We start from the raw sequence: 56,296 nt of genomic DNA, 5'->3' as shown, positions 1-56,296 counted from the left end.
CGGTACCCGGTCGGGGGCGGCTGCTCGGGCGAGCCGGAAGGCTCGGATGAGGCGGGGGATGTTCTTCGACGGCATGTACACGCCGACACCGAACAGGAACGGCTCGGACGGGGCCAGGGCAGGGTCGGCGGTGCGCAGCTGGTGTGCGAAGTCGGTGGCCACGTAGTTCGGCACGATCTCGAGGGGTTTGCCGAGATCGCCGAGGGCGCCGACGATATCGGCGCGGGCGGCGTGGGAGACGGTGATGACCGCGCGCAGGTCCTCGCCGGCCAGCAGGGTGTGCAGGCGCGGGTTCTGTACGTCGCGGACTGCGCGGACCATCTGGTCGGGGAACAGGTAGCGGCCGGCGTCGTGCAGGGTGAACACCGCGGGCCGCGGCAGGGCGGCGGGCAGCGCGAACGGGTAGTGCACGAGGTCGGCGTCGAAGTGCTCGATCTGGCGGTGCAGGTGGTGTTCGCGCCGGTCCGGCACGGTGAGAACGCGGATACCCGCGCGCTGGGCACGCGGGTATCGGTCGGCATGCTCGGCGGTGAGCACGACGGCGATCTCGACCTTCTCACCGGTCGTGGCGAGGGCGTCGGTGAGCAGGTGGATGTAGCGTTCGACGCCGGTCTGGATGGTGGCGCGCCAGTAGCGGGCGTCGATCGCCACGCGCAGTGCTCGGTCAGACACGGGCACCGGATTTCACGCCGACCTGCGTGCCCAGCTGCGCTACCCAGGTCTCGGTGTCGGTGGTGAGGAAGTCGAGCACGGTTTCGCCGAGGTCGCCCCAGCGGTCGGCGATGAACGCGGTGACCGTCTCGGGGGTCGGGTTCGGGTCGTCGAGGTAGAGGCGGCCGATCACGTCGACGACGTAGGTGTCGACGTGGGCGTGCCCGCCGGTGCCGTAGGACAGGTTCACCGCGAGGTTCGCGGTGTAGGGCCCGACGCCTTTGATCTGGAGCAGGTCGGTGATGACCTCGGCGGTGGGGCGGTGGCGCCATTCGTGCCAGCTGTAGCCCGCCTCGGCCAGCGTCGCGGCGGCGGCCGCGAGTCCTTTGGCACGGAACCCGACCTTGCAGGCCCGCAGCTGCTCGTCGCTGGCCTGTGCCAGCTGCGCGGGGGTGGGGAAGGCGTAGACGCCTGCGTCGTCGACGGTGGTGGCGGTAGGCACGCCGAAGGCGTGGGCGAGGTTGCGCATCATCGCGTAGATGCGGGCGAAGTTCGTGCGCTGCGCGCAGATTACCCCGCACAGGGCTTCGAAGATGTCGGGGTAGAGCTTGCCGCGTCCCAGCCCGCGGTGCGCGACGGCGGCCGCGAGCACCGGGTCGTCGGCGGTGAGGGCTTGCACCTGGTCGTAGGGGTAGTCCAGTTGCAGGCAGCGGGTCAACGTTTCGTTGACCGCCGCGACGGTGGCGGTGTCGAGGTCGGGGCCGGTCAGGGTGGCGGTCAGCGTGGTCGGCGCGGTCTGACGAATCCGTGCGGTGGTGATCGTGGCATCGCCCGCGCCGGTGCGCATGGGTCGCACCAGGTCCTTGCCGTCGCGCACCCACGGGTAGATCAGGTAGGTCTCCAGTGCGTGGGTGAAGTCGACGTGGCCGTTGACCGGCAGCTCGATCACGGTGGTCTGGTCGGTCATGCGATCACCAGGTCTTCGAGGTAGCGCAGGGTCGGGGTGCCGGTCAGGTCGACTTCGACGTCGAGGCCGAGCGGCAGCGGGAATTTGGTGGCGGTGTGCCCGAATTCGGCGCCGGTGACGATCGGGAAGTTCCCGCCGGCGCAGCGCAGGATCAGCTCGTCGTAGGTCTCGTCGGGGGCGTCGTCGCGGGGGCTGTCGACCGGTGCGGCCACGACCAGACCGGCGATGTGGTCGAGGACTCCGGCCAGCCGCAGGTGGGTCAGCGCGGCATCGACTTGCACCCACGGCACGAACACCTCCTCGAGGATCAGTACCGCCCCGCGGGTGTCGGGCATCCACGGGGTGCCGACGAGGGCGCGGATGGTGCCCAGGTGGCCGCCGACGACCGGGCCGGAGAACACCCGCCCGGCCCCGCGCGGCACCCGCCAGTCGCTGCCGGAGACCGTCTGTCCCTTCACCCGGCCGGACACGATGGACCAGAACCGGTCAGCGGTCGCCGAGTTCACCGGTTCCCGGGTGAAGTCGTAGCCGGTGGGCCCGTGCACGGTGGCCAGCCCGGTCCGCGCGGTGATCGCGTTGGCCACGATCACCGGGTCCGACAGGGCGGTGAACACCGTCGGGTTCTCGGCGATCACGGCGTAGTCGAGCAGGTTCAGTAGTTGCGCGGCGCTTTTGCCGCCGGTCGCCGGGACGATCAGGCTGATGCCGGGGTCGGCGAAGGCGGCCATGAGGTCGGAGGCCCGGTCGGCGGGCGGCCCGGCGAGGTAGCCCGTCGCGGCCCGCGCGTGGGCGCCGACTGTGACCGGGTGGCCGCGTTCGGCGAAATACGCGGTGAGGCGGTCGAGTTCGTCGCCGGGGACCGGTGAGGAGGTGGAGACGATCGCGACGCCGGTGCCGGGGGTGACGGCGGGTGGCCGGATTACGGGGCGGGTCATGGTTGTGGTGCTCCTGCTCGTGTCGTCGGGTCGATGTCGCGCACCACGCGCACGCCGACCAGATGCCCGCACTTCTCGGCGGCTTCCAGCGGGCGCACGGTCGTGCGCAGGAAGTACGTGTTGGAGGCCACGTCCCCACCCCGGTAGACCGGGTGGCCGCGGTAGGAATCCGAACACCACTGCCAGACATGGCCGGTCAGGTCGGCGAGTCCGAACGGTGATGGCCCGTCGTCTCCGTCGTCGATGGTAGACACGGCCGCACCGCGCTCCAAGCACCGTGGCGGGCCGGGCAGCGCTGCGCCCCAAGGGAACCAGCGGCCATCGCTACCGCGCGCGGCGTACTCCCATTCGGCCTCGGTCGGCAGCCGGCCACCGACCCAGCCCGCGTACCGGTCGGCCCAGTCGAATGGCACGATCACCGGCTCGGCGGGCCGCTCGGCCCGCACCGGGGTCTCGGCGAGGGCGAACCCGCCACCGGCCGCTCGGGCCGCGTCGGCCGCGTCGTCGGGGGCCAGTGCGGTCAGGAACCGGGCGAACTGGGCGCGGGTGGCCGGGGTGACGCTGAACCACACGCCGGCGATGTCCACCGGCGCCTGCCCGCGTTCCCCGATGGGCTCGATGCCGAACACCGCCCGCACCACGTCGGCTTCGTCGTCGGTGAGGCCGGGCGCGAACCGGGCGGCGGGCAACCGGATCTCGCGCGCACCGTCGACCTCGCGCCGCCGTTTCGGCAGACCGATTGCCGGTTCGGCGGCCGGGCGGGTGGTGAGGTAGTTGGTGAGCACGGTGAGCATGTCGGCGGGGGCGATGCCGTCGCGGGTCGCGGTCGGGCCGGTGAACCAGGCCCCGCCGTCGACGATCCCGTCGGGCCCGTGCTCGGCGGCCCACCCGATATCGGCGAACCAGGCGGCGTAGGCGTCGTTGCGGCCGTTGGGCCGGAACACCGCGGTCAACGTGGGGATGTCCCGGCGGTAGGCGTCGCGGCGGATGAGATCGAGCATCCGCTGGTGCGTGCCCGCCCACAGCAGGCGGCAGCTGGCCAGCAGCGAGTCCAGCCGCGCCTTCCCGTCGCGGTAGTCGACCTCGGCGACGCCGACGATTTCCGGTGCCAGGGCCGTGCCGTGGTAGCGGACCTCGAACGCCAGCACCGCCCAGTCCGGGTCGGCGGCCAGCTTGGCCAGCTCGTCGGCGCTGCGCCGGGGGGAGGTCATGTTGAACTGGTTGCTGCGCTGGTGCAGCTGCGCGCACCGGTCGAGCACCGCCGGGTCGGTGGGATCGGTCAGGCACACCACTTCCGGGATCAGCTCGCCGGTGGCCTTGGCCCGATAGAACGCGGTGCGGGCGGTGTCGGAGGCGGTGACCGGCGCCGCACCGGGAGGCGGAAGCTGGGCCAGCAGGTCCGCGACGAGCAGCGGCGGCCCGGCCACCGACGGCACCCGCAGGTCCGGCCACATCGTGCGGGCCCGTTCCTGCTGCGCCGGGTCGTCGTCGACGAACACCACACTGTCGGGGGCGATGCCGTCGAAGAAGCCGAGGATGTCGGTGATGCGGTCGGCCTTGTCGATATCCGGCTGCGCCCACAGCCCGGCCAGCCCGATTCCGGCGGCGTGGGCCTCGACGGCGGCCGCGGCGGCGTCGCGGTCGTTGCGCGACAGGCCCGCCACCAGCGTGCCGTGGGAGCGGCGATCGGCCAGCACCGACCGCCACACCCGGTGCGGTGCCGCAGCCAGCATGTCGGTGCCGTCGAGACCGGTCGTGCCGTCCTCGGCGACGGTTCCGGGCCACAGGACTCCGTCGAGGTCGCTGATCACCGCTTTCGGCCCCGGCTGGGTCTGGGCGGCAATCAGCTGCCAATGCAACCACGCCGTATCCACCAGCCCCGCCCACAGTGCGGCCGCGCGGGTGTGTCGCCCCATGGCCCGGAGCGCCGCCGATGTCGCGGGGTAGTCCGCGCCGGCGGACAGTACATCCAGGGACGCGACCCGGTGCAGCGCGGCCACCGTCACCCCGTGGCGGGCAGCCCACTGTGCCAGGGCGCGGTTGGCGTCCTCGATCACCGTGTCGATCCGGATGTCGCCGGTGAAGGGCACGGTCTGCACGATCAGGGCGGGTTCGGCGGCCGCGACCTGTTCGACGGCGTCGACCAGGCCGGTGACCGCGCCCGCGTCGCCGGTGAAGATCGCGGCGGCTTGCGGCAGGGCGGCGGTGACCAGCACGGTGGCGGTGATCTCGTCGCGGTCGGGGGCCAGGCGGGCGGTGAGCCGTTCCAGCAGCTCGCCCAGTGCGGGCAGCGCCACCGGCGCAGGCAGCAGTCGCAGGCACAGCCCGGCGCCGGGGTCGCCGCCCCCGGACTCGAGGCTGGTGAGCCAGTGCAGGTAGTCGGTCATTGAGATTCCCCCGGAATATCGGCGTCCAATCGGATGATCTGGCCGCTCACGTACTGCCACGGCGGGTCGCACACCACCGCGACCGTCGTCTGCGCGACCTCGTCGATGCTCAGCGCGCGGCCCCACGGCAACCGCGCGTAGTAGTCGGCCGGGTCGGTGATGCCTTTGCGGGCCAGGATCTGCTCGGCCATGGGCGAGCAGATCAGCGAGGGCGCAACCACATTCACGCGTACCCCGTGGACCGCCTCTTCCTTGGCCAGCGTCAACGCCAACGCCTCCAACGCCGCCTTCGACGCGCTGTAGGCGCCGTTGCCGGGCGTGCAGGTCGCCGCCGCCTGCGAGCTGAGCACCAGAACCCGCGCCCGCCCCGCCCGCGCGGACGGGTGCACCGCCCGCCAAATCTGTTGCAGTGCACCGGCATTGATCGTGAACAGGTCGGTCAATTCGGCGGGGGAGGTCGCGTCCAGGCGGGCCTTGCTCGAGGCCGCGCCGGCGGCGAACACCATCACGTCCAGGTGCTGCCCGACGGCGGCCGCGAGCCCGCCGAGATCATCGCCGGATCGGGCATCGAACCGGGTCCAGGTCAGGTCCGGCGCGGCTGGGCCGGTGCCGGTGGTTGAGGTCGCCACGACGCGGTGCCCGCGGTCGAGCAGAAGCTGCACCACTGCGGCGCCCACCGCGCCGCTGCCACCGATCACCAGCGCCGCGCCCGCCGCATCGTCGCGCGGTGCGTACCCGCCCTCGCTGCCCGTCTCAAACTCCAGCGCGCCGGCCACGGTCGCCTCCTTCCACCGGGTCGGAATCGGGGTGGTCGGTGACGAACATGTCCTGGAAGCGCATCTGCCGGTCCGGGATGCCGAAGAACGCGCCGATGGCGCGGGCCCGCTCGGCGGCCGCCTCGTCTCCGCGCCGGACCTGGACCACGACGCCGGGGAAGATCACGATCATCAGCTCGTCGTCGAGCAGGTGCGCATACCACCCGTCTGGTGCGAGCACCGCGGCCAGCCGAACCGCGACCTCGGCGGCGCGTCCCGGAGCAACCTGCACCTCGAGCACCTCGACCGGGATGCGCCGGTCCAGCAGGTGCGGATATGAGCCGGTGAGGACCACCGGCATCGGCAGCGGCAGGCTCCGATCCGGCAAGCTCTCCCGCAACACGATCCCGCGCATGCTCAGCTCACCCCCGCGCCGGGTGCCTTGACCAGGCGAGTGTGCGCGCGAGCGCGGGCCACCATCTCGCTGCTGGTCCACGGCGTCTGCGAGTCGTAGTAGTCGAAGTCCGCCCACTGCGCCAGCGTCGTCGGCGCCTGGAAGCCCCGTTCGAGTGCCAGGTCGAACAGCGGAACGCCCGGGAAGGGCCCGAACAGGTGCACGCGGGTCTCCGGACGCGGCTCCAATGTGCTGATCTCCTCGATCAGGCTGTAGGTCGCCTCGATCTCGGCCTCGGTCTCGTCCGGGAATCCGACGATGAACGTGTACGCGCCGAGAATCCCGTGGTCGGCGATATCGCGGGCGACATCGAGAACCTGGGCGCGGGTGACCTCCTTGCGCACCACCTCGGCCAGCACCCGGTCGTCGCCGGACTCGATCCCCATCAGCAGCCGGCGGCAGCCGGAATCGGCGATCGAACCGAGCAGGTCGAGCCGCTGCTTGCGGGCGCGCAGCACGTCGTTGGGGTTGATCGAGGCCGCCCACGCCAGGTCGATGCCGCGCTCGGCCTTGAGCTGGCAGAACTCCACCGCCCGGCGCACGTTGACGAACCAGTCCGCGTCGTAGAATTTCACCCCGTTGATGCCGTAGCGATCGGCGAGGTCGGCCAGGTCGTCTAGCAGCGAATCCGCCTGCATCGCACTGTATTTGCGCTGATAGGTCAACTCGTAGCAGAACGCGCACTTGTATACGCAGCCCTGGGAGGACACGTAGTTCAAGGTGCGCGGCGCCACGGTCGGGTCGTCGCGGATGTAGTCGTCGACGGCCAGCAGGTCCCACGGGTAAGCACCCAGGTTCCCCGCCCGCGGCGGGTTGATCGGTCCCTCGATCCGGTTGCGGCCGTGCACGGCGAGCAGGCCGGGCACCGAGTCCCAGCCGGCTCGGTTGCGCAGGGCCTCGACGAACGCGGGCATCGATGCCTGCCCCGGGCCCGCCAGCGTGACGTCGACCAGCTCGTGCTCGGCGGTCTGTTCGGCGAGCACATTGACGTGCGGGCCGCCGAACACCAGCGGCGGGCAGCCCGGACGGTTCTGCGCCACCTCGGCCATCTCCAGGGCGTGCCGGATCTGCGCGCCGCCGGTCATGATGCTGATCCCGATACACATCGCCCGGTCGGCGTGCTCGTCGAGGAAGCCCGGCCATTCGGTCTGCGGACGCTGGTTGCCGTCGAAGATCACCACCTCGACGCCGTTGTCCATCAGCGGTTTGGCGATGGTGAGCAGCGAGAACGGCATCCAGTGGTACAGGTAGTCCTTCTCGTGCTCCACCTGCGGATACACCAGGATCACCAGCGGGCGATCCACCAGCAACGCGGTCACGATGACACCCCCACCACGGGCAGCATCCGAACCCCGCTGGACTGGCCGCCACCGGGGTGGAAGCTCGCCCCGGCGTAGGTCGCCAGCGCATCGTCCAGCGCCCGCTCCAGTCGCGCCGCATCATGCAGGATCGGCGCGAGCGGCACCGAAATCTCATCCCGCAGCAGGCAGAACTGCAACCGGCGATCGGCGGTCAGCCGCAGCGCCATCAACGCATCGTGGCACGGGAAGAACCGGCACCCCGAGCACACATCGCCGTACCAGGCCCCGGCGCGGCTGTCCTTCAGTACGACCTCGAATCCCGACGCCAGGGTCATCACCGTCATCGGGTGGCCGAGCCCGCCCTGAGACCGGCTCTCCACCACCACCGCGCGGGCCCGCAGCCCTCCCGCGACCTCCTCCAGCGGCACATACAGCGACTCGACCGTGGCGCCACCGCGGGTGATGGCCAGCCGCCGGGCGAAGGACTCGCCGCCGGCATCCAAGTCGCGGATGACATCGAGCAGCTTCAGCGTCGCCACGCCCTCGTTCTCGCACCACGCGGCCAGATCGGGCACTTCGCCCGCGTTCACCCCGGCCATCACCACCGTGTTGATCTTCACCGGCACACCGGTGGCCACGCAGGCGCGCATCGCCGACTGCACCTCGGCCAGGTCGTCGATGCCGCAGATCTGGCGGTGCAGGCCCGCATCCAAGGTGTCGATGCTCATGTTGAACTGGGTGACCCCGGCCGCGGCGAGCGCACCGGCCCGCTCACCGATTCGGGGGTGCCGGGAGATCACCTCGATCTCCGACATCCCCGCATCCCGCAGCGCCGCCACCGCTTCCTCGAGCGGTGCCCACAGTGCCGGATCACCACCGGTCAGCTTGATCGAGGTCAGGCCACGCTCGACCAAGGGCGCGACGACGGCCAGCACGTCGGCCACGGTCAGTTCCTCCCCCGCGGTGGTGGCCACCGCCTCCCCCGAGGGGCGGCAGAAGAAGCACGCCCGCCCGCACCGCGAATTCACCGTCACCCGGAACTGCGGCAGCCGCTCGGGGAAACCTTGACGTTCCGACATTGCTTTCATACCTGTCATCATGAGCCCATCTCAAGCGAAATTGCCGACAGTACAACAGAATTCGATGTCAGGGTTTCCGTGCGCGGCGCGCGAAACCCTGACATCGAGAGTGCTTCCGAACCACACCGAACCGGCTTAGGCTCGGCGGCATGATCAAAGGTGTGCTCATCGCCGAAAGCCTCGTCGCGGGCGCGAAGATCGAAGCAATCCCGCTCACCCTCACCGGCATCTACCGAGTCGCGGTCACCGATGCGACCGACTACCAGCCGCCGGTGTGGACGATCATGTATTTCGACGCCGAGGACGCGAACGCTGACACGCTCGCCGAGCGATTCGCCGACCAACTCGACGCCCCGGGCTGGTACGTCGACATGCACAACGACACCACCGTCTACGTCGTCTTCCCCGGCAAGGTGTTCCGGTACGCGATCGGCGACCCCGCCGGCCGCGCCGAAGCAGTCGCCTACGCCACCGGAGTGGCCGGAGTCCCCGACACCCAGCTGTGGGGCGAAGGCAACACCCCCGACCCCGCACTCACCTGACCAGCACGCCCCCGCCATACCGTTGAGCGGCGCGCCGAGCGGCGGCGAAGTAATCGGGTCATCGCCCATAGCATTCCCTCCCAGTAGTAGTGCTGCTAAACGGATTTGAGGCTCACCCCGCCCACTGGCATCGAGTGGCCAGCCGGATGCCGAAGGCGTCCTGGTGGATGGGAATCGTGTAGACCGTGGGCACCGTGCATCTGCCGGTCAGCAGATCCGCGACCAGGTCGTCGAGGCCGCCCGCGAGTTGCGTGGCGTGGACCTCGGCGAAGTGCACCTCGCTCCCTGTGGCGTCGATATCGGGGGTGTAGGCGAGGGCGCACCAGTTCGCGATCCGATCCACGACCGCACCGACGGTCTCGGTATGGCGCCGCGCGCCGGGTGCGGCAACTGGGGTGACGAGCGCGATATACCGGTCGATCGCGCGGATCAGACGAAGCCGGTGCATATCGATCTGGTCGGCTCGCTCGCCGCTACCCGAGAGCCGGGCCGCGTGCAGCGCGCCGAGTTCCCCGGCGGCATCCAGCATCGGGTGCGGCCGCGCCACCAGGAGCAGGCCACGAATGGTGTGGATCAGGGTCGTCGAGCTTGGAATGCGAGCAGCGTGCATCGGTCCGTCGCTCGTCATCGTCCGGCCTGGAGGTGCCGATCAGGACGGGTGAGGGAATGCGGGCGCCCACCGCCCTGCGGCCAGCACATCGGCGGGTCCACCGTCCAGACCGCCGCGATGCGCCGCACCGTTTCCATCCACCCTCGTAGGTGTCGCTCCGAGGGCACCACGACCACGTCCGCCCGCGCGGAGTGCAAATGAGCCAGCAGGACAGTCAGATCGGTGGTGACGTAGGTATCCCGGGCGGGCAAGTCCAGCCGCATCCGCCGAGCCAGCGTCCGGACGCTCTCGACACCGCCCTGCCCGTCGCGCGCCGAAACATCCTGCCGGACAATCGCAATCGCTCTCATGAGACCGCGCTCCGTAGCGAGCTGCGCGAGACCGACGGCGTCACAGCCAAGGGAATCCTCGCCCACGTGAGCGTTCCGCCGGCCTCGGGCTGTACCCGCCCGTGCTCGGCGAACACGGTGATCGAATCGCTCAGCGGCTCATCGGCCCGGGATGCGGTCTCGTGCACTTGGACCTCCAGCGTGGATTCGCGCCGGAGCAGCCACACGGTCACCTGGTTGCTCGGCGCGAGATCCGGGAAGCCGGCCGCGACCCGCGCGTAGATGCCCGGCTCGGCCGCCGCCATGGCTTCGCCCAGCACCGCGAGGACGATCTGCTCGACAGGCTCGGAGAGGTGCCGCAGTCCGGCACGGGTGAGTAGCTCGTGCGTCTGGAGCTGGGCCAGCCCGCGAGTGGCCAGGTTCAGTCGAAGCTCGAATTGCCCGATCGGAGTCCGCGGCGGGGTGGGGGCGGATGCACGTGGCGACGGGATGTCGCGGTTGCGGCGGACGGTGCGCACCAGGGCGGCATCGTCGTCCGGATCGAGGTACCACACTCGCAGCGGGCGGAGCCGCTGCAATTGGCCTAGCAACGTCAGCCGGTCGTCATTCTCCCCACCTTTGAGGTGGGTCGGCGTCGGCGTGATGATGTGCCGCGACCACGCTTGCGAGACATCCCGCAGGAGCATCCACAATGCGCCGGTGGCGGCGCCGTATTCCCGGTGCACCACGGCCAGGTCGAAGCCTTCCCGAGCTGCGAACTCGCGCATCGCATCCTCTATCTCCTGGACGCGCTCGCCGACCAACTCTTGACGTAGATAGCCGTACATCAACGACGGTTTTCGGCCCATCGTCTTACCCCTGTCTGAACTTCGGCAGCCCGTCGTGCTGGCCGAACTGAGATGTGGAACCCGGTGTGGTTCGGTGCGTGGCGAAAAGGGCCGTTTGGTCGAGTGACTCGGACCCGGCAGCGGCGGCGTGCGGAGCGGGATCGGTGGCCGCGTGGCTCTGGCCGGGACTGGCCGGCGCTCCCGCTCGCAAGGTCGCGAGAACCCATTCCAGGAAGCCCAGATAGTCGACGCCCGAGGAGACCCGCGCGATGCGGCCGGGCCCCAGGTGCATCCGCGCATCCGGCTCGATCCGGAACTCGCGATGGTCGAAGGACACGAAAGCGCCTTGCAGTGCGGCGACGGTCAGCGGATCGTGCAGCATGCTCGCTGGGTGGAACCGCGCGAACCACTGGTCGAGGTGGCGGGCGATCACCTGGGCCCACGGAATCGACGATGTCGCGAGCAGGCGATAGATCGGGCTGTCCGGGTCCACTGCGATCACCGGAGTGAAGGTGTGATCGGACAGCACCAAGGTCAGATTCTCTGCTCGGTCTACGACCGTGTGGACCGCCTTCGGATCGAGCCGAAAGTTGTGCTCGGCGCGGTCAGGCTGGCGGTATTCGAGAGCGCCGCCCATCTGCCAGATCCGCAGGCGCCGGGCCAGCCCGAGCGGGTTCCGCCGACCGGAATCGATCTCCAGAAGGCGTGCGAGATCGGTGAGCGGCCCGATTCCCAACCAGCGCAATGGCGCCGACGAATCCGGGTCGGTGAGTGTGGCCACCGTGGCATACAGGTCCAGCGGCCAGGGGTGCGCCCCAGCGGGGACAAGCCCATCGGCGGCCCAGTACTTACTCTCGCCCGCCGTCGCCCCGGCTGCTACCACGACGTCCTCGCGGCCGAGCAAGTCGAGCAGGTGGCGGGCGAGTATCGACCGCCGGCCGTCGGGGAACTCATCAGCGGTGACAACCAGTGCCAGACGCGGTTCGGTCATTGCGGCCAAGGCCAGTGCGATCGCGTCGTCCGGATCGCCGCCGATGTCGGTGGAAACGATGAGGGGACAGTCCCTCAGCGCCACCGGGTCGTTGGAAGCAGCGGCAGCCATGATCAACCCGCCTGCGACAGGTTCTTCGCGGCGTCCAGGACGATGCTGACCACGGTGTCGAAGTCGGGACGTTCTTCGCCGACGGGTTCCTCCACCCAGTGCCGCCGCTCGTCGTCCGGGCCGGGGAGCGTGACCAGCGAACCCTGAACAGTCCGGATCGCTTGGAACTTGAACAGCTGGGACAGGATGCGGACCGGGCGTGGATCTCCCATCCGCGCGGGCTGGGTGACGAAGGTCAGGAACCCGGTTGCACGATTCTCGATCGTCGGGGTTGCCAGGCCCCGACGAAGCAGCTCGGCCCGAACTCGCTCACCGAGCGGGCGGGGCGTCTGGATTGTGTCCACGGGCCCGGCGCGCAGGATGATCTGCTGGTGCTCGTCCACCTCGGCGCCGACGAAACGGTTTTCCGTGATGTACCTCGCGCAACGCGCCGCCGCGGTCTCGGTCAGGGTAGTAGCCATAGCTCCTCACAGGGCATCCGATGATCGGGAAGGAAGCCGTCGAACAGCTCGACGGCGGTGATCGCGGGGTTGTGGCCCTGCGACCACTTCCGCAAGAAGTTCTTGACCGCTGAACGGCACCCGCGGTAGTCGAAAACCCGGTCAGCCCAAACGAACCGAAGATGCACATCGGGTTCTCCCGGGCGCGGCGAGCCCTTGCCGTTCAACCGCGCATCAACCGCGCGGGCCACGAAATCGGAACGAACTACCGCACTAGCCATCGCGGAAACCTCCGTCGGTGGGTTAGCTGCTGACCACGTCGTTCGGGCAGCGGGGCGAGGTGGCACGGGACTCCGAGGACACCGGCCACCGTGAGTGGGGCGTGACTCAACCCGAGCTCGTCAAGCCAGTCGGCTACGTTCGCCCACAGCGGGTCGTCGTCGCTCGCTGGGCGGGGCTGGGGGAGCACTTCGGCCAGCCTGATGGCGGCCAACGCCTGCCCCAGCGTGAGCGTGCGCCCTCGCAGCTGCTCGACCACCCACTGGTCGTTCCCGACCGAGATCGCGGAAATGGTGGTGACGTCGCTCGACATCCTCCGGCCAGCAACCAGCTGAACAGCCATGATCAGGCCCTCCTTCGCGGGTCGACCGTGCTGAACAGCGAGTTGGGAGGGGAGACCGAGTCCGGCGGCAGAGTCACGCCACCGTGTTGTCCGAAGTCGCACTGATATGTCGTCATCAGTCCCACCTGCACTGGCCTCGTCTCGGAGTGACCAATCCCCACGGTCACTTTGCTCTGCCATGTGTCAGAATGTCACAGTGACAAGCAACGTGCAATGCAAACGGCAAACATAGAGGTGGCGGATCGTTGCCGCCCAGTACTCCGACGCCGTCGGGGGCCGGAACTTGTGACAGAATGTTGGATGTGACAAAAAGTCACTGTGCGCTAGAGGAGGTGTGACCGGTGACTCAGGGCCCGATCTCGGCCAATGGCTACCGAATGTCGCCCTACAGTCGGCGGTTGCATCTCGGCGACCGCCTCCGCAACCTGCGCCAAGAGCAAGAACGCTCGATCCAGCAGGTGGCCAAGGAAGCTGACATCGACCGGACGCTGCTGACCCGCATCGAAACCGGACAACGTCGAGTCGCGGCCGACGTCAGTATGAAGGTTGCCGAGCATCTTGGCGTCGAGCAGCATTCGCCCCTCTGGCAGGAGTTCTACGCGCTCGCCCGAGACGCCGCGCAGTCCGGGTGGTGGGAGGGCCGCGCCTTCCGCGGGTTGTCCGACCGCCAGGCTTTACCGGCGGATCTTGAGGCAGGCGCCAGCCGAATCCGGTGGTACGACTTCGCGCTGGTTCCCGGCCTTCTCCAATCGCCTGCATACGTTCGTGCGCGCCATGATGCGACGGTCACCAACGATCATTCTTCGGACAATCCTGTCGAGATCCGCGCCCGCGAACGCCGTCAGCAGGAAGCGCTCACTGAGGGTGGTCCCCGGATCGAGGTAATCGTCGAAGAGACCGTCGTTCGGCGGCGCGTCGTGCCCGCTCCGGCAATGCTCGAACAGCTGGAGCACTTGCTGAAGCTCATCGACGCGAACGAGCAGATCGACTTCCGCATCCTGCCCGTCGGTGGCGAACTACTCGGCCTGCGAGCGCCGAGGTCGCCGGTGTCGATCTACGAGTTCGCTGCGGGCGACCCGCCCCTGGTGTTCGTCGAGTCGTTAACCGACGATGTGCTGTTGCGCGATCACGCCGAGGTCGCCAACCATGAGCGGCTCTGGAAGCGGCTGCACGAGATAGCCCTACCCCCGGACGAAAGCCGTGTACTCATCGCCCGGAGTGCCGAAATTCTCGCAAAGGAGCAGTGAAGCAAGTGAGGAACACGATCATGACCGGGCATCGGCCGCTTGACGGGTACGTCAAGGCGTCCGCCAGCGACGGCGGTGGTAACTGTGTCCTCGTCCGCCGGAAGTCGGGCGAGGAGCTGATCTTCATTCGAGATAGCAAATACGGGCGCGACCCGCGCAATCTTCCGGAAGAGGAGCCGGTCGTCGAGATGCCGGCCTCGGCATGGGAGGGGCTTCGGGCCGCTGCCCTGGGCGCTGCAACGTCGCCTACGGTTCCCGGTCAGCCTGTCCTCGAAGAGGCGGTTGACGGCGGAATGGTGCTCCAGGGAGCGGACGGTACAAGGTTGACCTTTACCGCCGCGGAATGGAGAGCGTTCAAGGCCGGCCTCGTCGCAGGAGAGTTCGAGCCCCAGCAGGTCGCCGCCTAGGCCCGTCCGTCGGCGACGACTCTCTCCGGCTCGCTACACCCCTTACCAGAATCCAACGTCCGTCGACTGAACCAGGTCGGCGGACGTTCGCATCTCCGAACAGTGCTACAGCAGATGGCCCGGCTCGAAGCCGAACTCCACGACCAGGGCGTGCAGGCGCTGAACATCATCGTCGGCGATCGGCTGCCATGTGGACGGGGGAAGGAGCATGTTCTCGGCTGTGCGCTGGTCGCCGAGCAGCGGAGCGAACCGAACCCTTCCCAGGAGATCGCCCACCGAGGTGACGACGAGCTCCTCCAGCCGCCCAGGGACGACGTCCTCCACCCGGAGACCGCACGCCTTCTGCCATAGGGGGGTGGCGCCTCCCCAGCGGAGTCGTGCGGGCGGCCAAACACCGGCCACCCGCACGGTCACGTCGATAGGGGGGTCCACCCACCGGCACGGCTGGTATCGGGCCTCATCGAACATATGAGCGACACTAGTTCACCGGCCGGTCGAGGGCCTATCCGGCCGCTCGCAGCATCAACTCGGCGAGCTGCATGTTCACCAACCGCAGTGAGGCGTGAGTATCGTCCAGGGAATCGGAGAGCCGTTCGGAGTACTCCTCCGCTCGGCGGCTCAGCTGCTGGAAGCGGTTGTGCAAGTTGGTGACGGCGGCGTCGCCGGCTCCATTCGCCTTCGCCGCGGCGATGTCTTCGGCCAGTTTCTCGAGGTCTTCCCGGGCCTGGTTGGTGAAGGCATTGACGATCATCTCGCGCATCTCGTCTTCATCGGGCAGGGGGACACGGACGAAGTGGCTGCCGGACCCGAACCGCGCGACTACCTCGCGCAGCCCCGCCAGGGTCGCTTCGTGCTCGGCGGTGACGAAGTAGACCCCGCCGGTAGGTCGAACCTTCAGTCCCCCAAGGGCTTCTACGTAGCGGCGGACGATGGCCCGAAGGCGGTCGGGGCCCATGTAGGTCGAGTGCCAGGTGTGCAGGTCGGTGACTTCCGCGAGCAGTTGCTCAACGCGATCCTGCTCACCCTGCGGGAGGTCCGCGATGGCGGCGTCGTCCGGCTCCACACGGAGCTTCCCCGCGCCGGCGGCGTCGGGATCATCGGAGCGGATGAACGCGATGACGCCCAGGCGGGTGTCATAGGACAGCTCGGTGCGTTCCTCGTCGCGGACCTCCCGCACGAGGTGGCGAACCAACTGACCGCTGTCGCGGCGGACATGGCGAACCATCAGCGTGGCCACCCGATCGCCGGCATCGTCGCCTGACTTGCGCCTCGGACGGGTTTTCCGGTCCGCGGTGGGATCGTCGAGGGAGTAGACCGCCTTCACTCCCTGCGGCCCGGTGACCCGCTCGAAGGCGTCGTCGGCGCGCAGGGGAGGGGGCAGATGCACTGTGTCCAAGTTGAATTCGTCGAACCACTCTTCGAGTTCTTCCGGAGTGACCTCCCCCCGGAAGATCGAGTACAGCACCAGCCAGCCCAGCACAGGGCTCGTTTCTGCCTTGTCGGTGTACTGGTCGAAGACGGACATTGGGAAGCCTCCTCATCAGCCACAATCTATTCAAAACGTTCGTTTTCATCCCCACCGGCCCCATGAAGTCGGCGCGGTGGGGGAGCGTGCTCCGGTCAGATGACCCGGAACAGGTCCGCTGCCGGGTGCGGGTCGGCCAGGTCGTCGAGGGTGCGCAGGTTGTCACACAACGCTTCCAGCACGGCGCTACGGCCGGCCGGGCGGCGTGGGTCGGTGATGGCCACCCCGAACAGTCGGAAGTCCAGCTCGCTCTTGGCCGACTTCCAGGTCCGCATCCACTCTTCTGTCACCTCGGCCTCCCCATCGGTGATGAGCACGATGTCCCCGCCCTGCACCGCCTCGTCGCCGTGGTGCTCGGCGAGGATGTCGACGGCGGCACCGAGGGGTGTTTGGAAATCGGTTCCGCCGGAGAAGAAGGTCTCGGCGAAATCGAGTACCTGGTCGAGCGGGGCCTCTCCGGCTGGGAATCTGTGCACGCTGACCTGTTCAGCCGAGGAGAACAGGATGCCGACGAAATCGCGGCCCTCGGCGCGGGCCTGGTCGAGCAGCGCGAGCCCGCAGGCTTTCGCCCATGCCTCCGCGCTGGCGATCCGCCCATCCGGCCCGATGTGCGGCGCGCACATCGAGTACGAGCAATCCAGGCAGGCGATGATCGCACCGCGGCCGCTGTGGTCTTCGCCCATGGTTTCGTAGAGCATCAGCTGCTTCTCGGCGAAGCGGGCGGCGAACACCGCCCGCAACGCGGGGTGCGCGAGATTGGCTGTCTCGGACGGGATCAGCCGCGTCAAGTCGTCGCCCAGAGTGATACCGACGAGTTCTCCGGCGACGTGTTCGAGCTTGCGGGTGCGTTCGGCGGTGGCCAGGCGCCGGAACCGGCCGACGAGGTCGGTGAACTTGCCCAGCCTGCCACCGCGCAGGCGCTCGGCCAGCCGGGCGCGCTCGTCGAACGACATCCGTTGCAGCTGACCGGGTCCGAGACCCCAGGCCGCCATCAGCGCTGCCTCCTCGCGTGCCTGTTCGGCGGCGGAGGCCATCGCCTGGCGAGCGTCCGCCCGCAGTGTGGTGCCGAGCGCGCCTGCCGCTGCTTCCGCTTGTGCGCGGGCCTGCTGGGCCGCATCGTCGGCGGCTTGCGCTGCGGCTACCGCGTTGTCGGCCGCGGCGGCCGCTTGGTCGGGGACCGCGCCGTCGCCGTCTTCCTGATCGGCGGCGGCATCGAGCGCGGCTTCGACTGCTGTGGCGCGCTCGGCAGCCTCCTGCTCAGCTGCGGCGGCCTGTTCGGCGGCATGTTGAGCGTCTTGGGACTGCTCGAGCATCTGGGCCAGAGTCGAGCGCTGGGCGATCACCGCCATGGCGGCGGCGTACTCGTCACCGACGGTCTCGCGGTGAAGATCGGCGTACTCCGGAGTGCCGACCAGGGCGGAGACGATGGCGTGGTTCGGTAGTCGAGTGGGCTCGACCTCGGCCGGGTCGCGCAGGACGGGATCAGCCTTGTAGACGGTGAGGAACACATCGCGTAGCAGATCGGGCACGTAGTCGAATCGCTGGGACAGCTCCTCTTCGACCTCGGCCAGCGCGGTGGCTTGATCCCGCACCTCGGTCCAGGTCATCGCGTCGAACCGGTCGCCCTCTACGACCGTGACGGGCCGTGCGGGTGCGGACGTGCCCAGGCCGACCCACCGGCCTGCCTTGCGGGCCAGATCGGCGAACTTGCGCAGTGCCTTGCCGGACATAGAAACCATCCCCCCTTCGGTCAGTTGCTGCCGGTCAGGGTGCTGACGTCCACGCCGAGCGCTTCGGTCATCACCCGGGCGTAGACTGCCTTGTGCCTGGCCAGCGCCGCGTCCACCGTGGCCGTGGACCGGCCTGCGGAACGTGCGTTGTGACGCAGCTCCTCGAGCCTCTTGCCCGCCTTGCCGAGTTTGTGGTTGGCCTCTTTGATCGCCCACTGCGACAACGCCTCTCGCGATTGACCCGCCTTGGCGTCGAGCTGGGCGGCCATCTCGGCAATGGCGTCGGACAGGTCCATCGCCTCCCGCGCGTCGGGGTTGACCAGCGCGAGTACCTCACGTTCCACGGTGGGCCGCTCGGCGACCGAGTCCCACAGCACGTGGGTGAGCATCGGCAGGTCATTGTCGTCGACCTCGGCGCGGTCGTCGAGGAACGCCGATGCCTGGAGAAGGCGAATGGCCTGCTTCCAGCGTCGGTCCGACGCCACGAGCGACTGTCGCCTCAGCGAGGTTCGCAGCTGGCAGACGGTATCGACCACTCCGTCGGGCACCGCCACGGCCGGGACGTCGATCGTGACCGCCTGCTGCAACGCCGCAAGTGTGACCGTGGTCGGCGCGGCGGCGGCCGCGGGGCTCTGGACGGCGGAACGAATGAGGGCGGCGAAGTTCGACGGATCGGTCAGATAGCCGACCTCGAGCCGGACGAGCAGGCGATCGTAGATCGCGGCGCTTTCCTCCCCGCTGGGCAGCTCGTTGGAGGCGGTGATGGCCGAGATCAGCGGGCAGCTGATCGGGGCTCCGCCGGATTCGGGGTGGTAGAGCCGTTCATTGAGAAAGGCCAGTGTCTCGTTGAGGGCACCCACCGAGCACTTGAAGATCTCGTCCATGAACGCGATATGGCAGGTCGTAGCCCGTCCCTCGAACAGCTGGGTGTACCGGCCCTGGGTCAGGGCGGCAACGTCGACCGGTCCGAACATTTTCTTCGGGTCGGTGAATTTGCTCAGCAGAATCTCCCACAGCTGGGCATCGACGATCCGGCCGGTCAACTCCCGCGCCAATTCGGATTTCGCGGTGCCGGGCGGGCCCAGGATCAGCGAGTGCTTGCCCGCAAGGATCGCTGCGACCACCGCGCGCACAACTTCGGAACGCTCGTAGAACAAGTCCGACAACTCATCGGTCACCGCCCGCAGCTTGCGCGCCGTGTCGGACGAGTCGTGCTCCACCTGCTGTTTCCCGCTCATGACCTCTCCCCGCTTTAATGGGTACCCATTTAATGCGGACGACACTAGCACAGAGGTTGGACAAATGGGTACCCACTAAGTGAGGATGGGGCGATGACGCCCAGCGACCCGCACAAGGCCCCACAGCGAACCTGGCGTCCTGAGAACGACGAGTACGACGACGCGAAGAAGCTCCTCCGCGCTCGCGGGCGGGGATTGACGGAATACCTCCGGGCCTGCGTGCGATGGCTGCGCGCCGACCCGGACGCCGCCCTCGCGATACTCGGCGAGCACTGGCCCGAGCCGCGCACGCGCGGACGTCCTCGCACGGAGGAGCCTTCGTACGAATCGCCTCGCTGAAGGCGGGGGAAAGCGGCGGGCGTAGAACGAGACGGAGGGAAGGCGCGGGTGGCGTCCGGTCTGGGGAGGGGTCCGGACACCGCGCGCCTTCCCTCCGTGAGGAGGCCGTCGCCGGCGCGGTGGAAGGCCGAGGGGAGTGGTGCCTCCCACCGTGCTCGAAGGTGACGGCGTGGCTTGGGCGGCAAGGGTTATGGTCTGAAGCTGGCCGGAACAACCGGGACGAACTTCGCCTCCGGGTCGTGCTTGTCGGGCGTGCAGGCGTAGAACGGCCCCGCCGGGTCGGTCAGGTTGCGCAGCAGAGGGTAGAAGAAGTCGCGGAAGTACACGGCCATGGCGGCGCCTGGCTGTACCACCGCCTCCAGCCAGGAGCGGCGCAGCGACCACAGCACCGTCACCGCCTCGGGGTGCTCGTACCACTCCGAGCACCAGCAGATCGCGCCGTTGGCGGAACTGGTGGTGGAGCGAGGCAGCTTACGCTGCGCCCACTCACCGATATTGGCGATCACCCATTCCAGCAGCACGTCCATATCGATCTGGTCCGGATCGGCCCCGGCGGGGATCGCGGCAGGCGCGGTGCCGCCGGCGCCGTCGCCAGCGTCGCTCGGGGCGGCCGTACCGGAAGCCTCACCAGGAGAGGCGGAAGCGAGCCGGTCGGCCAGAACGCCGAGCGCAGTCTCGAACTCGTCAAGCCCTTGGGAGGATCGGGCGGCGGTGGCGTCGACCCGCTCCACCTTCGTGGACAACAGCCGGTGCTGGTTGCGCATCTCGACGAGAGCTTCACTCAGGGAGGCGACCTGGTTGCGCAGTTCTTCGACCCGCTCATCCGGCGATTCGGTGCTCACGCCGCACTCGCTTTCGCCTGCTCGTCGAGCCGCCGCCGCAGCGCCTTGGCGACCGGGTTGGCCGGGCCCAGATGCTCGATCGCGGCGTTCTGCACCTCCTTGGTGGCCTCGTCGCGGACTCGTTCGACATCGCCCTTGTCCGGTTCGGTGTACCAGGGGATGAGGTCGATCAGCACGGGGCGCGATTCCTGCCGGATCAGCAGCGCGTTGCGCTTCTTCATCGCGGCGATCTCTTCCACGGGCATGATCGGCTCCAGCGATCCACGATCGTTGGAGGTGGTAACACCCCCGGGACCATGGGAGCGGCGCCGCTCACGAGGTTTGTACTGTCCGACCAGGCCGGAGATCTTGCGCAAGAACGGTTCGTCCTGCAATCCGGCACCGAGGATGCGCACGGTGGATGCGCCCCACAGGGCGGCCGCGTCGTCCGCACCCCAGGTCGAGATCACCTGGGCTTCGGACTGGAAAATGGCGGTGACGCACATCGACTTCGACCCCAGGTGTGACGCCAGCTTCGGCAACCGTTTGATCTTGCAGATGTTGGCGCACTCGTCGAGAACGAGAGTCAAGGGTGGATCGACCCGGCCGCCATGAGCCGAGGCGGCGAGGTCGCCGAGTTCGAATATTTTGGCGACCATCGCCGCGATCACCGCGCCGGCGGAGCCGGAACCCTCCTGGGTCATCAGGTACAGCGTCGGGGCCTTGCCGTCTTCGTAGGCGAACAGGCTCCACAAATCGAGTTCGGTGATCTTTTCCGTGGTCGGCTGCTCCCACGTGTTCGGCGGAGTGATCCAGCGCAACGTTTCTTCGTCCTGGATGCTGGCCAGCGCGGTCTGGGCCTCACCGAACACACCGCCCCGGGTCTCGGCGGGCAGGTCGAGCACCGCGGCGAAGGCGTTGGCCGCACGGCGGTTTCCGTGCTGGTGCAGGATGTCGATCGGTTTGTCCGAGTACGTGTCGATCCAATCCAGCACGTCACGCATGGTGCGGCCGCTCAGGGATGCGGCCAGCAACGCCCAGGACAGCAGGTTCTTGCCGGTCGGGGCGAAGAACGGGTCCTCGTTTTGTCCGGACCCGCCGCCGCGGTTCTCCTCGATGAAGTGCTCGGCGACCTTCTTGGCGTCTCGCAGCGTGGTGATGCCGGAAAGGATGTTCCACCACCACGTCTGGGCGGCGTAGGCGATCTGGCTGGGGTCGAAGACGTAGACCGGGCCGACGTCCTTCCGCAGGGCACCGGTCAGAATCCACAGGTCCGGCTTGTTCGACGTGGCGATCACCGCCCCGGGTGCGGACAGAATGCGGGGGACCGCGACCGCGGAGGTCTTGTTACTGCGCGGTCCCATCATCACGATGGTGAAGTCCTCGTAGGAGGCATACACCGACTTGCCCTTCAGACGGCCGATCAGCGGCGCCAGCTCCCGCATGGACACGCCCTTGGCCGACTCGATCGAGGCGCGCAGGCCCACACCTCGCTCAGCAGCCTTCTTCCCGATCATGTCCGGGATCTGCTTCCTGTCGCGCAGCAACCTCTCCGGCGTCTCGTTCGGCCATGCCTTCCACACCACCCACGCCAGCGCCGCGAGCAAAAGGCACAACAGCGCCCCCACAAGCCCGATAACCAGCCACGACGTACCCTGCTCGTGAATGCGGTAGACGCCGTAGCAGATCCCACCGACGACCAACACCGAGATCCAAACCCACGCCAGCGCAGAGTCACCCATCACGCACCCCTTCGCAGAGGACCGACACTCACCACTCGCACCACCAGACCCGCCTCTTGGGCCGCGAGCAGCAGCTCCGCCCGCAACGCGGCGGCCGCACCGGCACTTCGGGTGCCCGGCACCTCGACGACGAAGACCTCCCGGCGCGCGGTGAGTGCCGCCGCCTCGAGCACCGGCAGCGGCCCGACGCCGGGAAGCGCACCGGTCTGCGCGCTCAGCGCGGCGAGGATCATGCCGTGGTCCAGCGGCAGCATCGCTTGGCGGACCACAGCCCAGATTGCAGCCTGTTCCCCGGCCGGCGTCTCGCCGAAGGTATCCAGATCAGCGGTCGGACCGGATTCCCCGTTCGCGTGCAGCAGCTGATACGGCTCACTGAGATCACCGGAGTGAATCCAGTCGAGCACATCCGTGAGGCTGCGGCGGCCGCGCACGGCCGCCAGCAACAGGTTCGCGGTCAGCAGCGTGGCTTCCGGGACGAAGTACAGAGCCGCCTCATCGCGGACCACGGAGAAGAGGTTTTCAGCGATCCGGTCGGCATCGGCGGCATCGGTGATCCTGGCCAGCAGATCCCAACGGAAAGTAGTTGCCGGGCCCGGCAACTCCGGGTTCCACACCAACGCCTGGCCCCACCACCGTCGCGGCAACGCCGCAACGTGGTCGGTCACGGTGATGACCATGGCCGAGGTAGCGCCGACCGGATCGTGGTCCCAGTCCTGTACGGAGATGACGTCCCGCATCACGATCCTCTCCCGAGTCGGTCGTTCATGCTGCATGGCTCCTCCGTCCGTCGGAGTTGAGTCCGGCGAAAGCGCCGTCGGTGTTGTAGAGATCGAGTTCTTCCGGTGTCAGGTCGACATGGACCGGCAGGCCCATGCGGGAGCCGGACTTGATCAGATACTTGCCGCGACCTGGGTGACGTTGACCGGGCACCCAGGTCGGCGGAGCGGACCAGCGGGTCACCAACTCCTTCTCGCCAGAGGTGAACGGGCTGATCGCGTGCAGGCGCTCCATTTCGGCGTTGTCCAGCCCGCCGATGACTTTGATCGCGTTGCGCGCAACCATGCCCTTGGCCTTGGCCCGGTCGGCTTCGGTGGGCAGCGCTTCGAGGTCGGTGATGGAGTGCGTGCTCTGTGCCGACACCACACCTCGTGCGCGGTTCAGACGGGTCATGCGGTCGGATTTCTCCACCAGACCCGGCGCCGCGCGCAACGCGCGCCACAGCTCGTCCTGGGGCTGGAACACATTCCTGCGCTCCCCGGCGGCCTGCTTACCCTCGATCAGGCCAGCCGACCACGCCCACGCGCACATCATTGCGGCGGCCACCACGTCGTCACCGTCGTCCTCAACGGCCTTGAGGGACAGCGAGACCGCAGGCAGATCGGCGTCGATCGAGAAGCTCGAAGACCGATCGAACATGCCCTTGATCGGGCCTTCGCACAACAGCACCAGGGTGTTGCGCAGCTCCCGGATCTCGCGGCGGTACTCGTACTCGTCTCGCGCCGCGACCACGCGCTGCAACGGTGCGCCCGCCTCATCGAGAATGTGCACGAGCTCCGGGATCGTGGGATCGGGGAGATGATTCCGCGCGCTGGCGTCGTCGGCCTGGTCGACTGCCATCGCCAGCAGCAGGCGCTCGGTGGCAGTCAGATCCTGGCCGCCGACGATGGTGATCAGCGACTCCAGCAGGTCCAGACGCCGGCCGCGGGCCTGAGAGACCAGCTGTTCGCGCTGGCTGCCTACAGCGGCGCGAATCGCGCCGCGCAGCGGGCCGAGATCGAGGGGGTTGAGGCTGTGCAGACCGCGCCCGATCCGGAAAACCTTGCCTTCCAGTGCCTCCACGATTGGGCTGTACTCGTCTTTGATGTCGCCGGGGATCACTGCGGCGAAGCCGTACGCGACGAGGCCGACCATCAACCGTTTGCAGCAGGTGGACTTGCCGATGCCGGGCTGGCCCTGCACCCAGAGGCCCGTGTTGGTGACCAGACCGTCGACGAGCCACTGCGACGGGTCGAGCCCGATTGGTTCGGCGGTGTGCAGGTGGCGGCCGAAGGGGACGCCCCGGACGCGGGCACCGGATGCGGCCGGGAACGGGTAGAGGCCCTGAACCTGGGTGGTGGTGCCCGCATACAGCCGACCCGCGTCGACGTTGTGGGCGTACCCGCCGAACGGACGGTTCTCGCCCCGCGCGCTGGGAATCGGAGGCAAGGACTCGAAGGGCAGGAACGGGTTGAACGGAGCCTGTCCCGGCTCGTTGTCGTCGGGCTGTTCCTGTTTGCGGTAGGCCGGAGTGACGCCCAACTTCGCCAACCATCGCTCTGCCAAACCTGCTTGGGCTCCCGCACGCTGCCGCGCGGCGGACTCGGCTTCGGTGATCAGTTCGGTGGTCATGCCAGCCACCTCTGCGCAGCGCTGCGGGAAAGTCCGGCGGTCGGCTCGATGCCGTAGCCGAGGCTCGTTGCAAACGCGGCGGCCTGTGCGCCGCGTGCCCGCCGGAACTGCAACTTGGAGGCGCTGACTCGATCCTCGATGTCGGCGCAGGCCGCGGCCAAGGTGTCCTCGTTTCGCACCGTGGTGGTGATGTACATCGTGAACTGGCCCAACCCGGCGCCCATGGACTCTTCCTGAGCGGCCTTGCGGGCGCGGACCCGATCGTCGTACTCGCGCTGGGTCTCGTCCTTCTTCGTCTTCGCATTCCAGATCCGGCGCAGGGTGCCGGCCTGGATCTCGCGCTCGACGATCTCGGCGGCCTGGGCGGCGGTGTAGGGGCGGTACACCAGCGAGAAGCGCCGGTAGTACTTACCCGGGCTGACCAGCTTGAGCAAGATGTGGTGTCGCACCACCCCGCTCGGCGGAGCCTTGAAAACCCAGGTCACCGAGTATCCGCTGTCGTGGTAGTAGACATCCTTGGTCGACTCGGTTCGCAGCGGCCCCGCGTCGGACCAGGACAGCAACTCGTCGGCCTCCTCGTCGGGAGCGTCGGAGAGGAACACCCGGATGGCGGGGTCGAAAGCGGCGCGGATGTTGCGGATGACGCCCGCCGTGCTGGCCCGCTCGGTCACCGTCGCCCCGGCCGCAGCCAGTGCGGACTCGATGCGCGGCAACCAGCGCACCACTTCGGCCGCCCCCTCCGAGAGGGTCTTCGGCTGAGGAGACGCCTTGGACAGGTCGAAATTGACTGTCACCCGCATCTGCACGTCCGCAGTGGTCGTCCGCGACTGGTTCACGACCTTCTTCATGATCGTCTTGGCCAGTTTCGGGGCGTTCCGGCCGTCTCGCTCCATCCGCGCCAGGGTGTAGGCACGCTGGTCGACGCCGCCGGTGGGGGAGGACTCGCACGTGAACACCACCGAGGAAATGATGGGCGTGAAGCCCAGATCGGCGAGCCAGCTGCCGTAGTTGCGAACCCAGGCTTCGGTGTCGGCCGTGTCGGCCAGCGTTGTGCCGACAGGGGACACCTTCAGCACCGCGGACAGAATGCCGGTGCGGCGGTTCCACAGCAGGCATTGGCTGCCGCCTCGACCGTCCTCCACCGTCAACGGCTTGAGCGGCGCCAGCACACCGGGAAGGTTCTCTCCTCGGCTGACCTCTTCGAGAACGTCGGCGGCGTGGGCGTCGCTGGCCCGGCGATTAGCCCAGGCGTTCCGGACGTTCCACGCCACGTGCTGGACGACCGTGCGCCGAGAATCGCCCACCGGGACGATCGTCAGAGCCAGCACCGGGATGGCGATGAGCAATCCCATGAACGCGAGGACCAGGCTGACGAAAGTGGTGAATGCCAGGCCAACCACGGTGGCAAGGATGATGGCCGTTCCGCTGGTTCCGAGTCGCCCCAGCCCGAACCCGGTGACTTCGCGGTAACCGCCGTAACCTCGGGTCTCGCTCATCGTGTGCTCCTAACCTGTGTCGCCTGCCCTGCTGGTGTTGTCTTTCGTGATGCGTGTCGCCGGAATACGTTGTCGTTCATCGCGTCTCCGGCCCGAGGTCGTCGCCGGTCATCTCCGAGCCGACGTCATCGGCGGCCTCGACCGCCGAATTGGCTGCCGACATCCCCGCTTGGATCGCCAGGGTCGCCCCGCCGGTGGCAGCGGCGCCCGCCGCTCCGGCAGCTGCCGATCCGCCACCCGCCGCTCCGGCGGCTGCCGCTCCGCCTCCCGCCGCGGACCCGGCGGCCCCACCGCCGGCGGCACCGGCGATCTCGACACCACTGCCTCCGGCATCGCTCGGTGTGGCCGGTGTCCCGGCGGCGTCCGGATGCTCGGGCTGCGGGCCTCCGGACCCGGCCTCGAGTTCGACACCAGACGAGCCGGAGCCGATCGCCTTCTGCGAGGACCCGGACTCCAACTGGCTCTGTCCGCTCCCGGATGCCAGTGCCTGCGACCCGCCGTTGCCCGGGGACGGATCAGGCTCTCCCGAGCCACCCGGCCCGGTGGCCGACATGAAATTGGCGAACCCATCACCCCCGGCGGACGTTCCGCCCCCGCCTCCACCACCGCCGCTGAGCGCAGCGGCGCCGAGCATGCCGCCCGCCAACCCGCCGACCGCGACGCCGAGTGCGCCCGAGCCGCCGGAGACGTGCATGCCCATGAAGTCGAAGAACTTCAGCATCGCGGGGAGGGCGATCACGGCCAAGGCGACCACCATCAGGCCCGTGACCAGGGTGGTCAGTGACTGTTCCTCACCGATGAGTTGGAAGCCGAGCGAGTAGATGAACGCAGCCATCGGTTTGTAGAGCACCAGCGCGACGCAGGTGGCGGCAATGCGGGGGAACCACTGGCGTCCCCAGGTGGTGAGCTGTCCGGCGGCGGCGAACAAGATCATGTTGTAGAGCACGATGATTCCGGCCTGGCGGATGAAGCCCATCACCCACTGGATGAACCCGAGGATGGCACCGAGCAGGCCGAGGATCAGGACACCGCCGGGGTTGCCGATGGTGGCGGTTCCCAGCATTGCCTGCACGCGCTGGCCGAATTGGTTGGCGTCGGCGTCGATCATCTGCCGAGCGAAGTCGTCGCCAGCGTGGATCGCCCCAGAAAGGACGATCAACGCCATCGACGAGATGACGACGTACTTGACGCCGCCCAGCAGGACTTGAGCACCGGGCTCGGTGCGGCGGGAGATCATCATCACCATGGCGCTGGTGAGGATTCCGGCCATCATGATGAAGAAGACGACCTTCTGCACCGGCTGTTTGTCGGCCATCACTCCCGCGTAGGACAGGCTGATCGAGTCAGTGCCGATCCACCAGGTCATCGACTCGACCAGCAGATCGCCAGCGAACTTCCCGATGGACTCCGCGGCCTTGCCGAATGCCGAATCCACGGCCTTGCCGACGGTGTTCTCGGCGACGGTTCCGGGGCTCAGGTCGAAGGTCCTTTCCCGGGCCCCGTTGTTGATCTGAGCCCGGTACAGGGTGTCGTCGTTGGGGTAGAGGTATCCGGTGTCCGGGTTGCCCTCGCACCCAGGGAACTCGGGGTGTTCCGAGCACCAGATCACACCGTCGGCGTCGCGCCAGCTCTTCTGTTCGGCGGTCAGTTCAGACAGCTTCTGCGGCATGTTCGCCGGCGGTTGCGCCGCGACGATTCCCGGTCCGGCGACCAGTGCCGCCAGCAGCACGCCGAGAAACACCATCGGCCGCAGCATCGCTCGCGCACCTGCGCGCGCACCCGGAACCGTCATGGTGGACTCCTCTCCTAGAAGGTCGTGAACCCTTTCAGGCCCGTGGAATTCGGAAGTTCAGGAAGGCCGGAATCGACCTGGTACACCCAGTCGTTGCCGTCCCAGAGCACAGCGCGGCGCTGGAAGTCGTAGCCGCCCTTGTTCGAGGGGACGGCGAAGTAGATCCGCGCGAAAGTCGGTGTGTAAGTGGCGAACTGGAAAGCGACGGGCTGACGGAACGCCGCGTCGAACTCCTCCGGAGACAGGTTGCGGGTCTGGGTCACTGCGTTGCGAACCTGCTGCTGCTGGCCGAGGTCGGCGCGCACCTGGGTGCCGAGCAGTTGTTCGTATCGGGTGTCGGTCAGCACTCGCGTGGAGATCTGCCAGGCGGCGATGAGCGCGCCCTGTGGCGTGTGGCTGTAGCCGTGGGCTCGGGGACCATCGACTTCGGCGGGCCCGTCGGGACCGAACGGCAGTCGTACTCCGTTGATCAGCTTCCACTCCAGATCGCGTGGCGGTGTCGCCGTGGCGACGGCACCGGGCTCGGCCGGAGTCGCGGAGTTGTCCGAGCGGTCGCGCACGACGGCGACCAGGACGATTCCGACGGCCACGACCAGCACGGCGGCCGCGGCCACGAGCAGCCAGCGTCGCGACGGTCGCGGGCCCTGGTTCGCGGGGCGTTCGGCGAATTCCCGGGTGGTGAACATTGACGTCTCTCCTTCGCTACAGCGGGGTGAATCCGGTCAGCTCTGCCGTTTCCGGCAGCGCCGGGGCGATCAGATCACTGCTGTAGCGCCAATCGCCATCGCGCCACACCACCGCTTGCCGGGCGATCCGGTAGGAGCCAGAGGGTCGGGGGTAGGCGTAATAGACGGTGGCGGCATCGCCGGTGTAGGCGCCGATCTTGAATCCGGCGGGTTGCACGGTGCTTGCCTGCACCGCGACCGGGTCCAGTCGGGGCTGGGTCGACCGGGCAGTGAGGATTTGCTGCCGATCTCCATCCGAGATCGCGGCCTGGGCGTCGAGGATGCGCGCGTAGTCCGGCGAGTACAGGATTCGCATGCTGATCTGGAGCGCCGCGATGGCCGCGCCTTGTGGGGTGTGGCTATAGCCGGCCGCGACCGCCCCGTCGATGCGGCTCGGTCCATCGGAGGCGCTGAACGGCAGGGGAACACCCTCGACCCGCTGCCAGGACACCCCTTGTGGTGCGGCGGTCAGCCAGTCCGGGTCGGCAGGGCTGCGGTTGACCGGCACCTGGGGGACCAGCGATCCCTTCGCAGGGGTCGTCGGGGCGGCGGCTGCGCTGCTCGTGGCTCCGGGGCCGGTGGCGAGGTCCTGTCCGCCGGAGCCGGAGTCGGAGCCGATCAGCGCGATCCCGGTGACGAGTACCAGCGCCGCTGCGGCGGCCGCGCCGATCAGATACGGACGGCGAACACCCGTCAGGGGCGACTTCTCTCGGAACTCTCGCGTAGTCAGTGGCATTGTGGCTCAACCTCTTTCACAGGAAAACGTGGATGACGGTGTATGCCGACCCGGACAGCACGGTGGCGCCGAGCACGACGGGCAGCGAATGCAGCGCCTTCTTCGCCTGTTCGGACCGCCCCCGGATGCCGACCATCAGCACCCCGGCGGTGATCAGCACTCCGCCGACGGCGCAAGCGAGTGCGAGCGTGCGCAGCCAGCCGAGCGCGGCGGCGATGAACGAGTCCAGATCCTCGGGGGCGTTCGCGGGATCGCCACCGAATTTGTCCCATTGCACGCCACCGGTTTTGGGGTCCTGGATGGGGATTTGCTCCCCGCTGCCGCCACCGCCTGGACTCTGCGGGCTGAGCTGCTGGCTGGGGGTGGGGGCCGGGGTGGTCGTCGGCGGCTGTGCGTGCACGGCCCCGGCCCCCGCCACGGTCAATACCGTGGCGAGCACGAACGCCCAGGCTGCCTGTTTCATTGGAACGCCTGGATAATTCCGCCCGCGCCGCCGGTAATGACGACGCCCAGGATGACCATCGGCAGGTGCCCGAGGGCGTTCTTGGCGGTGTCGCTGCGCCCACGCAACCCGATGAATAGCATCCCCGCGACGGCGAGAAGCCCGCCGAAAGCCAGGGCGTAGCAAATGGTCTTGCCGTAGCCGAGGACGGTGTCGATGCGGTTGCCGAGCTCGCCCGGCAGTTCCCTGGCAGGAGGGTTGGGGACTTGGGCCAGCCAGTCGGCGGCCAGCAGGAGTGTGGACATTGGCTTTCCTTTCTCGTGATCGGTTAGGACACCCGCATGACGGGGTGCTCGTCGTTGGGCTCCAGCTCGGAGTCGCTGTCGGCGGTGAGGGGTTCGCGCTCGATGAGGGCGAGCACGGCAGGGACCAGTTCCTCTCGGAACTTGCGGGCCGGTTCGGCCCAGCGGTAGGTCTTACGGTCGGCGTCGAATACACCGGTAGCCAGCAGATCCCATGGGTTGTCGCTCGCGGCGAGCGGCGAGAACCACGGCAGTCGAAGCACCGGGGTCGACAAATTGGCCGCAGCCATTTTCAGTCGCCGCTCCACCACCGATGGCCACCGTGCTTCGCTGCCCGCGACCACGACCAGAACCGGACGCACGGGCATCCGCTGGGCGGTAGAGATCGCCCAGCTCACTGCGGCTGCGGTCGCGCGGGTAACCAGTACGTCGACGCACTGGCTTCCGTTGGCCTCGATGACGCCCATGTCGATGCCGTCGAGCAGATGCGCCACCGTGGTTGTGCCGACGCCACCGGCGATCCCGCCCACCACCGGACGCCGTGGGACCGCGCTCATCGCGAACCCACCTGAGACACGCGCCAATCAGCGCCTACCTTGACCAGCGCGATGCCGACCACCAAGTGCCGGTCCGGCATCGGCCCAGTCGGGGTGTTCACCTTCTGGGTGACCTCGAGGAGCCGCACCGCTGAGGTTGCCGTGTCCGTGGGGGCGCCGGCCTCTACGCCCGGACGAATCCCGTCGGCGGGGACGGTCAGGACGGCGGAGCGTGCCGTCAGATCCAGCCAGTCGGCACCGGGGCCTGCGATCGGCGGATAGTCGCGAAGCAGTTGGGCGAGTCGGGGCTCCAGCAGCGGCACCGCGCGGAGCTTCGCGTCGTGTGGAGTCAGGTCCCGGGTGGTGTCCCACCCGTACCAGATTCGCGCCACTGCGGCCGCGACAGCGTCTGCGCTGGCCTCGTCGACCGGTCCGATCTCCGCCGGAAGGGTCGCCGGGGCGGTCAGCGGCGTCGACGGCGGTGTGGCCGGAACGCGAGAGGTCGTCTCGGTGGGCGTTACGAAGGAGGTTGTCGGCGAGGGTGGAGCAGTCTGCTCGTGGTCGGAGTCACCGGACGAGCACCCGGCGACCACCAGCGCAGCGCCGGCCAGCACGGCAGCCGGTGCCGTCCAACGGAACTTTGGCGTCATTGTTTCTGGATTCCTACTCATCCGAACCGCCTAATTTCGATTCCCGATCCCAAATTCGACAAGGGCGAGATCTTCACTACGTCGCCCGATTGGGGGGCCTCAACCATTTTTCCGTCACCAATTGCAATTCCGACGTGCTGCGGGTCTCCGCCGCCTGGAAAAACGATGTCCCCCGGCTGTATATCGCCGAGTGTCACCTCTCGACCCCGAGGGTCATTGAGGATGCTTGTGGTGTAGTGGGGGAGCTGGATTGTTTTTCCGCTCGCTTGCCCGACTGCGTACACCACCAGTCCGGAGCAGTCGAACCCGACTTTTCCATAATCGCCGTGGGAGTCGGCAACGCCACCGTCTCGAATTCCCTGCGACGGGCCGTCGATGTTGCCGCCGCCCCAGGCGTAGGGGGTCCCTTGCCAGCACAGCGCCGCAGCGGCGACATTCGCGCCGAAACCACCCCCGGGGCGGAACTGGCTGCAATTGGCCACCCGCCCGCCGCCGGTGCCGACCTGGGTGTACTTGGCCATCTTGGCCTTGACTCCCGGGGCGTAACCCTCCGTTTCCCCGTTGACGATCTGAGGGCCGCCATTGGCCAACACGCAGCCGTAGCCACAGTTGTAGGCGTTGAGGACGATGTCGATCAGGTCACCCTTGATGCGCCCGCTGGCCAGGTCCTTCTTCGCCTGCTCGACGGTGGTGCAGTCGAACTTCGCCTGCGCCATGATGGCGTCCGGGGGGTCGAACGGGGAGATCACGCCGTTGCCGTTTGCGTCGACGCCGTAACTCGGCCAGGTATAGGGCATGAACTGACTGAGCCCTTGCGCACCGGCCGGGGAAACAGCGTTGGGATTCCAGCCCGATTCCTGCTCGATCTGCGCGGCGATGAGTGGGGCCGAGATCTCGTCGCACATGGTGCCGGCCCGGATGACCCACGCCTCGTACTCGGGCGGAACGGTTCCGGTCGCCAGTTTTCCCTGCGCGAAACTTGGGTTGTCTTTGTCTCCATCGACGAAAACCGCGACGATCAGCACCGGGAATAAGAGCAACGCCAAGGCGAGCGCTGCCCATTTCAATGGTGATTTCATCGCGGTCACACCTCCCCAGATGTGTGTATTGAATGCTCATATCCACCGTGGTTCGGTGGCGCTGTGTTTATCCGACGATGAGTTCTGAGAGAACTCTGTCGAGTGGCGACTGCTTTCCGCTGGTGCCCGGCACTCCCATACCGGGCGCCAGCGGAAAAGGTCACCGGATTACAAACCGGCCTGAATTTTGGAGGTCAGCCATTTCACGATCCATTGAGTGGCCGTGTCGCCACTCTCGTTGACCTTGTAATTACCGGCGTAGGATCGGTGCGCGTCCAGCAGCAGGTACGAGACCGCCTGCGATGCCTGCTGAATGAGCTCGTCGGGCTTGGTCAAGCTGACCAGCGCGTCGAACTCTGGCATGTTGATGACCTTGGAGACGTCATCGAGCATCGTGGAGGAGAACACCATCTCGGCCAGCGCGATCGGCAGGGTCTGCGGCGAGGTAGCCGCTGCCACACCGAGTTTCGTGAACTCGGTGATCACCGACTTTGCAGCCTGCGCGATCACCTGCGGATCGGCCTCGGCGACGTTCTTCACCAGCTCGAGGCCCCGGCCGATCAAGTAGTCGGGCAGATCCTCGGGCGTGAGGTTCAGCAGTGGGACAACCGCCGCGACGACCTTGGACTTGCCCGACAGCGAGCACACAGTGTCATTGGGCGCACACATTGTGGTCACCCGCTCGGCGAGCACACCCATTCCACCCTCGCGCTCGCCGAGAACACCTTCACCGCCGGGGTTGGAGCCAATCAAGGTCTCCGAGACCGAGGAGAGCTTCGTACTCGACGAGCCGGTTGAGGTGCCGGTGCTGCTGGCGGAGTCCGACTCCGCGGTGGCCGAGCGCTTCGGGTCCGACAGCAGAGCGCCGGCCAGGATGCGCGACGGGTCGACAACTCCCTTGCGGTTGCCCACATCCGACAGAAAATCTCCGGCGATCAGCGCGCCCTGGCTGTAGCCCAGGATGACGAACTTCGACAACGGGCACGCCTCGGCGAGTTCCTTTGCTCGGGTCTCCAGTGCCGACGCCCCGTTCTCGCGGGACTGCGTCAGCGTGAGCGGGTTTCCGGTGAACATGCCCGCGATCGGTCCGCCGACCTGAGCAACGTAAGGAACCTGCTCAGCTCGAACTGACGCCGTCGCGGGCTTCTGCGCGGTGGCGGTGGCGCGCGGTGTTGTGGACTTCGTCGCGGACGTCGTCGACGGGGTCGATCCCGACAGGGTCGGCGGCGCCGAATTCAGTGCTGCGAGAAGCGGGCCCGTAACCTGGCCGAGCATTCCCGGCACGACGTTACGATCCGCTCCCGCGCTGGTCTCCCACGTCCCCGGGACCGCGAGGGTGATCACATCGGCGCAGTCCGTCACAGCGGGATTCACGTCCGGGTCGGCCGATGCGACCGACGGGGCGATGCAGGTCAGCGACGCTGCTATCGCCAGCGAGCCAGCCACTCGCCCTCCGATCATCGCGGCGGACATCACCGCACCAGCCCTTGCACCGCCGCCAACGCGCCATTGGCCGCATCGGTCAGGGGGCCGAGCTGGTCAGGCGTGAACGCCGGCTGCTCGGTGACCGCCTCCACGACCGCATCGGCCACCGCAGCCGTCTCCGGTGCGGCCTGTGCGGCAGCCACGACATCCTGCGCGGCCTGCTCGACAACGCCGGCGGCCTGAGTGACGGCGGGCTCGCTCTGAGCCCACTGGTCGACCTGATCGACGACCGCGGCGGCCTGCTCGAGCACCTGCTCACCGCCGGGCTGTTCCTGAACCCAATCGACAGCCTGCTCACCAGCATCTACCGCAACGGCGGCCTGCTCGCTGAACTGGTCGGCCAAGGTCGGGCCGGGCGGGGGCACCTCGCGCTCCTCCATGGGAATCTCGCCGTCGGGGGCCGGTCCGGTGTATTCGGAGCCGTCATCGGCGAGCAGCACGAACCCGACCAGGCCGCCGATCGCTCCGCCCGCGACACCACCAGCGATCGCAGCCGGGATGCCGACGATCGCGGCACCGGCGGCCGCGCCAGCGGCGGCGCCGATTGCGGTTCCGGCGACACCGCTGGTGACAGTGCCGATCACGGGTACGGGGATGAGCGTGCCCATCGCGGCACCGGCGATGCCGCCTATCGTGCCGCCGATCAGGCCACCGGCGATGCCGCCAAAGACCGCAGCGGGAACGCCGATGACCGTGGCACCGATGCAGGTTCCGGCTGCTGCGCCGATAACGGTGCCTCCGGCGAGCGCATCAGCGCGCGAGGGGGCGATGCCGACCGACTGCAACGCCGTGTTGGTGGCCTGCTGGGCTTCGCTGATGTAGGCGTTGGCCTTCCACGCCACATCGACCGGCACCCATTCGGGAGTAGGGATGGACGCTCGCTTCGAGCCGATCCGTTCCGGCCCGACCGGCACCCAGTACTTCGGCTTCTCGGGTACCGGGGCCGGGGCGTGCAGGGTCAGCAGTTCCTCGCCCAGGCTCGGCTCGGGCGCGCGGTACTGTGGCGTCGGCTCGACGTAGTAGTAGGTCTGCGGAGCCGGGGCACTCGGTGCCGGAGTGTCGTAGTACGGGCCGACCTGGACACCTCCACTGGGCGGCGCCGTCTCGTACTCGCTGGGAGCGTGCGAGGGCGGGTCGGGCAGGACTACGCCCAGCGGGCTCTGGGACTGCGGCTTGGGCGGGAGCGCAGGAGCGGTCGACACCCCGGGCTGTTCCTGCGGTTCGGCCGGGCCGGTGATTCCCGGCTGCCCCGACGGGGCCGCCTGTGCCACACCGCAAGCAGTCATCAGGACCGCGGTTGCTACCGCTGGCGCGACCGCCACGCGGATGAGGTCGGTTCGGATTCCGGTGAAGCGGCGGTGAGCGGCCGATCGAGTTGTCCCGACACGCCGGGAGCCGCTGTAGGGGATCGGCGTTTCCGCCTTATCGCTGCACGCGCTTGCGGCAGCAGGACCTAGTGTTGTCATTGCAGAGCCTTCCTTAAGTTTCTGCACCTGCTCCGGGGCGGTTGCACCCGCGAATCCCGGAGTTCTCTGGGCCTTCCCCCCGTTGCACCGGGGGGAAGGTTCCTTCACTTCGTGACGCTGATGGCCTCGGCTGTGGTTGCACCCACACCTTCGGCGCTCAGCGCCACACCCTCAGACGCTCTCTATCGCCCCACCTTCCTGGGATGATACGTTATTCCCATACGATACTTGCATACGTTGCGAGACTTCTCTAGGGGGTGCGGCAAGGTGTTTCCTGATGGACCACCGGCCCCGGCGCGCGCAATGACGCGACGCATCACGCGCGGATTTGACCCCGTGGCGCTCAAGCGCGCCCGCGAGGAGCATCCGAACGAGGATCTCCGTCGTCGGGCCGAGGTCGCGCGGCTGGCGGGTGTGGGTGTCGCCACGATTCAGCAGTGGGAGGCTGGAAAGAAATCTCCCCAGGTCAATCTGCTGTTCCGTGTCGCTGCCGTACTCGGCGTTCCGATGGAGCAGCTCGTCCCGATTCCGCGTGAGCAGCGCTATCTGCGTGACTGGCGCGTCCTGCGCGGCATGCTGGAATCGGACCTGGCTGCCCGTACCGGAATCAGCGGTTCGTCGATAGGGCGTCTGGAAGAAGGCTCGGCCGCCCTGACCGACGAAAACGCCAACCGCCTCGCCGAAGCCTTGGGTATCACGGCTGTCGAAGTGCGTGCCGCCTACAACCGGGCCCGCAACCGCGCTGTCGGCGCACCCGCCTGAATTCCTACCCCGCACCAGGCTCGGCCTGCTCGGCACCGTGAACCCCCTTGCTTCGGGCTCTGCTGGAACACTGGGCGGCTCCAGCAGGTGGGATCGTGCACTCCACTCCTGTTTCGTGAGATCACACACCCCCGGAGCGTACTTACTCCGTGTGCTGCCCGCAAGCACTTATCACTACGAAATCACTAACATATTGCCTTTATCGGTCCGAAACTGTTGGTGGGGGCTGACTTGTCGTGAACATCTGACTACACTCTTGCTATGCCCTCCGGACATCCAAAGTTCTTCGGGGAAGTCGTCAAGGCTCGCCGTGAGTACCTCAGCCTCACCATGGCCGAGGTGCGCGCCGCCGGCGGTCCTGCGCAGACGACGATGGTCCGGACCGAGCGCGGAGAGCTAGACAACCCGCAGAAAAAGATCTTCGCGAAGTTCGATGCGGCGCTGCGCTGGGTGCCTGGCTCCGCCGCGGCCGCCTACTGGAATGGGGAAGTGCCGGTCCCTCTCGAACCGGCACAGCCGCCGACCCCGCCCTTGAGCCTGGCTGGTTCCGACGTCGAGGTTCCTCTCGACCAGGTCATCGCGTTGATGGAGTTACAGCGTGATCTCAACGCCGCCGCGGAGGCGCGCCGGGAATTGAGTGCCGACTCCGTCCAGGATCTCGCCACACGCCTCAACAGGGAGGTCAGCCTGATAGTTGGCCGCTGGGCCACCACTATGCTGGAACGTAACCGTGGCACGGAAGCGGTGCATCCCGGGCTCGAAGTGATCTTCGCCGATGCACTGTCCACTCCGGTCGACCCCGGCACTCCGGACGCCGAAGAGCGTTTGTATCGGCGCTGGTTGCTCGGTGGCCGCTCGGCTGCTGGCCTCGGGGAGGAGCTACGCCAGAAGTTCGAGCAGCGCTATCGGCAGCGAGGAGGTGATCTGGATGCAGACCAATGACGGCTCTTTACCGCCGCTTAGTGCGCGCGTGAGCCGGCTTTTCGCTACCTTCCATGCCCGCTCCGCACCCGAACAGTCCGTCGATGACGTTGCACGGTCGGTCAGTGCGATGTTGGGCAGGATCGTCCCCGGCGCCGAGATCGCCGCGCTGCGGGCGGGTGACTACGACCGCGACTTCGCCGATCCTCAGATCCTTGCCGCTCTCGCGAAGCACTTCGGTGTCCCTCCGGCCTATCTGGCCGGAGTGGACGCCACCGCCGTGCGCCAGGTCGAAAAGGAGCTGCTGATGCTTGCAGCCACCCGCGATGCCGGAGTGCGGAGCCTGAACTTGCGCGGCAAGAAGATCGACATCGGCGAACTCGCCGACCACCTCAAACGACTGGCCAAACGGCGGTCCAACTCGCCGGATGAGGCGGCCACTCGCGACGTATCCGATAAATCCGATACGTCTGACCTGGGGGAATAGACTCGAGCGAAAGTAGGAGATGACCGTGGTGAGAGGGGAGGGCGTGGTGAACAAAATGACCACGCGGTTCACAGAGCTGAGCAAACTCGTGCCGATCCCATACCCCTGGGATACGCGCGAATACATCGCGCGGGTAGCCGCATACCGCGGCCGGCCGATCGACTTGGTCCCTATCGCCCCGGGCGCTCTCTCCGGGACCGGATGCGGAACCGGCAGCGGATTGTGGCTAGAACTCGACGACTCCGACGTGATCATGTACGGCGCGGATACCGAGTGGCACGCCGACCACATCATCGCTCATGAGATCGGCCACATGCTCCTCGGCCACGGCAGTACCGAGGGGGAACCCGGTCCCGTCGACGACCTTCCGCTCAACGAGCTCATGCCGTCGCTGTCACCCGATGCCATCCGTAACGTCCTGCGCCGACAGGACTACGACAGCGCCCGGGAGCGTGACGCGGAGACCTTCGCCGACATGGTGATGGTCGAAGCGACTCTGCCCCAACGGAAACCGAGCCGGTTCCGGTCCACCTTCTTCCGAGCACGGCACCGATGACCTCCCCGATCCCCGGCGTCGTGGCCTGGCCGGTGCTGGTCCTGTTCATCGCGGTCATCATCGGGCGCTGCTGGCTGCTGCGAGATGGTGCGGTGGACAAGCTCATCAACCGCGCGCTGGTCATTGCGCTCTTCGGACTGTTGCTGCGGGAAGCATGGTTCGAGCACGTGCTGATCGCGATCCTGCCGTTCAACGATGCCGACGTCGTTCACTTCGCACGCCAGATTTCCTTCGGCTGCATCCTGTTCACTGTCTCGTGTATCTACGGCATCGCTCAACTTTGGGCAGGAGCCGACCCGGAACACACCTGGCAGCGGCAACGTCGCTACGACCTCGTCGCGCTGATATCGACCATCACCATCCTGATTGCTGGAACTCCCGCCCGGCGGGCAGACCAACTGATCGATCAAGCCCTGGGCTGGCCAGCGGTCATCGCCTGGGTTGCGTTCTATCTTCCGATCGCGGCCACCGCCCTGCTCGTTGGCCGAATCAGCATCCGCGAGTTGCGCGGCGCAGATCAGAACACCTCATGGCGAGAGCGCAGCGTATACCTCGGTGTCCTGGCCATCGCGATCGCAATCGGTGCGGACTCCGTCTTCGTCCCCGTCGTAACGGCCCTCGAAGTCGCAGCCGATCGCCCTTCGGCAGACCCCGACATGGAGGCGAAGGCTTGGACCTTCTTCGGCGCCACCGTCGCAGCAGGCGCCGTCGTAGCGGTGCCGCTGATCGGCACGGTTCTCTCCCTTTCCGGGTGGGACCGCACAAGTCGCTACTGCCGCAGGCTGAAGCCGCTGTGGCGCGACCTCACCGCGGCCGTACCGGAGATCGTTCTCGCTCTGCCACAGGACCGATCCGGGCGAGTCGAGCCGGCCACCCGGCTGCACCGAATGACGGTGGAGATCCGCGATAGCTTGCTCTACCTCAAACGCTACGGAGCCGTCGACGAAGCTGGACAAGGCGCCGACGCATACGCACGTCGCGTCGCCGAGGCTATCGCAGCCAAGAACGCTGGCGAAGCACCCCAGACCAGCCCTGCGCCTGCCGGGCGCCCTGCATTCGTCGGGGCCCGCGACCTCACCGCGGAGCTGCAACAGCTGCTCGACCTCGCCGCCGCCTGGCCCACCGCCAAGCGGCAGGTCGGCCGAACCGAGTCGCCGGACACGGCACTGACCCAGTAGGAGTTCCAATGGCAGTGACAACATCCACCACCTCGGGCGGCCACTCCAATCCGCCGCTGCCCCACCCGAAATGGCGGCTGCCGATCATCAACGACCTACTCACCATCAACCCCGTCAAACCGACCCTCACCTCGCTACGAGACGCCGAGCAACTCGGCGGCATCTTCGAACGGCGACTCGTCGACTGGCCCATGATCGTCGTCTCCGACTCAGAACTCATCACCGAGATCTGCGACGAGCGCAACTGGGCCAAACACCTCGGCGTCCCGCTCCGGAAGATGCGCCACATCGCTCGTGACGGCCTGTTCACCGCCCGCAACGATGAACCGAACTGGGCAAAGGCCCACGCTGTGCTCGCGCCGGCCTTCACTAAGGAGGCGATGCGCTCCTACCACCAGACCATGCTCACCACGATCGGCGAACTCCTCGATTACTGGGCGAAGCGCGATGGCCAGTGGGTCGACATCGGCGAGGACATGAACAAACTCACCCTCGAGATCATCGCCCGAACCGGATTCGACTACACCTTCGACAGCTTCACACGCAGCGAGGTACACCCGTTCGTCGCCGCCATGCTGCGCGGCCTGACCTACATCTCCCGCAACAGCAACATGCCGCCCTTCTTGCAGAAGACCGTCGGCGCCCGCGCGGCCGCGCGCCATAGCCGCGACATCACCTACGTCCGAACGGTCGTCGACGACGTCATCAAAGCCCGCCAAGCCAGCGGCACCGTAGGCGACCACCACGACCTGCTCGACCGGATGCTCACCGTGCCCGACCCGGCTTCCGGCGAGCTCCTCGACACCACGAATGTCCGGAGCCAGATCCTCACCATGCTCGTCGCGGGCCACGAAACCAGCGCTGGAGTCCTCGCTTTCGCGCTCTACGAGCTCAGCCGACGCCCTGAACTCGTCGCTGCCGCCCGCGCCGAGATCGACACACGCTTCGCCGACGGCGACCTGTCCACGATCGCCTACGACGACGTGGCGAAACTCCGAACCCTGCGTCGAATCGTCGACGAAACGTTGCGCCTCTACCCTGTCGCGCCCGGCTTCTTCCGTGAAGCTCGGCACGAGACCACGATTGGAGGCGGGCGGTACCGCTTCGGACCCGGCGACTGGGTACTCGTGCTCACACTGCATGCCCACCGCGACCCCGCCACGTGGGGCCCCGACGCCGGCGAGTTCCAGCCCGACCGATGGCTGCCCGAACGAATGCGGTCTCTGGACGGCCGTCAGGTATTCAAGCCGTTCGGCACTGGGCTTCGCGCCTGCATCGGTCGCCAATTCGCCTACCACGAAATCGTTCTCGCGCTGGCGCACATCCTGCAAACGTTCGAGTTCACCCCCGACCCAGGGTACGAACTCGACATCGCTGAGCAGATCACCCTCAAGCCGAACCGGTTCAGGCTGCGCCTCAACCACCGCTGATCGGGCGGATCGCCTGGCCGACCGCGCTGTAGCAGATCAACGGGGCCCCGGCTGAGGGCTTGATAACTCGGCGGAACGCCCATGCCAGCGCAGTGCGGCGTAGCCGACGGCGACCGACGCGGCGAGGGCCGCGACGGCAAGGGCCAGGCCAGCAGGATCGGGCCGGAGCCCGTGTTTCGTCGTCATGACCAGCAGTACCGCGAGCCAGGGCAATCCGACAGCGGCCAAGGCGAACAGGAAATCGGCGCGGGGTGTGCGACCTGTCATCCGTTGCGCTTCCCTTCCTTCGTGGTCGGCGGGCCCGATCTGGACGTGCGCTCGACTGGTTGCGGGCCCGGATTTCAGCGTAGCCGGTAGCGTGAAACGCCGTGACCGGCAGCGTAACCCAGGTAATCAGCGTAGTGACCGCCGTCGGCTGCGTGGACCCACAGCATTTGGCCGAGGCGTACGAGTCGCTGCGCGCGCAAGTGCTCCCGGCCGGGTGGAGCTGGGAATGGGCCGTCCAATCCGACGGCCCCCACCATGACGAACTGCCGCTACCGTCCGCTGCCCGGCAAGATCCGCGGGTCCGACCGGGCAGCCAACCACACGGCGGCCCAGCGGTCGCACGGACCACCGCACTCGCCCGCTGCCACGGCCCGCTGGTGCGGGTTCTCGACGCCGATGACCAGCTGCCCGAAACCGCGCTCGCGGATGCGATCACCGTCCTGACCGCTGATCCGGGCGTTGGTTGGACAGCGAGTGCCGTGCTCGACCTCGCCCCGGACGGCACCCTCACCGGCTGGGACGGCGACCCCGCCGAAGGCGTACTCCCGCAGGGATCGACCATCGCCGCCTGGATCACCGACCCGGCCGCGTTGCGTATCCACCCGGCCACACTCACCGTGCGCCGGGCGCTACTGGTAGCCGTCGGGGGTTGGTCAGCTCTGCCGGTCTCCGAGGACATGGGAATGCTCGCGGGCCTGGACAGCCTTGCCAGCGGGCATTTCCTGGCCAGGCCGGGCCTGGTGCGGCGCTCACACTCAGGGCAGATGACCCGCACACCGGAGTTCGCCGGTCAGGTGGCCGCCTTGCGTGGGTTCATCGCCGAACGCGCGATCGTGTTGCGCGCGATGTTCCCCTCCGCAGAGGAAGACGCCGCTCAAGCGCGCCAGCTGCTCGGCCGGCGGCTGCGCGACCTGCGCCGGGCGAGCAACCTGACGGGCCGGGATCTGGCGCACGAAGCGGGCTGGCATCCCTCGAAGGTCACCCGGACCGAGCAGGGCGGCCGGATGCCCACGCCCGATGATCTGCGTACCTGGTGCGCGATCACCGGGGCCCAGCTACACCTCCAAGACCTTCTGGCCACCGTCCGAAACGTCGACGCGGTCGCAGTGGAGGCCCGGCGAGCCAGGGCGCGGCAACGAACCATCGGCGCGAGCACGGACCGGAGCAGCCCTCGGAATGATGATTGATTGGGAGCCCGACCGCGCGGCCGCGATATCGGGCAGGATCGGCAGCGTGACCGATATCGCGGCCGCCGACGAGCGTGCAATCTTGGACCAGTTGCGCAGGGCGCAAGACGCTCACCACGGGGGCGATCAGCCCACCGCGAGCGCGTTGATAGACGACCTGCTGACCCGATACGGGCGCGAGACCGTGGACGCGGTGCGTTGGCGGCAGGCCCGTGACCAGCTCGATGCCGATCTGAACCTGTACAGCATGTTCGGGACCGCCGGATTGATCGGTGACGATTAGCCCCGCAGCCGCTCGACGCCGATTCGGATCGTGGTGACGAACACCGCGGTCGCGGTGCGCGCGGCCGCACTCCGGTCCACCACCGTCAGGGCCTCGCTCTGCGCGGCCAGCGTCGCCGCGTCGCCGCGTTCGGCGACGGTCCGCGCCAACCGCCGGAATCCGATCGGCACCGGGCTATCAACGCTGTCGAGATCGGCCAAGTCCACCGGAAGCCCGCCCAACGTGTCGATGACACCGACACAAGCCAGCTCAACGAGCTGCGCCGTAGTCGTCGCGCTCTCGCCGACCAGCACCAAGAGCGGCTCCGGGCAGGAGGGGCACTCGTCGTACGCCGCGCCGACGAGCTGGGCGAGTAGATCCGTGTCCACGCCCCATCCGGCCAGCTTGCCGGGTGGGACCTCGAACCCGTTGTGTCCGTGGTCAATCACACGTAGATGGTGTCACCGATCAGCCCGGAAGTTCGGCCGAACGAGCACGAGAGCCCCAAGACAGATGGCGCCGGCTCCCGCCCCGACCAATGCCGGGCGTGCCGGTGAGCCTTTCCACGCCAGGATCAGCGTCGCGGTTTCCTCGCGGTGAACAACGTGACATCTCCTACCTCGCTGAGATTCACCTCGGAGAAGGCGCTTCTCAGCGCCTTCTCCAGTCCGGCGTGGTCGTCCGCTGCGTTGTTGAACGCCCCGACCTCGGTGTAGATCGCAGTCAACACCCGGCCGAACAGCGTGCTGGACTTCCGGTTGAGGATGGTCGATCCGAACAGCACGCCGTCGTCGGCGAGCACCTGGGCGAGATGAGCGAACGCCACACCTTTCTCACCGAAATCGCCCGGTAGGCAGTGAAGAACGAAGTTGATCCCGATCGAGTCGAACCCAACCCCAGCGCTTTCGGGCACGGGGTCTAGAACGCTTGCTGCGACGGTGCGAACGTCGCAGCTCCTACCCTCCAGCCGACGGCGAGTATGCGCCAGCGGCTCCGGGTTCAGGTCCATCAGCGTGACGGCGGACTCCGGGGGCAGCTCGGCGTTGGCCAGGTACCACCCGGAACCCGGGCCTACCTCGAGGTGCTTCCGGCCGATGAACCGGTTGTACTGGTCCAGCATGACCTCTGCCGGGCATTGCCAGGCGAACCGGTCCGACAGCTTGATGACCCACAAGTCGTAGACCGCCAAGAATGCGGGCGTATACGGCTCTGCGGCGATGCGGGCGGCATCCTTGCCTGCCATCGGGTCCTCCCAGCTCAAGAAACGGGGTCCGTCCGTCTGGAACCCTCACAACGCCAGCTGACCATGCTGGAGAAGTCCGGGCCCAGGATCTCACACACCCTGGGCACTCGGCGTAGATCGCATTGCCTCACACCCGGAAGAGATCATTGTGCGTTAATGTATCTAAAGAGTCTATAGACACCAACGAGGAAGGAGGTCGCTATCGAAGTGGACGCTGTGGCACACCCGCGACCGTGGCCAGCAGCGATTCATCTTGGTTAACCGAAATCAGCGTGTCGCGTGCTCCGGCGCGACTCTCCATGCAAGGATGTCGCACATGGCTGGAGTAAAGCGCCTGTCGTACTCACGAAAGACGTACGGCTTCAAGCTGCATCAGAACGTCGACAAACTGATCGACGAGTTGGCCGCCGCCGAAACTGGAGGCGACCGGAGCAGGTTGCTGACGTTGCTGGTGTGCGAGAGGCGCGGCGTCCCAGTCGACGAGATCCTCGTTCCCGATGAGAACGGCCAGGAGTCACTACTCGACGGCACCACGAAACAGGAGGTCACAAGGAAGCGCCGACAATCGGTCGCATAGTCCGGGGCTAGCTCACGCCAGCATGCCCTGAAGACCAGCGGAGACCAAAGACGACAAACTGAACAATCGACCGGGTTAACCACATGGACGGAAGCCCTCAGCTACGCCTAGCCGAGAGCTCCCGGTTCGTCCATGGGGGATGAGCTTTCGCCTTCTCATCTCCACGGTGTACCCCCTCAGCAACGAAAGGCCATCCCTTGCTGAAGGAACCCAGGGTCGAGGATACCGCACGCCCGAAATCCGGTTCAACCGAAACCGCGGAGTGTGTCGAAAACTCACCCTCCTCAAACCGAAGCGGCGGCCCACCAGGGCCACCATCACAGCTCAAATTGCGCGAGTTGGACCGTGTCCTCTACTCCGGTCCCTACGTTCTCATCGACGCCGACAACCATTCGCCGCGTCGGACCCGGTCTCTCGACAGGGCATACGCCGCGATCGACGCCGGCGAGGTTGCCACGGCTGGTGGGACTCTCCGGCCCGGCAACGTCGGCGCAGACATCGACCCGCTCCCAGAGCACGCTGTGCTCGGTGACGCGGTCGCCGAGGTACTTGTCGGGTGGCTCCACGATCAGGGCATCTCCTACCTGGCGCGTGAGTCCGGCCGGCCCGGCGGTCGGCACGTTGTGGGCGTCGGCGCATCGCGAGATCAGATGGAGGAATGGAACCGCCTGTGCGCCGACACCGCGCAGGCGTTTGGTGTTCTGGTCGACGACCGCTCTGGTGGCGTGCTGAGACTGCTCGCCGCTCCGCACCGTAAGGGATACTCCGCACCTGTTCTCGGCGGAACGCTGACGCCGAACGCCCCCATCGTGCCGACGCGAGCCAAGCGGGCCCGCGGTGCGCACCCGGCGCGTCGACGGCCTTCACCTAACTCTCGCCCCGCGCCCACCGGCCCCGACACCTCCCGCTCCGCGCGGGAGTACGGGCAAGTCTGCGCCATGATTCGCCGTGGATGCACCCCTGCTGAGGCGTGGCGGGCCCAGAACCGCCCCGGCACCAAGGCTTCCGAGCGCGGAGAGCACCGCTGGCGGCGCTTCGTCTGGCTCGATGCCCACACCACCGTGTGCGCCGAGGAGGGGCTTACGCCGGAGCAAGCATGGCAACGGGTCAGCGCGGCCAGTCCGGCCGTGTGCCGCAAGATCGGTCGGCGAGCATGGCAGCAGCGCCTCTGGGAGCGTGCGGTCGATCAGGCGGCCGTCCAGCGGCCACGCCGGCGGCGCCTGCCGTCCGCGTCCGACCCTCTGAACAAGTCGACGGGAGCGGACAACGCGCGGATCGCCGCTGTCGCAGCGGGCCTCAAAGCGGCGCTCGATGCGACAGATCTGAGCGTGCGCCCCCAACGACGGCGGAACTGCGAGGTCCTGCTGATGAACCTCGCGCCAATCTTCGTCAGGCGCGAGGGCTCGATCTCGGTGCGGGATATCGCACTTCGTGCGGGCATCGACGTGAAGACGTTCCGGGTGTGCCGCGATCTACTCATCGCCCACGGTCTTCTCGTGACGACGCATCATTACGCAGGCGGTGCGTCGGATAGCCATGCTTACGCGATGGGACCAGCGGCCCGTCCCTACGTGGACGACGCAGTTTCGAAAATTTCCCCCACTTGTCCGAAGGACACCCCCCCTCCCCCTTGCCCCCGCGGCCGCGCGAACCGCACCCTCCTCCGCGCCCGCTTCCGCCGTGAACGTCACCACTGGCGCACCCGCTGCGCAGCTCTAGCCGACCTACCCCCTGGTGAACCCCTGGCCAGCAGCTCGTCACCCGCGGTAAAGGCGTACCGCTCGCTGCGCTACCAGCAGCGATGGTGGCGCAGCCTGTCGTGCGAGGACCAGGAGGCGCGTCGGGCTGCGAGGCGCGCGACGCTCGAGACGCTGACACCCAACGCGCGCTCGGCCTGGTTCAACTGGCTGGATCGGCGGAACAGCCTGATGGCCGTGGTTGATCGGGCGGCCGCCGGAACCTTCACTTCGGCCGACCGATCTGTCCTGGCTGCTGCGCCTCGAACTGTGCACACGGGGCTGCAAGACCCCAGCTGGCAGCCTAGCCGCCCTCGGAGCGGGCAACTCGTCTTGGCAGCCTAGTCCGGGGAGCATTGAGCATGCAGCAGGGCGCAATCGGCAGGTGGACGTCCGAATAGCTTCGAAGTTCTGAGCCCTCTGGGACTGTTGAATCCCTACGGGGCTTGTGGCCGACACGGACTGGTGAGGGCGGCAACCCGAACTCGGCCCCGGGCCAGCGGGTTTGGTCGTGCCGGTGTCGGGACTCCTCCGGCTGGACCGTGCGGCATACTCACCTGCGCGAGCAGGGAGTCCCCGGTGACCAGGCTGGGTCCAGCAGGGCGGACCGCCTTGCACCTTGCACCTCGCACCTGATGCGACAGGTTGAACGGTTCGAGTCACACCCGAGAGTGAAAACTTCCCACACAACTTCGGAATAGGGTTGTGGAACGGGTCGGCACTTGCAGAAACTTCCCACACCGCGAACATCGGGTAAACCGTGGTTTACCCGAGCCGGGTTGAATCCGGCCGTCACTGGCTCCCAAGGGCCTCCACCACGGAGTGGGTCGCGGGGAAAGAGATGGAAACTTCCCACACTGACCGCATATCAAAACGTCCGTTTTGGGCGACCAGTCATGCCGCGCGGCGCGCAGGGTGGACGCGAGGACATTGGCGAGCACTTCCGGGGCCGCCCGGAGGAGGGCTCGCAGCTGGTCGTCACAGTGACGAAACGGGTTGAGGTATGCCAGTGGTGGGCAGACGCAGTCTCTCGGCCCAACTTCAGGTTTGGTTCGAGGGGACCTCGGGCATGCGTCCGTGTTCGTCGGGTCGCGGCACGCCGGCTGAATCGAGCCAGGCGTTGACGGCATCGTCTACGGTCTTAGAGATGACGTAGCCGCGCTTCTTGATCCAGTCGAGACGAGCGATCGTCGAAGCATGGAGTTGCGTCCCGAACTGCTTCTTGCCGACGCCTTTTCGAACCGGCAGCTCTACGGCCGCGGCTACTGAGGAATCTCCGCTGGTAGGTGTACTGCGCGAAGCATTCACGGTAACTCCTCCAATGAAGATGGACATCGGGTTCTTCAGTGCGGTTTCGACGAATCGCCGCCGTAGCCGTTGACACTAGAAAACTATCTTATATCCTCTCTTACAGTCGCAGTTACCACCGCGGCGATTCTCAAACCCAAATCCGAAGTAGCCCACACGATGTGGGCGAAGTACACGGAGGTAGAACCATGGCATACGTCGAGGTTGTTCTGAATCAGAAGGGTGGCGTCGGCAAGTCCACGCTCACCGTCAACCTGGCGGCCACCACCGCGGATGCGCTGTCGAGCTCGGAGCCGGGCACCATCTCTCCTGTTGCGGCGGTCAGCATCGACCCCCAGGGGTCGGCAGTCTGGTGGGCAGACCGAGTTGCGGACCTGCCGTTTCATATCGTCCAGGCGCACAATGACATTGAAGGACTGCGCGCTCTCCGGAACAGCAACAGCATCGACCACTTCTACGTCGACACCCCAGGCTGGATCGGCCACGACGAAGATGACGAAGCAGCTGCCGACCCTCTCGGCAAGGGGCCCGCGGCCGAGGCACTGCGCGCTGTGCTCGAATCCGCTGACCACGTGATCGTGCCGATCGAGCCCGAGCCGCTCGCGTTCGATCCGACGGCTCGGACAATCGAGAAGGTCATCAAGCCGCGTGGGTTGGATTTCCTTGTCGTAGTCAACAACTGGGACCCACGAGACGGTATGGCTGACTTGGAGCAGACCAAGGACTACGTCAAGGCCAACGGTTGGCCTCTCGCGAACACCGTGATCCGCCACTACAAGGTTCACGCACGTGCCGCAGCCGAAGGCACCGTGGTGACGGAGTACCCGCGCAACCGAGTTAGCTTGGAAGCGCGAGCCGATTTCAGCAAGCTCGCTCTTGAGCTCAAGGCCGGGGCTCGCTGATGGCCGGCCGGGGCGGTCGTGCGAACCTCGCCGACCTGGTTGGTTCCACTGGGAAGAACTCCACGGTCGACGGTGTGAACGCACGAGCCAGTTCGCCTGCGAAGGGGCCGACACCCGAGGTAGTGGTCAATGGGGCGCCACTGGAGATCAAGCTGGAAGATCTCGTTGCGAATCCGTTGAACCCGCGCGAGATCATGGATGTGGACGATCTCGCTTCTATCATCGAGATTCAGCTGCAACCGGCATTGATCATCGGCCGAGAGGCGTACCTGAAGCTCTGGCCCGAGCTGGAGTCGGAGCTGGGTGATGCCAAGTACGTCGTCATCAACGGTTGCCGACGTCTGGAGGCTGCCCGAAAGTTCGGCCGGACGACCCTTGAGTGCGTTCGCAAAGACGAAGTGGCTGACTCGAGGGCGAGTCTGCGGGCGGCGTCCATCCGAGAGAACGTCGAACGGGAGAACCTTGACGTAATCGAAGAAGCGAAGGCCGTCGAGGCGTTGGTTTCGGACTGCGAGGGCAACGGAGCGCGGGCCGGGCAGATTCTCGGCAAGACGAAAATGTGGGTGTCTCAACGGCGGGCGCTTCTGAAGCTCACGCCAGAGCTTCAGGCGAAGCTTCGGGCGGGCGAGCTCGCTATCCGAGAAGCCCGGGAACTCGGCCGAGTTCCCGCTGAGGAGCAGGTCGCCCGCTGGAAGGCTCAGCTGGAGAAGAAGGAGAGGGAGCAAGCGGGCGAGACGTCGGAGTCGAATACGTCGAGGCGCGATGTCGACACCGTGAAGATCGTCAAGACGCTCAAGAAGTGGGACGCCGACACCACAGTTCTCGCCTCCGCGCTCTTCGTCCATCTCGATCGAGGTGGTGTGCACGAGTTGATCGAGCAGCTGAATCAGATGGCTACGTCGAAGGAAGACGAGTAATCCCTCGCCCCTGTGTGGGAAGTTTCGGGGCCGGTGGACCAATGGTCTACCGGCCCCGACTCAATTCACGTGATCAATTCGTGCAGTCGGGCGATGTGCTCCATGCGGTAAACCGCGGTTTACCCGGGGGTGTCCGTGGCCGCCGCCGGTGGCGCGCCGTCTCCGAGCCTTCCGTCGGTCCGACGCATGGCATTCGAGCTGTTGGCGAAACTTCCCACACAACCACTTCGGCGGGGTAAACCGCGGTTTACCGCATGGCCCCCGACTAACTTCCGGCGGATCGAGGCGGCCTGCATTCTCAGCGAGCGTGGAGGGGTAAACCGCGGTTTACCCCTCACGGACCATCGGCCACAAGGCGAGAACTTCCCACGCAAACTTCAATGAGGGTAAACCGCGGTTTACCCCCACATCGCCAGCACTCGGTCAGCTTCCGCTTCTGCTGCATCGAGCAGGGCTTCGATGTCAGCCATGGATTCCACTGCGCGTCGCCGGGCTGCGAGACCGTGGTCGAAGTGGTCGTCGCCGAGGGGCGGGCCCTGACGCTCGAAGGTGGGGTCATGGACGAAGTTGACGCCGTCGTCCCGACGGCGTTTCCGTGGGCGATGGGTTGGCATCCTGCCGAGAATGTGCGCGGCGGTGATTGCCCCGATCGACCCGGGGGTGAGTGGCGAGGGATCGAGAGCCGGGTTGCCGTCCCGGTCGAGGGCAAAGAGCAGCGGGCCTGTGGTGTGGACCGCAGGAGATATGCGCTCAGGGAGCGTCTCGCGCTCGAGGTGCTGCTCCAGAAGATAGGTCGCGGTCGGCCGGTGTATGACAGCGAGGACTGCCGCCCAACGTCGGAAAGCGGCGACGGGGCAGATCGCGCGGTCGTCGGCGGCACGAAGGACTACGAGGTGCCCGGCGCCGATCTCGATGCGGTCCGAGCGGATCACGACCTCGGATCGATCAAGTCCTGCGATGAGAGGAAAGGAGAGGCCGGAGCGGGCTAGGTGGAGTAGGACCGCGTCGCGGCGGCCGAATAGCCCCGCAGGCCAGCCCCAGGTAGGAAGGTTCGGCAGGGCCGCTTCGATCAGTCCGTGAAGCCGCTCGGTCCTGGCGGCGCGGGCAGGATTCATCAAGTTGCGGACGTATGGTGATCGGCCGGGTGGGGGAAATCCGGCATTGCGGTGCGCCCAGTTGATGGCACTGAGGCGGCCTCGTTGGGTTGACGGTGCCGTCGGCGCGGACGCCAGGTACTCGCCGACCACGCTCGGGTGGGCGGGCATCGGCGTATGGCCGTGCACGGCGCACCAGTCAGCGAAGCGGGAGTAGTCATAGCGGTAGCGCGCGGTGAGGGCATCGCTCACCATGGCAGCCGGGTGGCGGCGTTGCCGACCAGAGGAGCGTGTTCACGGGCATACACCCGGAGCATGGCGACTGACTTGTGTCGGGTTTGGCGCTGGATCTCGTAGTCGCTGGCGCCGAGTCGGTAGCCCTGCGTGACGAAGCCGCTGCGAAGGGAATGGCCCGCAAATAAGGCTGCGGTCTCTTTGTCGTACCCGACTGCCATTAATCGGCGGCGCAGCATATCGCCGACGGCTTCGGCCGTCAGCGCGGTAGATGCGATGTTCCCGTGGCGGTCGACCGCACGGAAGGCGGGGTTTCGCGGGCTGGTGAGTTCGGGCCAGCGGCTGCGGCACACGTGCCGCTCGCAGTAGTCGTCGGTCTTGTTCAGCAGCTGCTGCACAGCAATGCGGCCGCCGGCGTCGCGCGCTGCCACGAGGTCGAGCCAGCGCCGCCACGCGCACGGCGGGCATGTTGCGGGCTCGCTGCCCCGTGGGAGTGCGACCACCACTTCCTCTTCCTGCGATCCCTTCGAGATGCGCAGCCGGACGTGGAGGCCGTCGAGCCTGTGCGGAGTGATGTCCTCAATCCAGCGCTCGGTCATCTCCGAGGCACGGAACGCGCCAGTGAACCCCATCAGCAGCAGCGCGGCGTCGCGGTGGGCGGCGATGCGCTGAGCGTCGTTCACCGCCTGGCGGCGGGCATGGGTGACGAGCTCGCGCACGTCGTCGACGAGGACCGGTTCGGCGCGTTTGGGGCGGCGCTCGCCCTTCTCTCGGCAGGCCCTCCGGATGCCGGTCAGTACCTCGGCGACGATCCGTGCCGAGCCCGGATGCGGGTAGCCGGCCGCCCGGTGGCGGTCCCCGATCGCGGCAACCCATCGGGTGAAGGTCGGCGGAGCGTAGCGGCGTCGTCCTTTGCTATCGCGCAGTGCGGCGGCTTCGCTGATGTAGAGGGCCACGGTGAGTGGATGGGCGGGCAGCGCCTGGTGTCCCTGCGTAGCGTTCACCGCGCACCAGCGCTCGAACCGCCGCCAGTCCGTCGCGTAGGAGCGAATCGTGTTGCGGGCCTGGGCGGTGGCGGTGGACTCCCCGATGAGCCGGAGATCCTCGCTTGACAGCGACGGCAGCGGCGCCAATGCCAATTCCGCGTCGGAGTCCACATCGGTAATTCCAAGAGGCGTCAGCACCTCCCGAATGCGGTCGATCTCCGCGTCGGCCAGCGCCGGTGCCGCCGCCGGGTGGTAGACCTCGATCTCCATGCCGGTCATGTGGAGGAGCTTAGCCGTGTGGGCCGACATCCTCACTGGCACAAAATGTTCTGTGTCGGCGGATTGGAAGCGGCCCCGAAGTGTCGAGGTCAGTCGGTCTGCGTCGTCGTGTTCTCCAGGCCAGCGGGCAGTGCGCGTTCGAAGAACCCGTCGTAGACCTCAGCCGGGAGCGTGCCCGACACGCGAAGGCATTCGCGGAGCGTGCGTGCGATAGTGCCCCGGCTGAGTTGCAACTCGGGCGAGCGGTCGGCTTCGCCGACGACCTCACCCACCAAGCTTCGTGCGCGCGCCGGGTTGTGCGCGATGAGCCAGTCCAGGTTCCTGGCGACAGGGCCCGCGATCATGATCCAGTCGCTGGAGGGGCGTAGCCGCTCTCCCCGCCGCAACTGGTCGCGCAGCGCGTAGAACAGGGTGTCGCGCTGGTTGTCCATGCCCGCGATCCGGTCGAGGTCGTTGATCACGAAGAGCGCGAGGTCTCGGGCGACCGCGGTGACTTGCTCCTTGTTGCGCTGTCCGATGACCCACCAACGCCGTCGTTTCGGGACGCCCCAGAAGTAGTGGGTGTACTCCTCCGTGAGCCGGTCGAACAGCGCGGCGACTCCGCGTGGCATCGGGTTGTCGGGGCTGGTGGCGAGTACCTCCCCGATCCCGGCGGCTGACCGCTCACGGGCTTCGACCCAGTCGGCGGCGACAGGCCGGGACCACAATGCCCTGCCCCCGAGGACCAATTGAGGGTCGGGCAACAGCCCCTCCCCGCGAGCGCGATATCCGCGCACAGTGCCCGGCGCCAGTCCCGCCATGGCCGCGAGCTGGGTGGCGTTGATGAGCTGGTCCGCGGCCAGTTCGGGGGCATGCAGACTGACCACGCAGTCTTCGAGAGGGCGGCCGTCGCTGGTCCGCAAGTGCTCCCAGAGCGCGAGATCGTCGAGCCAGTGCGGTGATCCCTCGCTGTCGAGTCGGACATCCTCGACTGAAAGCAGGCGGCCGCGTCCGGGATCGGCTGGGGTGGACGCCAATTGATGTGCTGCTGTGACAGTTTCGGCGTTGGCGACCTGCCGAAGGGCGTAGCCGCCGGCGACGGTGTCGACCACTTGTCGCGGGCGGTACCAAGATGTGCCGTCCCACCAGTAGCCCCCAGATCGGAACAGCAGCGGCGAGGGTCGGCCTGCGTCCCAGGCGGCCCAGAGTTCATGGAGGCCAGCAGCGTCCTCATCGCGCACCAGCAAGACGGTGCGCCCGTGGTCGGGATGGTAGTGGATCGACCATGCGAACTCGGGACGGCGTGGATCGGTAGTGAATGCCCACCAGCGCTGACCGCCGGTGCTGTAATCGAAACGGCCCCAGGTCTTTTCGTCACGTCCCCGGCCTACCCCCTCGATGTCTTCCGGGTCGTCCACGGGTATGTGAAGGTCGTCTACGAACGGCAACGACGGAACTGGATGATCGGTGCTGAGCCCGTTCGCGAGCGGCACGACTCCCAACATGCTGACCCTCTTTCATGAGCGTTGTAATGGTGCAGCGTAGGCGCTGCACCATTACAACGCAATCACCGCACTCGGAACCGCGAACGCCGCCGGATTCAGATGTTTTCGATACACTCGAATAACTAGAACTTGCGACAGGAGGTCTGAACCCGATGGAACCGGCGACGTATCCCCAGGTGCCGGGGCAGCTGGGCCTGTGGGAGCCCGAAGTCGAGCAGCCGCCCGCACGGCCGTCACAGCCCCACCGGTCGGCTGGACTGCACACCTGCCCCAACCCGGAGTGTGGCTACCCCGCGAAGGGGGAAAGTGCACGCGGGCGCCTGCGAGAGGACGTGAAGGTCGTCTGGCTCGTGCCCGACCCCGACCAGCCGGACACCCCAACCGAGCGCCGCTACTGCAACCGCTGTCGCCCGCGGCCACCACAGCAAATCGCCGATGTCGAGTGCGCGGCCTGCGACCATGGCGGGCCGCTGCTTGTCGGGGCACTCGCAATCGCGCTGCGCGCCAAGGGGAAAGTCCCCACGACCGTCCTCACATGGTTGATGGACCAGGGTTGGCGCGAGCAGGAGGGCGGGGGGCTCCTCTGTCCCGACCATCCCGCCCATAGATGAACATCTAGTTATACAGCTATTGCGACTTGAGCATTCATTCTCGCCGCGCCGAATGCCCCACCGAGCGTCGCGTACGGGTCGCGGGCCAGCGATGTGATGCTATGACCGACGTCAGGTAACTGACGGCGCAGCGGAAGCTGCGAGGGACAGGGGGAATTGATGGCAGCGGATTCACCCGCACTCAGCTCTGCCGGAGCGAGCGTGAGCAGTTGTGCGGTAACGGATCACTCCAGAACCCGTTCGCGGCCGCCGTGGTCGCGCGTGTTCTTCCGGGGGATGGCGGCGGTGACGCTGGCATATCCACTGGTGTATTGCAGCTACGCGGTGGTTCTGGGAGACACGCCGCTGGCGGTTGCCATCGCGTTCTGCTTCGGCCTCCTCGCGGTCGCTCTGATCGGCATCGGCGCGTTCACAGTGCGACCGCGGTCGTCGATGCTGACCGAGACGTGGATCGTGTGCGGGCTGCTCGGGTTTCGTCGTCCCGAGCCCGCGCGGTGGCGCCGCCGGCCGCTGATAGCGTGGTGCCTTGTCGTCCCTGTGCTCCTGGCGGCGGTGCACTTCGGGCTCGACACCCTGATCGGCACGGTATGGCATCCTGTGTCCGACCCCGACCAGGTACGAGCGAACGCCGAGCGGGCGGAGATACTCACCCGCAACGGCACGCTCGGCGCGACGGTGCTGTACCCGTTCCTGGTCGCTGCGGTGCCGGAGGAGATCCGCTACCGCGCACTCGTATTGCTGACACAGCGAGCTGTCGGCGCGCGCACCATCCCTCGTTGGGTCAGGTTCCCTGTTGTGGCGGCCGTCGCGGGGCTGAGCATCGCGCTGTTCGCTGTGGCGCATGCCGAGTACGGCCCGATGAACCTCGTGACTTCTGCGATCGGTGGAGCGATCTACACCGGGTTGGTGCTTTACACCCGCTCGCTGTGGCCCGCGATCTCCTGCCACGGCTTCTACGACCTCATGGCGATCTCGCTGACGATCCTGTGACCCGGCTTCGGGCCCAGATACAGCCGTGCCCCGGGCGGCATGCTCAGCAGAGGCGGACCCGGGGCGTACGGGAACACGGTAGGCGGCTTGAGAACTTCCGGTCAACCTAATTTCTAGCTGCGGCCTCGCACTCCAAAACGGCCGTTTTGGAATGCGAGTTGTCCCGCTGGCCTGCGGCCTGGCTGGGCCTATTCGGCGGCCTGACGCAGGTGCGGGCGGGTCAGGCCCTTCCCGCGCCGCTCATTGAGTACCTCGACGACTCCGCGTGTGCGGTAGACGGTGCGGGCCCCGCGGTCCTCGTGCTCGACCTTCTCGTCGAAGGTCTCGCGATATTGGGTCACGGTCTTGCCGTCGACGCCGAGCAGGCGGGCGATGGCGCCGAGGGTGCGGAACTCGTCGGGCCCGTCGGGCATGAGGAAGGGAGCCGGCCGGTTGGCGGCTTCCCAGCGCTCGGCGAAGGCATCGAGCTCGTCGGAGTCGTACTCCGGGGCGGGGGTGCCTTTGCCGGTGCGCGGGCGGGGTTGCTTCGGGGCCGGGAAGTCGTCGCGACCGGTCCAGTTGTTGCGGATCGAGCCATAGCTGCGGCCGCGCTGTTCGGCCCATTCCTTCAACGTGATCAGGGTTCCCACGCCCTCATTGTGGTCGGCGGCAGCTCCGGCGTGGTGGTCGGCTGTCGGCGCGGTGGGGATCATCGTCGCTTCTTCTCTCTCGCGGTGGCGGGGTGTCGAAGTGTCGAATCAGGGCGATTCGCTTGCTAAGCTTGGCGATGCCCTTCTTTTGCGAGTGGGGCACTTTCGGGCGGCCTGGCGTGTCCGAGCTGCGGTCTTCGCGACCGAGGCTTCGCCGGCCGCCCGAGCCATGTCCTAGGAGCCCTCCAGGAACGCCGTGAGCGCCGCCGCGGCGGCGATGCTGGGTTCGGGCTCCCCGGCGTGCGGCCAGTCCTCCACGTGCAAGCTCAGGTCATCCCAGAGCTTTCGGGCTTCGGCGATCAGCACGGCCCGGTCGATACCGGAGCGGCCGTTCACCCACTCGGCCAAGTTCGGGCAATAGTGCTCCCCGGCCCATCCCTCGGCGATGGCCCTGGCCTCGTACGCGGTGATCACGGTGTCGAAGCTGCCGTCGGTGTAGATGCGCTGGGCGACCGCCTCGTAGACGCTGGGCACCGTTTCAGTGGTCTGCCAGACACGCACCTCGGTGGTGAAGGTCAGCACGTCACCGGGCATCTCCTCGTCGTGACGGTCGAGCCAGAACGGTGCCACCTCGGCTCCGGGGACACTGGTCAGGCTTTCGCGGTCGATGCACTTGTTGCCGTACATGCCGGAGGTGCCGGTGTAGTCGATGCTCCCGTCGGGATCGAGAATGAAGCCGTAATCGGGGTCGTCCCCGCAGGCGAACAACTCGCCGCTGTAGGCAGTGACCCACAAACGGGAGCGGTACCCGCCGGGGTGAACGAGGATATCGCCGGTCCAGGGGCCGGTGGGCCCGGCCGCACGGGCCACGACGCCGCGGCGAGCGCGGGCCTCATCGGCGGTGGTCCAGCGGGAGCGGTCGAACATCGTGAATGTCATCGGAGTAAGTCCTTCCGGAGAAGTCATGGGGGCCAGGGGTTTCAGTCGCGGATGGGGTTGCGGGAGTGGACGAGAAAGGAAGGGCCAGGGAGGGGGGCCCGGTTTGGGGGCCCCCCCCAGGGGAAACCCCCCCGGGGGGTTGGGGGGGGGGTTTTGGCGGGGTTGGGCCA

General features: G+C 67.3%; 59 protein-coding genes (1 of these 59 cut by a window edge). 16 read left to right on the top strand and 43 right to left on the bottom strand.

The genetic code is table 11. From position 1 onward, the window contains the following. The 8 genes in view from QH270_RS18305 to QH270_RS18270 are tightly spaced (at most 2 nt apart) and all read right to left on the bottom strand, a layout consistent with a single transcriptional unit that may run on beyond the window. On the bottom strand, positions 1-672 hold the 5' portion of the coding sequence (locus QH270_RS18305) for a glycosyltransferase family 4 protein (protein WP_280343858.1). The gene continues 420 nt to the left of window position 1, outside the view; 672 of the gene's 1,092 nt are visible here — the first part of the coding sequence; the start codon lies at positions 670-672; its stop codon lies off the left edge, out of view. After that, positions 665-1,618, bottom strand: a complete 954-nt coding sequence (locus QH270_RS18300; RefSeq protein WP_280343855.1) for a DNA-3-methyladenine glycosylase family protein — start codon at positions 1,616-1,618, stop codon at positions 665-667. Before QH270_RS18300 ends, QH270_RS18305 begins: the two co-directional genes overlap by 8 nt. After that, positions 1,615-2,553, bottom strand: a complete 939-nt coding sequence (locus tag QH270_RS18295; RefSeq protein WP_280343852.1) for a S66 peptidase family protein — start codon at positions 2,551-2,553, stop codon at positions 1,615-1,617. Before QH270_RS18295 ends, QH270_RS18300 begins: the two co-directional genes overlap by 4 nt. Then, positions 2,550-4,940, bottom strand: coding sequence for an SUMF1/EgtB/PvdO family nonheme iron enzyme (locus QH270_RS18290; RefSeq protein ID WP_280343849.1), 2,391 nt, complete (start codon positions 4,938-4,940; stop codon positions 2,550-2,552). The genes QH270_RS18295 and QH270_RS18290 overlap by 4 nt, the downstream gene beginning before the upstream one ends. Beyond that, on the bottom strand, positions 4,937-5,716 hold the full coding sequence (locus tag QH270_RS18285; protein ID WP_280343846.1) for an SDR family oxidoreductase: 780 nt from the start codon (positions 5,714-5,716) through the stop codon (positions 4,937-4,939). Before QH270_RS18285 ends, QH270_RS18290 begins: the two co-directional genes overlap by 4 nt. Further along, on the bottom strand, positions 5,694-6,110 hold the full coding sequence (locus QH270_RS18280; RefSeq protein WP_060595259.1) for a hypothetical protein: 417 nt from the start codon (positions 6,108-6,110) through the stop codon (positions 5,694-5,696). Before QH270_RS18280 ends, QH270_RS18285 begins: the two co-directional genes overlap by 23 nt. Positions 6,111-6,112: 2 nt before the next feature. Beyond that, the gene (locus tag QH270_RS18275) at positions 6,113-7,468 is read right to left on the bottom strand and encodes a B12-binding domain-containing radical SAM protein (RefSeq protein WP_280343843.1); all 1,356 of its coding nucleotides are present in this window, start codon (positions 7,466-7,468) and stop codon (positions 6,113-6,115) included. Beyond that, on the bottom strand, positions 7,465-8,538 hold the full coding sequence (locus QH270_RS18270; protein ID WP_280343840.1) for a radical SAM protein: 1,074 nt from the start codon (positions 8,536-8,538) through the stop codon (positions 7,465-7,467). Before QH270_RS18270 ends, QH270_RS18275 begins: the two co-directional genes overlap by 4 nt. Positions 8,539-8,678: 140 nt before the next feature. Between QH270_RS18270 and QH270_RS18265 the strand changes: the two genes are divergently transcribed. Beyond that, the gene (locus QH270_RS18265; protein ID WP_280343838.1) at positions 8,679-9,071 is read left to right on the top strand and encodes a hypothetical protein; all 393 of its coding nucleotides are present in this window, start codon (positions 8,679-8,681) and stop codon (positions 9,069-9,071) included. A gap of 112 nt (positions 9,072-9,183) precedes the next feature. Here the strand turns inward: QH270_RS18265 and QH270_RS18260 are convergent, their stop codons facing one another. The 7 genes from QH270_RS18260 to QH270_RS18230 are packed head-to-tail and all read right to left on the bottom strand — an operon-like array spanning position 9,184 to position 13,001. Then, positions 9,184-9,699, bottom strand: coding sequence for a DUF4254 domain-containing protein (locus QH270_RS18260; RefSeq protein WP_280343836.1), 516 nt, complete (start codon positions 9,697-9,699; stop codon positions 9,184-9,186). Further along, complete coding sequence (locus QH270_RS18255) at positions 9,696-10,031, bottom strand: hypothetical protein (protein ID WP_280343834.1); 336 nt, start codon at positions 10,029-10,031, stop codon at positions 9,696-9,698. Before QH270_RS18255 ends, QH270_RS18260 begins: the two co-directional genes overlap by 4 nt. Beyond that, positions 10,028-10,858 carry a hypothetical protein gene (locus QH270_RS18250; protein ID WP_280343832.1) on the bottom strand — a complete coding sequence of 277 codons (831 nt, stop codon included), beginning with the start codon at positions 10,856-10,858 and terminating at the stop codon, positions 10,028-10,030. The genes QH270_RS18255 and QH270_RS18250 overlap by 4 nt, the downstream gene beginning before the upstream one ends. 4 nt (positions 10,859-10,862) lie before the next feature. Then, complete coding sequence (locus QH270_RS18245; RefSeq protein WP_280343830.1) at positions 10,863-11,939, bottom strand: nucleoside hydrolase; 1,077 nt, start codon at positions 11,937-11,939, stop codon at positions 10,863-10,865. A gap of 2 nt (positions 11,940-11,941) precedes the next feature. After that, a complete protein-coding gene (locus QH270_RS18240; protein ID WP_060595267.1) occupies positions 11,942-12,400 on the bottom strand; it encodes a hypothetical protein in 459 nt (152 codons plus the stop codon). After that, positions 12,385-12,660: a hypothetical protein gene (locus tag QH270_RS18235; protein ID WP_240327590.1), complete on the bottom strand. Its 276-nt coding sequence runs from the start codon at positions 12,658-12,660 to the stop codon at positions 12,385-12,387. Before QH270_RS18235 ends, QH270_RS18240 begins: the two co-directional genes overlap by 16 nt. Further along, positions 12,645-13,001, bottom strand: coding sequence for a hypothetical protein (locus tag QH270_RS18230; RefSeq protein WP_060595268.1), 357 nt, complete (start codon positions 12,999-13,001; stop codon positions 12,645-12,647). Before QH270_RS18230 ends, QH270_RS18235 begins: the two co-directional genes overlap by 16 nt. Positions 13,002-13,399: 398 nt before the next feature. Here QH270_RS18230 and QH270_RS18225 point away from each other — a divergent pair, with 398 nt between their 5' ends. Next, on the top strand, positions 13,400-14,248 hold the full coding sequence (locus QH270_RS18225) for a helix-turn-helix domain-containing protein (protein WP_157838493.1): 849 nt from the start codon (positions 13,400-13,402) through the stop codon (positions 14,246-14,248). Positions 14,249-14,253: 5 nt separating this feature from the next. Then, positions 14,254-14,655, top strand: a complete 402-nt coding sequence (locus tag QH270_RS18220) for a DUF397 domain-containing protein (protein WP_240327591.1) — start codon at positions 14,254-14,256, stop codon at positions 14,653-14,655. Positions 14,656-14,760: 105 nt separating this feature from the next. Here the strand turns inward: QH270_RS18220 and QH270_RS18215 are convergent, their stop codons facing one another. The 19 genes from QH270_RS18215 to QH270_RS18125 form a co-directional block, all read right to left on the bottom strand. Further along, positions 14,761-14,979 (bottom strand): hypothetical protein, encoded by a 219-nt coding sequence (locus tag QH270_RS18215; RefSeq protein WP_280343826.1) that lies wholly within the window; start codon positions 14,977-14,979, stop codon positions 14,761-14,763. Positions 14,980-15,157: 178 nt separating this feature from the next. Further along, positions 15,158-16,180, bottom strand: a complete 1,023-nt coding sequence (locus QH270_RS18210) for a DUF6744 family protein (RefSeq protein WP_280343823.1) — start codon at positions 16,178-16,180, stop codon at positions 15,158-15,160. 95 nt (positions 16,181-16,275) lie between these two features. Further along, positions 16,276-17,910, bottom strand: coding sequence for a hypothetical protein (locus tag QH270_RS18205; RefSeq protein ID WP_280343821.1), 1,635 nt, complete (start codon positions 17,908-17,910; stop codon positions 16,276-16,278). A gap of 20 nt (positions 17,911-17,930) precedes the next feature. After that, positions 17,931-19,193 (bottom strand): AAA family ATPase, encoded by a 1,263-nt coding sequence (locus QH270_RS18200; RefSeq protein ID WP_280343819.1) that lies wholly within the window; start codon positions 19,191-19,193, stop codon positions 17,931-17,933. A 482-nt stretch (positions 19,194-19,675) separates the two neighbouring features. Next, positions 19,676-20,329, bottom strand: coding sequence for a DUF4913 domain-containing protein (locus tag QH270_RS18195; RefSeq protein ID WP_280343818.1), 654 nt, complete (start codon positions 20,327-20,329; stop codon positions 19,676-19,678). Continuing rightward, entirely contained in the window at positions 20,326-21,975 is a 1,650-nt protein-coding gene (locus tag QH270_RS18190) for a type IV secretory system conjugative DNA transfer family protein (protein ID WP_425296093.1), read from the bottom strand. The genes QH270_RS18195 and QH270_RS18190 overlap by 4 nt, the downstream gene beginning before the upstream one ends. 74 nt (positions 21,976-22,049) lie before the next feature. After that, complete coding sequence (locus tag QH270_RS18185; protein ID WP_280343909.1) at positions 22,050-22,787, bottom strand: hypothetical protein; 738 nt, start codon at positions 22,785-22,787, stop codon at positions 22,050-22,052. A gap of 25 nt (positions 22,788-22,812) precedes the next feature. Continuing rightward, positions 22,813-24,438, bottom strand: coding sequence for a hypothetical protein (locus tag QH270_RS18180; RefSeq protein ID WP_280343814.1), 1,626 nt, complete (start codon positions 24,436-24,438; stop codon positions 22,813-22,815). Next, positions 24,435-25,934, bottom strand: coding sequence for an SCO6880 family protein (locus tag QH270_RS18175; protein ID WP_280343811.1), 1,500 nt, complete (start codon positions 25,932-25,934; stop codon positions 24,435-24,437). The genes QH270_RS18180 and QH270_RS18175 overlap by 4 nt, the downstream gene beginning before the upstream one ends. Positions 25,935-26,010: 76 nt before the next feature. After that, the gene (locus QH270_RS18170; protein ID WP_280343809.1) at positions 26,011-27,726 is read right to left on the bottom strand and encodes a hypothetical protein; all 1,716 of its coding nucleotides are present in this window, start codon (positions 27,724-27,726) and stop codon (positions 26,011-26,013) included. Between the two features lie 14 nt (positions 27,727-27,740). Beyond that, positions 27,741-28,412, bottom strand: coding sequence for a hypothetical protein (locus QH270_RS18165; RefSeq protein WP_060595280.1), 672 nt, complete (start codon positions 28,410-28,412; stop codon positions 27,741-27,743). Positions 28,413-28,428: 16 nt separating this feature from the next. After that, a complete protein-coding gene (locus QH270_RS18160) occupies positions 28,429-29,187 on the bottom strand; it encodes a hypothetical protein (RefSeq protein WP_280343805.1) in 759 nt (252 codons plus the stop codon). Between the two features lie 16 nt (positions 29,188-29,203). Next, positions 29,204-29,650, bottom strand: a complete 447-nt coding sequence (locus QH270_RS18155) for a hypothetical protein (protein WP_076574075.1) — start codon at positions 29,648-29,650, stop codon at positions 29,204-29,206. Next, positions 29,647-29,934, bottom strand: a complete 288-nt coding sequence (locus tag QH270_RS18150) for a hypothetical protein (protein WP_060595283.1) — start codon at positions 29,932-29,934, stop codon at positions 29,647-29,649. The genes QH270_RS18155 and QH270_RS18150 overlap by 4 nt, the downstream gene beginning before the upstream one ends. A gap of 23 nt (positions 29,935-29,957) precedes the next feature. Further along, a complete protein-coding gene (locus tag QH270_RS18145; RefSeq protein ID WP_280343800.1) occupies positions 29,958-30,488 on the bottom strand; it encodes a hypothetical protein in 531 nt (176 codons plus the stop codon). Then, a complete protein-coding gene (locus tag QH270_RS18140) occupies positions 30,485-31,117 on the bottom strand; it encodes a hypothetical protein (RefSeq protein WP_280343797.1) in 633 nt (210 codons plus the stop codon). The genes QH270_RS18145 and QH270_RS18140 overlap by 4 nt, the downstream gene beginning before the upstream one ends. A gap of 17 nt (positions 31,118-31,134) precedes the next feature. Beyond that, the gene (locus QH270_RS18135; RefSeq protein ID WP_280343907.1) at positions 31,135-32,196 is read right to left on the bottom strand and encodes an NlpC/P60 family protein; all 1,062 of its coding nucleotides are present in this window, start codon (positions 32,194-32,196) and stop codon (positions 31,135-31,137) included. A 168-nt stretch (positions 32,197-32,364) separates the two neighbouring features. Beyond that, positions 32,365-33,669: a cutinase family protein gene (locus tag QH270_RS18130; RefSeq protein WP_280343795.1), complete on the bottom strand. Its 1,305-nt coding sequence runs from the start codon at positions 33,667-33,669 to the stop codon at positions 32,365-32,367. Continuing rightward, the gene (locus tag QH270_RS18125; protein ID WP_280343793.1) at positions 33,669-34,883 is read right to left on the bottom strand and encodes a hypothetical protein; all 1,215 of its coding nucleotides are present in this window, start codon (positions 34,881-34,883) and stop codon (positions 33,669-33,671) included. The genes QH270_RS18130 and QH270_RS18125 overlap by 1 nt, the downstream gene beginning before the upstream one ends. 567 nt (positions 34,884-35,450) lie before the next feature. Here QH270_RS18125 and QH270_RS18120 point away from each other — a divergent pair. The 6 genes from QH270_RS18120 (at position 35,451) to QH270_RS18095 (ending at position 40,481) form a co-directional block, all read left to right on the top strand. Further along, positions 35,451-35,909 (top strand): helix-turn-helix transcriptional regulator, encoded by a 459-nt coding sequence (locus QH270_RS18120; protein WP_280343790.1) that lies wholly within the window; start codon positions 35,451-35,453, stop codon positions 35,907-35,909. 261 nt (positions 35,910-36,170) lie between these two features. After that, positions 36,171-36,851 (top strand): hypothetical protein, encoded by a 681-nt coding sequence (locus QH270_RS18115; RefSeq protein WP_280343788.1) that lies wholly within the window; start codon positions 36,171-36,173, stop codon positions 36,849-36,851. Further along, positions 36,838-37,317, top strand: coding sequence for a hypothetical protein (locus QH270_RS18110; RefSeq protein ID WP_280343786.1), 480 nt, complete (start codon positions 36,838-36,840; stop codon positions 37,315-37,317). Before QH270_RS18115 ends, QH270_RS18110 begins: the two co-directional genes overlap by 14 nt. Positions 37,318-37,537: 220 nt before the next feature. Further along, positions 37,538-37,873 (top strand): hypothetical protein, encoded by a 336-nt coding sequence (locus tag QH270_RS18105; protein WP_280343783.1) that lies wholly within the window; start codon positions 37,538-37,540, stop codon positions 37,871-37,873. Next, a complete protein-coding gene (locus QH270_RS18100; RefSeq protein WP_280343781.1) occupies positions 37,870-39,051 on the top strand; it encodes an MAB_1171c family putative transporter in 1,182 nt (393 codons plus the stop codon). The genes QH270_RS18105 and QH270_RS18100 overlap by 4 nt, the downstream gene beginning before the upstream one ends. An 8-nt stretch (positions 39,052-39,059) precedes the next feature. Beyond that, the gene (locus QH270_RS18095) at positions 39,060-40,481 is read left to right on the top strand and encodes a cytochrome P450 (RefSeq protein ID WP_280343778.1); all 1,422 of its coding nucleotides are present in this window, start codon (positions 39,060-39,062) and stop codon (positions 40,479-40,481) included. A gap of 36 nt (positions 40,482-40,517) precedes the next feature. On the opposite strand, the gene QH270_RS18090 is transcribed toward QH270_RS18095, so the two are convergent. After that, positions 40,518-40,748 (bottom strand): hypothetical protein, encoded by a 231-nt coding sequence (locus QH270_RS18090; RefSeq protein WP_280343775.1) that lies wholly within the window; start codon positions 40,746-40,748, stop codon positions 40,518-40,520. Between the two features lie 101 nt (positions 40,749-40,849). Here QH270_RS18090 and QH270_RS18085 point away from each other — a divergent pair, with 101 nt between their 5' ends. After that, positions 40,850-41,935, top strand: a complete 1,086-nt coding sequence (locus QH270_RS18085) for a helix-turn-helix domain-containing protein (RefSeq protein WP_280343772.1) — start codon at positions 40,850-40,852, stop codon at positions 41,933-41,935. Between the two features lie 46 nt (positions 41,936-41,981). Then, entirely contained in the window at positions 41,982-42,218 is a 237-nt protein-coding gene (locus QH270_RS18080) for a hypothetical protein (protein ID WP_139337581.1), read from the top strand. Here the strand turns inward: QH270_RS18080 and QH270_RS18075 are convergent. Continuing rightward, positions 42,215-42,646 (bottom strand): hypothetical protein, encoded by a 432-nt coding sequence (locus QH270_RS18075; protein WP_280343767.1) that lies wholly within the window; start codon positions 42,644-42,646, stop codon positions 42,215-42,217. The genes QH270_RS18080 and QH270_RS18075 overlap by 4 nt on opposite strands. Before the next feature lie 125 nt (positions 42,647-42,771). Next, positions 42,772-43,440, bottom strand: coding sequence for a class I SAM-dependent methyltransferase (locus tag QH270_RS18070; RefSeq protein WP_280343764.1), 669 nt, complete (start codon positions 43,438-43,440; stop codon positions 42,772-42,774). A gap of 316 nt (positions 43,441-43,756) precedes the next feature. Here QH270_RS18070 and QH270_RS18065 point away from each other — a divergent pair, with 316 nt between their 5' ends. Together QH270_RS18065 and QH270_RS18060 are read left to right on the top strand one after the other, a co-directional pair. Then, the gene (locus QH270_RS18065; RefSeq protein ID WP_280343762.1) at positions 43,757-44,017 is read left to right on the top strand and encodes a hypothetical protein; all 261 of its coding nucleotides are present in this window, start codon (positions 43,757-43,759) and stop codon (positions 44,015-44,017) included. A 338-nt stretch (positions 44,018-44,355) separates the two neighbouring features. Beyond that, on the top strand, positions 44,356-46,098 hold the full coding sequence (locus QH270_RS18060; protein ID WP_280343759.1) for a hypothetical protein: 1,743 nt from the start codon (positions 44,356-44,358) through the stop codon (positions 46,096-46,098). A gap of 696 nt (positions 46,099-46,794) precedes the next feature. On the opposite strand, the gene QH270_RS18055 is transcribed toward QH270_RS18060, so the two are convergent. After that, the gene (locus tag QH270_RS18055) at positions 46,795-47,061 is read right to left on the bottom strand and encodes a hypothetical protein (protein ID WP_139337578.1); all 267 of its coding nucleotides are present in this window, start codon (positions 47,059-47,061) and stop codon (positions 46,795-46,797) included. A gap of 188 nt (positions 47,062-47,249) precedes the next feature. Here QH270_RS18055 and QH270_RS18050 point away from each other — a divergent pair, with 188 nt between their 5' ends. Both QH270_RS18050 and QH270_RS18045 read left to right on the top strand, forming a co-directional pair. After that, entirely contained in the window at positions 47,250-47,963 is a 714-nt protein-coding gene (locus QH270_RS18050) for a ParA family protein (protein WP_280343757.1), read from the top strand. Next, the gene (locus QH270_RS18045; RefSeq protein WP_280343755.1) at positions 47,963-48,880 is read left to right on the top strand and encodes a ParB/RepB/Spo0J family partition protein; all 918 of its coding nucleotides are present in this window, start codon (positions 47,963-47,965) and stop codon (positions 48,878-48,880) included. The genes QH270_RS18050 and QH270_RS18045 overlap by 1 nt, the downstream gene beginning before the upstream one ends. Before the next feature lie 398 nt (positions 48,881-49,278). Here QH270_RS18045 and QH270_RS18040 read toward each other — a convergent pair whose 3' ends face one another. The 3 genes from QH270_RS18040 to QH270_RS18030 form a co-directional block, all read right to left on the bottom strand. Further along, complete coding sequence (locus tag QH270_RS18040; RefSeq protein WP_280343753.1) at positions 49,279-50,229, bottom strand: recombinase; 951 nt, start codon at positions 50,227-50,229, stop codon at positions 49,279-49,281. Further along, positions 50,223-51,473: a recombinase gene (locus tag QH270_RS18035; RefSeq protein WP_280343750.1), complete on the bottom strand. Its 1,251-nt coding sequence runs from the start codon at positions 51,471-51,473 to the stop codon at positions 50,223-50,225. Before QH270_RS18035 ends, QH270_RS18040 begins: the two co-directional genes overlap by 7 nt. Positions 51,474-51,562: 89 nt before the next feature. Then, a complete protein-coding gene (locus QH270_RS18030; RefSeq protein ID WP_280343748.1) occupies positions 51,563-52,957 on the bottom strand; it encodes a hypothetical protein in 1,395 nt (464 codons plus the stop codon). Positions 52,958-53,844: 887 nt separating this feature from the next. On the opposite strand from QH270_RS18030, the gene QH270_RS18025 reads away from it, so the two are divergent. Next, positions 53,845-54,558, top strand: a complete 714-nt coding sequence (locus tag QH270_RS18025; protein ID WP_280343746.1) for a CPBP family intramembrane glutamic endopeptidase — start codon at positions 53,845-53,847, stop codon at positions 54,556-54,558. 188 nt (positions 54,559-54,746) lie between these two features. On the opposite strand, the gene QH270_RS18020 is transcribed toward QH270_RS18025, so the two are convergent. Next, complete coding sequence (locus tag QH270_RS18020; RefSeq protein WP_280343743.1) at positions 54,747-55,187, bottom strand: hypothetical protein; 441 nt, start codon at positions 55,185-55,187, stop codon at positions 54,747-54,749. 234 nt (positions 55,188-55,421) lie between these two features. After that, the gene (locus QH270_RS18015) at positions 55,422-56,126 is read right to left on the bottom strand and encodes a hypothetical protein (protein WP_280343741.1); all 705 of its coding nucleotides are present in this window, start codon (positions 56,124-56,126) and stop codon (positions 55,422-55,424) included. Positions 56,127-56,296 lie beyond the last annotated feature (170 nt).

The organism is Nocardia neocaledoniensis (assembly GCF_029868625.1).
Classification (GTDB): Bacteria; Actinomycetota; Actinomycetes; order Mycobacteriales; family Mycobacteriaceae; genus Nocardia; species Nocardia neocaledoniensis_A.
This window is presented reverse-complemented; position numbering and strand designations above follow the sequence as displayed.

Bases quoted from the DNA above. Each gene is read 5' to 3' on its own strand.
- QH270_RS18300 (WP_280343855.1), bottom strand. From the start codon at position 1,618: ATGACCGACCAGACCACCGTGATCGAGCTGCCGGTCAACGGCCACGTC.
- QH270_RS18295 (WP_280343852.1), bottom strand. From the start codon at position 2,553: ATGACCCGCCCCGTAATCCGGCCACCCGCCGTCACCCCCGGCACCGGC.
- QH270_RS18290 (WP_280343849.1), bottom strand. From the start codon at position 4,940: ATGACCGACTACCTGCACTGGCTCACCAGCCTCGAGTCCGGGGGCGGC.
- QH270_RS18280 (WP_060595259.1), bottom strand. From the start codon at position 6,110: ATGCGCGGGATCGTGTTGCGGGAGAGCTTGCCGGATCGGAGCCTGCCG.
- QH270_RS18270 (WP_280343840.1), bottom strand. From the start codon at position 8,538: ATGAAAGCAATGTCGGAACGTCAAGGTTTCCCCGAGCGGCTGCCGCAG.
- QH270_RS18265 (WP_280343838.1), top strand. From the start codon at position 8,679: ATGATCAAAGGTGTGCTCATCGCCGAAAGCCTCGTCGCGGGCGCGAAG.
- QH270_RS18260 (WP_280343836.1), bottom strand. From the start codon at position 9,699: ATGACGAGCGACGGACCGATGCACGCTGCTCGCATTCCAAGCTCGACG.
- QH270_RS18255 (WP_280343834.1), bottom strand. From the start codon at position 10,031: ATGAGAGCGATTGCGATTGTCCGGCAGGATGTTTCGGCGCGCGACGGG.
- QH270_RS18250 (WP_280343832.1), bottom strand. From the start codon at position 10,858: ATGGGCCGAAAACCGTCGTTGATGTACGGCTATCTACGTCAAGAGTTG.
- QH270_RS18245 (WP_280343830.1), bottom strand. From the start codon at position 11,939: ATGGCTGCCGCTGCTTCCAACGACCCGGTGGCGCTGAGGGACTGTCCC.
- QH270_RS18240 (WP_060595267.1), bottom strand. From the start codon at position 12,400: ATGGCTACTACCCTGACCGAGACCGCGGCGGCGCGTTGCGCGAGGTAC.
- QH270_RS18235 (WP_240327590.1), bottom strand. From the start codon at position 12,660: ATGGCTAGTGCGGTAGTTCGTTCCGATTTCGTGGCCCGCGCGGTTGAT.
- QH270_RS18230 (WP_060595268.1), bottom strand. From the start codon at position 13,001: ATGGCTGTTCAGCTGGTTGCTGGCCGGAGGATGTCGAGCGACGTCACC.
- QH270_RS18210 (WP_280343823.1), bottom strand. From the start codon at position 16,180: ATGTCCGTCTTCGACCAGTACACCGACAAGGCAGAAACGAGCCCTGTG.
- QH270_RS18205 (WP_280343821.1), bottom strand. From the start codon at position 17,910: ATGTCCGGCAAGGCACTGCGCAAGTTCGCCGATCTGGCCCGCAAGGCA.
- QH270_RS18185 (WP_280343909.1), bottom strand. From the start codon at position 22,787: ATGCGGGACGTCATCTCCGTACAGGACTGGGACCACGATCCGGTCGGC.
- QH270_RS18180 (WP_280343814.1), bottom strand. From the start codon at position 24,438: ATGACCACCGAACTGATCACCGAAGCCGAGTCCGCCGCGCGGCAGCGT.
- QH270_RS18175 (WP_280343811.1), bottom strand. From the start codon at position 25,934: ATGAGCGAGACCCGAGGTTACGGCGGTTACCGCGAAGTCACCGGGTTC.
- QH270_RS18170 (WP_280343809.1), bottom strand. From the start codon at position 27,726: ATGACGGTTCCGGGTGCGCGCGCAGGTGCGCGAGCGATGCTGCGGCCG.
- QH270_RS18165 (WP_060595280.1), bottom strand. From the start codon at position 28,412: ATGTTCACCACCCGGGAATTCGCCGAACGCCCCGCGAACCAGGGCCCG.
- QH270_RS18160 (WP_280343805.1), bottom strand. From the start codon at position 29,187: ATGCCACTGACTACGCGAGAGTTCCGAGAGAAGTCGCCCCTGACGGGT.
- QH270_RS18155 (WP_076574075.1), bottom strand. From the start codon at position 29,650: ATGAAACAGGCAGCCTGGGCGTTCGTGCTCGCCACGGTATTGACCGTG.
- QH270_RS18150 (WP_060595283.1), bottom strand. From the start codon at position 29,934: ATGTCCACACTCCTGCTGGCCGCCGACTGGCTGGCCCAAGTCCCCAAC.
- QH270_RS18145 (WP_280343800.1), bottom strand. From the start codon at position 30,488: ATGAGCGCGGTCCCACGGCGTCCGGTGGTGGGCGGGATCGCCGGTGGC.
- QH270_RS18140 (WP_280343797.1), bottom strand. From the start codon at position 31,117: ATGACGCCAAAGTTCCGTTGGACGGCACCGGCTGCCGTGCTGGCCGGC.
- QH270_RS18135 (WP_280343907.1), bottom strand. From the start codon at position 32,196: ATGAAATCACCATTGAAATGGGCAGCGCTCGCCTTGGCGTTGCTCTTA.
- QH270_RS18130 (WP_280343795.1), bottom strand. From the start codon at position 33,669: ATGTCCGCCGCGATGATCGGAGGGCGAGTGGCTGGCTCGCTGGCGATA.
- QH270_RS18120 (WP_280343790.1), top strand. From the start codon at position 35,451: ATGACGCGACGCATCACGCGCGGATTTGACCCCGTGGCGCTCAAGCGC.
- QH270_RS18115 (WP_280343788.1), top strand. From the start codon at position 36,171: ATGCCCTCCGGACATCCAAAGTTCTTCGGGGAAGTCGTCAAGGCTCGC.
- QH270_RS18110 (WP_280343786.1), top strand. From the start codon at position 36,838: ATGCAGACCAATGACGGCTCTTTACCGCCGCTTAGTGCGCGCGTGAGC.
- QH270_RS18100 (WP_280343781.1), top strand. From the start codon at position 37,870: ATGACCTCCCCGATCCCCGGCGTCGTGGCCTGGCCGGTGCTGGTCCTG.
- QH270_RS18095 (WP_280343778.1), top strand. From the start codon at position 39,060: ATGGCAGTGACAACATCCACCACCTCGGGCGGCCACTCCAATCCGCCG.
- QH270_RS18090 (WP_280343775.1), bottom strand. From the start codon at position 40,748: ATGACAGGTCGCACACCCCGCGCCGATTTCCTGTTCGCCTTGGCCGCT.
- QH270_RS18070 (WP_280343764.1), bottom strand. From the start codon at position 43,440: ATGGCAGGCAAGGATGCCGCCCGCATCGCCGCAGAGCCGTATACGCCC.
- QH270_RS18065 (WP_280343762.1), top strand. From the start codon at position 43,757: ATGGCTGGAGTAAAGCGCCTGTCGTACTCACGAAAGACGTACGGCTTC.
- QH270_RS18050 (WP_280343757.1), top strand. From the start codon at position 47,250: ATGGCATACGTCGAGGTTGTTCTGAATCAGAAGGGTGGCGTCGGCAAG.
- QH270_RS18045 (WP_280343755.1), top strand. From the start codon at position 47,963: ATGGCCGGCCGGGGCGGTCGTGCGAACCTCGCCGACCTGGTTGGTTCC.
- QH270_RS18040 (WP_280343753.1), bottom strand. From the start codon at position 50,229: ATGGTGAGCGATGCCCTCACCGCGCGCTACCGCTATGACTACTCCCGC.
- QH270_RS18035 (WP_280343750.1), bottom strand. From the start codon at position 51,473: ATGACCGGCATGGAGATCGAGGTCTACCACCCGGCGGCGGCACCGGCG.
- QH270_RS18030 (WP_280343748.1), bottom strand. From the start codon at position 52,957: ATGTTGGGAGTCGTGCCGCTCGCGAACGGGCTCAGCACCGATCATCCA.
- QH270_RS18025 (WP_280343746.1), top strand. From the start codon at position 53,845: ATGGCGGCGGTGACGCTGGCATATCCACTGGTGTATTGCAGCTACGCG.
- QH270_RS18015 (WP_280343741.1), bottom strand. From the start codon at position 56,126: ATGACATTCACGATGTTCGACCGCTCCCGCTGGACCACCGCCGATGAG.